Here is a 56,482-nt window from a genome sequence, read left to right on the forward strand (position 1 = left end):
ATGCGCTGGTCCGTCCCAAAAGACTGAACACAAGTCAGCAGGTATCGACGACATCTGACCATTGGCGTATGACACGGTCAGTTGTGTGACCGCTCCTGCTCCTTGCCGCGCCATCTTGCGAACTCTTCGGGTTGTAGGCGTTCGTCGAGCCTTCGGGGGCTGCGGATAGCATCCGGCGTATGGAGCCCCAGCTGCTGCACCGCGTCGCCGACGGGGTCGCGACCGTCGTCATCCACCATCCGGCCAAGCGGAACGCCATGACGGCCGGCATGTGGGAGGCGCTGCCGCCGCTGCTCGACGCCCTTGCCGCCGACCCCACGGTCCGGGTACTGGTGCTGACCGGGGAGGGCGGCACGTTCTGCGCGGGCGCCGACATCTCCACGCTGAGGGGGTCGCCGGAGCGGGCGCAGTCACTCGCGGTGCGGGCCGAGGAGGCGCTGGCCGCGTTCCCGAAGCCGACGCTGGCGGCGGTCCGCGGGCACTGCGTGGGCGGCGGCGCCCAGCTCGCGGCGGCCTGCGATCTGCGCTTCGCGGAGGAGGGCGCGCTGTTCGGGGTGACGCCCGCCAAGCTGGGGATCGTCTACCCGGCCTCCTCGACCCGGCGGCTGGTGTCGCTGGTGGGGCCGGGCACAGCCAAGTACCTGCTGTTCTCGGGCGAGTTGGTGGAGGCGGAACGGGCGCTGCGCACCGGCCTGGTCGAGGAGGTGCTGCCCGAGGGGGAACTCGACAAAAGAGTCGCGGAGTTCACGCGCGTGCTGGCCTCACGCTCGCAGCTGACGCAGGCGGCGGCCAAGGAGTTCGCGAACGGACGGACGGACCGGGACGCTCACTGGGCGGAGCAGGCGCGCGGCAGCGGCGACACCGCCGAGGGCGTCGCCGCGTTCCTGGAGCGCAGGCAGCCGCGCTTCGGCTGGACCACGTCAGGCTGACCTCCTCCCCGCGGTGAACGACGGAGGTTCCTTCCCTCCCGGGTCGGGCATTCTGCTTCGCAGCCATGCCGGGCGGCCCACCCTTCCCGACGTACCGACCAGTCGGTAACCTGCCGGTCATGACCTCTCCTCTGCCGGAGCGCGCCGCGCGGCGCTGCCACAATGTGATCAATCCGCTGCACTCGACGCACTACTTCTCGCCGGATCTGAACCGGGAACTGACCGCCGTGGGCGTGTCCGACAGCAGGGCCGCCTACTTCGCGGTGCGGGCCGCCGCCATGGGCCCCGTGGGCGCGGGTGTGGTGACGGCCACGTTCTTCAACTTCCACCCCGGGCTGGTGGCACGGCACGTGCCCGCCGTGTGGGAGACGGCGTCCCCCCAGGTGGTGCTCGCGGCACGCGCGCGTGCCGTCGACGCGACGCTGCGGCGGCTGCTGGGCGAGGAGACCGTCGCCGCCAAGGAGATGGCCGAGGCGGCGGAGCTCGCGCTGCGCGCGACGGAGGCGTGCACGCGGCACGCGCGCCCCCTGTACGCCGCGCACGCCGATCTGCCGGTGCCCGACGAGCCGCACCTGGCGTTCTGGCACGCGGCCACACTGCTGCGGGAGCACCGCGGCGACGGCCATCTCGCGGTGCTGCTGGCCGCGGACCTCGATCCGGTGGAGGCGCTGGTGACGCACACCGCGACCGGCAAGGGCATGTCCCCGAAGTGGGCGCTCGGCACGCGCGGCTGGAGCCGGGAGGACTGGGACGCGGCGTGCGGGCGGCTGCGCGAGCGTGGACTGCTCGGTGCGGACGGCGAGTTGACCGAGGCGGGCACCGCGCTGCGCGGGGAGATCGAGGCGGAGACCGACCGCCTGGACCGGGCCCCCTACGAACACCTCGGCGCCGCGGGCGTCGAACGGCTGACGGATCTCGCGGGCGCGCTGCTCACCAGGGCTCTTACGGCCGGGGCCTTCCCGGAGGACATGATCGGCAAGGGATGAGGTACCCGGCCGTCACCCGATGGTTCACACCGGGAGACGAAAGGGGAAGCTTGTGTTCCGTGCGATCGCAGACGTACTGCGCCAGATCGGCGGCGCCGTCGCGACCGTCGTGACGCTGCCGCTGCGGGCACTGGCCCGGCTGTTCGGCGGGGCTTCGGGCTCCGCCCGCCGGGCCTGAGCGGGCCCGAGGACTCCCAGCCCACGGGGCGGCGCGGACGGCGCCGCCCCGTCCTCGTGCCCTTGAGCCCCCGTTGTCGGTGCGACCTGCCACAATTGCCGCGCAACCTCAGTGGAGAAGGCGGTACGGGATCGTGACGACACCCGGGTCCCTCGGAGCAGGGTCCATCGAAGGCAGGATCGCCGAGGAGCTCGGCGTACGGGAGCGGCAGGTGAAGGCCGCGGTCGAGCTGCTGGACGGCGGCTCGACTGTGCCCTTCATCGCCCGCTACCGCAAGGAAGCGACCGAGATGCTCGACGACGCGCAGCTGCGCGCGATCGAGGAGCGGCTGCGCTATCTGCGTGAGCTCGAGGAGCGGCGCACGGCGATCCTCGAGTCGGTGCGCGAGCAGGGCAAGCTGACGGAGGAGCTCGAGGCGCGGATCCGGGGCGCGGAGACCAAGGCGCGCCTGGAGGACATCTACCTCCCCTACAAGCCGAAGCGACGCACCAAGGCGCAGATCGCGCGCGAGGCGGGACTCGAGCCGCTGGCCGAGGGGCTGCTCGGCGACCCGGCGGTGGAGCCTCTGGCCGCCGCGGCCGCGTTCGTCGACGCCGACAAGGGGGTGCCGGACCCGCAGGCCGCGCTGGAGGGCGCGCGGGCGATCCTCACCGAGCGGTTCTCGGAGGACGCGGACCTGATCGGCGAGCTGCGCGAGCGGATGTGGGTGCGCGGGCGCCTGGCGTCCAAGGTGCGGGAGGGCAAGGAGGAGGCGGGCGCCAAGTTCGCCGACTACTTCGACTTCACAGAGCCCTTCACCGAGCTGCCCTCGCACCGGGTCCTCGCCCTGCTGCGCGGCGAGAAGGAGGAGGTCCTCGACCTCGTCCTGGAGCCGGAGGAGCCGACGGACGGCCCGTCGTCGTACGAGGGGATGGTGGCGCACCGCTTCGGGATCGCCGACCGCGGCCGTCCCGCCGACAAGTGGCTGCTGGACACGGTCCGCTGGGCGTGGCGCACCCGCATCCTGGTGCACCTCGGCATCGACCTGCGGCTCAGGCTGCGTACGGCGGCCGAGGACGAGGCCGTGAAGGTCTTCGCGGCGAATCTGCGCGACCTGCTGCTCGCCGCCCCCGCCGGCACGCGCGCGACGCTGGGCCTGGACCCCGGTTTCCGTACGGGTGTGAAGGTGGCCGTGGTGGACGCGACCGGCAAGGTGGTCGCCACGGACGTCATCTACCCGCACGTCCCGGCCAACAAGTGGGACGAGGCGATCGCCAAGCTGGCCCGGCTGGCCAAGGAGCACGCGGTCGAGCTGGTCGCGATCGGCAACGGCACGGCGTCCCGCGAGACGGACAAGCTCGCCGGTGAACTCATCGCCAAGCACCCCGAGTTGAAGCTGACGAAGGTGATGGTGTCCGAGGCGGGCGCGTCGGTGTACTCCGCCTCCGCGTTCGCCTCGCAGGAGCTGCCGGACATGGACGTGTCGCTGCGTGGCGCGGTCTCCATCGCCCGCCGTCTGCAGGACCCGCTCGCCGAACTGGTGAAGATCGACCCGAAGTCGATCGGTGTCGGCCAGTACCAGCACGACCTGTCCGAGGTGAAGCTGTCCCGCTCGCTGGACGCGGTGGTGGAGGACTGTGTGAACGGCGTGGGCGTGGACGTCAACACGGCGTCGGCTCCGCTGCTCGCCCGGGTCTCCGGCATCTCCTCCGGGCTCGCGGAGAACATCGTGGCGCACCGCGACGCCAACGGCCCGTTCACGTCGCGCGCCCAGCTGAAGAACGTGGCGCGGCTCGGGCCCAAGGCGTACGAGCAGTGCGCGGGCTTCCTGCGGATCCGGGGCGGTGACGACCCGCTGGACGCCTCCAGCGTGCACCCGGAGGCGTACCCGGTGGTCCGGCGCATGGTGAAGACGACGGGGCAGGAGGTGGCGTCGCTGATCGGGAACACGGCGGTGCTGCGCTCGCTGAAGGCGTCCGACTTCGTGGACGAGACGTTCGGTCTGCCGACGGTGACCGACATCCTCAAGGAGCTGGAGAAGCCGGGGCGCGACCCGCGGCCCGCGTTCAAGACGGCCAGCTTCAAGGAGGGCGTGGAGAAGATCTCCGACCTGTCGTCCGGGATGGTCCTGGAGGGCGTGGTCACGAACGTCGCCGCGTTCGGCGCCTTCGTCGACGTCGGCGTCCACCAGGACGGTCTGGTGCACGTCTCCGCGATGTCGAAGACGTTCGTCAAGGACCCGCGGGACGTGGTGAAGCCGGGTGACATCGTCAAGGTGAAGGTCCTGGACGTCGACATTCCGCGCAAGCGGATCTCGCTGACGCTGCGGCTGGACGACGAGGCGGCCCCGCAGGGGCAGCCCTCCGGCGGCGCCCGGCAGCGCGGCGGGCGTCCCCCGCAGCAGCGTCAGGGCCGCCAGGGCACGGGCTCCCGTCAGGCGCCCCCGCCGGCCAACAGCGCGATGGCGGACGCACTGCGCCGTGCAGGTCTGCTCGACCAGAAGCCGGGCCGCCGCTGACGCCTCCGGCCGGGAACACCCGGGCCTTTCGCCCGCCCCCCGTGAGGGTGCCCCCGTGTCGCCCTGTCGGGCAGGGCGGGCTCACGCCGCAGCGCCCGGGCCCGCCGCACAGGAGCGCGCCCGGGCTGTGGGGCGGCCGATGCGGCGACGCCGGGCCCCGCCCCCTGCTCCGCGCACGACGGAGGGGCGGGGCCCGGTGTCCCGAGTCACCGCCCCTGGTCCGTCGTCCGGGTCGCTACAGGACGTCGGTGAGGCGGTCCACCTGGGCGGGGTCGAGGCCGTAGCAGTAGAGCATCACCTCGTCGGCGCCGAGGTCGGTGAAGGCGGTGATCGCCTCGCGGATCTCCGTCGGTGTGGTGAGCATCCCGGCGACCATCCGGTCGGCCATGCCGGTGAAGGTGTAGTACGCGTGCATGGCGGTCCGTGCGTCGTCGATCACGTCCTGCGGGCCGAGCGCCACATTGACCTGCGCGACGAGGCGGGGCTCGCCGTCGCGGCCGTACCGCTGCCAGAACCCGCGGACGGTGTCGAACAGGCCGCCCGCCCAGGAGGGTGGCGCGGCGGCCAGGAAGCCGTCGCCCCACCGCGCGACGCGTTCGAGCGCGGCCGGCTTGAACCCGCCGAAGAGGACCTCGGGGCCGCCGGGGCGAGCGGGCTCCGGCCCGATCGGGCCGACGCCCTCACCGTACGGCTCGCCGGACCACAGGCGCCGCATGGCCTCCATCTGCTCGTCGAGTCGCCGGCCCCGGGTGCGCGGGTCGGTGCCCGTGGCCCGGTGGTCGTCGTCACGGCCGCCGATGCCCAGGCCGAGGACCAGCCGCCCACCGGTCATCCGGTCCAGGGTGGCGGCCTGTTTGGCGAGCAGGGCGGTGTCGCGCAGCGGGGCGAGCAGCACCTCGGTCTGGACGCGGATGCGCGAGGTGGCTCCCGCGAGGACGGAGAGCGCGACCAGGGGTTCGGGGTTGTCGTAGACGAGCCGGTCGAGCAGGCCGAGGGTGCTGAAGGGCCCGGCGTCCGCGTGCCGCGCCCAGGTGAGCAGGGTGGCCGGGTCGCCGATGGGCAGACCGATACCGATGTTCATGCGGGAGACCTCCGACAGGAAGGGTCGACAAGGAAAGCTGCCGCCCCTCCGGCACCTCGGTGAGGTGGGACGCTCCCGCTCTGCGGCGTACTTCGGGGGAACGTCTCATCGGAGTGAACTCACTGTAGAGCGATGGGAGTTCGGGGAACAACCCGATTACCCGACGCGGTCACCGGTGTTCCGTCACCTTGCCGTCCGCCACCTCCAGGCGGCGTGTCACCCGCACCGCGTCCAGCATCCGGCGGTCGTGCGTGACGAGGAGCAGGGTGCCCTCGTAGGAGTCCAGGGCCGACTCCAGCTGTTCGATCGCCGGCAGGTCCAGGTGGTTCGTCGGCTCGTCCAGGACCAGCAGGTTGACGCCCCGGCCCTGGAGCAGCGCCAGCGCGGCACGGGTGCGTTCGCCCGGGGAGAGGGTCGCCGCCGGGCGCAGGATGTGGTCCGTCTTCAGGCCGAACTTGGCGAGCAGGGTGCGGACCTCGGCCGGCTCGGTGTCGGGGACCGCCGCGCGGAACGCGTCCAGCAGGGATTCCGGGCCGTGGAACAGCTTGCGGGCCTGGTCGACCTCGCCGACCAGGACGCCCGAGCCGAGGGAGGCATGGCCCGCGTCCAGCGGGACACGGCCGAGGAGGGCGCCGAGCAGCGTGGACTTGCCCGCGCCGTTCGCGCCCGTCACCGCCACCCGGTCCGCCCAGTCGATCTGGAGGGACACCGGGCCGAACGTGAAGTCGCCGCGCCGTACCTCCGCGTCCCGCAGCGTGGCGACGACCGCGCCCGAGCGGGGTGCCGACGCGATCTCCATGCGCAGCTCCCACTCCTTGCGGGGCTCCTCGACGACTTCCAGGCGCTCGATCATGCGCTGGGTCTGCCGGGCCTTCGCGGCCTGCTTCTCGCTGGCCTCGCTGCGGAACTTGCGGCCGATCTTGTCGTTGTCGCTCGCCTTGCGGCGTGCGTTCTTGACGCCCTTGTCCATCCAGGTGCGCTGCATCTGGGCGCGGTCCTGAAGGGCGGACTTCTTGTCGGCGTACTCCTCGTACTCCTCGCGGGCGTGCCGGCGGGCCCGCTCGCGTTCCTCGAGGTAGGCCTCGTATCCGCCGCCGTAGAGGTTGATCTGCCCCTGCGCGAGGTCGAGTTCGAGGACCTTGGTGACCGTGCGGGTGAGGAACTCCCGGTCGTGGCTGACGACCACCGTCCCGGCGCGGAGTCCGCTGACGAAGCGCTCCAGCCGCTCCAGGCCGTCCAGGTCGAGGTCGTTGGTGGGCTCGTCGAGCAGGAAGACGTCGTAGCGGGACAGCAGCAGGGAGGCGAGGCCGGCGCGGGCCGCCTGCCCGCCGGACAGGGACGTCATCGGCTGGTCCAGGCCGACGCCCAGGCCCAGGGAGTCGGCGACCTCCTCGGCGCGTTCGTCGTGGTCCGCGCCGCCGAGGGCGAGCCAGCGCTCCAGGCTCGCCGCGTACGCGTCGTCCGCGCCGGGCGCCCCGTCGACGAGTCCCTGCGTGGCCTCGTCCATCGCGCGCTGGGCGTCGGCGACGCCCGTGCGGCGGGCCAGGAACTCCCATACGGTCTCCCCCGGCCGGCGCTCCGGCTCCTGCGGGAGATGCCCTACCGTCGCGGTGGGCGGGGACAGCCGCAGCTCGCCCTGCTCGGGGGTGAGCAGCCCGGCGAGCATGCGCAGCAGGGTGGACTTGCCCGCGCCGTTGGCACCGACGAGCCCGATCACTTCACCGGGCGCGACGACGAGGTCGAGCCCGGTGAAGAGCGAGCGGTCGCCGTGCCCGGCGGCGAGGTTCTTGGCGACGAGGGTGGCAGTCATCAGACCGCCGATCCTAACCGCCGCCCGGTGCCGCCCGCGCCCCGGTTTTCACCGCGTCACGGCTTCCACCAGCACACTTCCCGAGGTCCGCGCCACGAGGAACGCCTCGCCCTTCACCGCCTTGGGGTCAAGGGCGACACGGTGACGGCCCGGCTCCAGGATGCCGTCGAAGACCTCACTGGTGTGGGTGCGGTAGAGGCGGTCGAGGCGGTGGGCGGTGAGACGGACGCGGCAGGTGGAGGTCACCTCGACGTACGCCGCGCCGTCGGTGGCGGCCAGTCCCGTCAGGCGGCGCTGCCGCACCGGGGCGCGGTCCAGCGCCTGTTCGATCTGGGCGACGAGCAGCGGGACGATCGGGGCGAGTCCGTCGACGTGGGCCACGTCGAGCCCGGCGTCCTTGAAGGAGCGGCGTACGGCGGCCCGTTCCTCCGCGGTGACCGCCCGGCCGAAGGCGACGGCACTGTACCGGCGCAGTTCCTCGGCGGGGACGCCGGTCGCGTCGCGGGTGATGTCGGCGCCGATGCCGATGGTGCGCAGGGCGGCGGCGAGCTTGGCGAGCACGGCGACACGGGCGCCGATCAGCAGCACGCGGCGTCGGGAGGCGGGGGCGCCGCCGTCCAGCAGCGCGCCCAGCGCGGCACGGTACTGGGCGCCGTGGAAGCGGAAGGGGCCGATGCCGTGGTAGCCGTTGAGTTCGAGATCGGCGGTGTCGTCGGTCTGCCAGGCGAAGTCCCGCCAGATGTAGTCGTCGCCGTCGCGTGCGATGACCGCGGTGACCGCTCCGCACGCCAGGTCCTCGCACTCGGGGCAGCCGTACAGGACGTACCGGCCGCCCGGCAGCGGCGCCCCGGTCTCCAGCAGCAGCCCGCGCACCTGCGCGGTGAAGATCGCGGGCGGTATGTCGGAGGCCAGCGGGGAGACGGCGTCCAGGTCGGAGAGCCGGTGCAGCAGCGGGCTTCCGTCGACGACGAAGTCCACGAAGTCCCGGTGCGCTTCGTAGTCGCCACCGGTGAGGACGGCACCGGCGCGCATGGCCGGTGCCAGGCCGAAGGTCGCGTATTCGGCAGACATGCCGTGAGTATCCCCACGCGGGGAGTGATGTGAGCACGGCAGAACGGATTCGGTCGAAGTACCGGGCCGGCGGGGGGCGGCCGGGCCGTGGACCCGGCCGCCCGAGGCTGTGTGGGATGCCCTGCCGCCGTCAGCGGCCGTCAGGGATGCGGTGGGCCCTGTGCGGGCTGCGCAGGCCGTACGGCGTGGTGGGCGCCGCAGTGGCCGACGCCGCCCCGGAGGTGGCGCCCGCGAACGCCGCGGCCCCTCCGACGAGCGGCACCCGGGCCGCCGTGCGGGACAGGTCCACGGTCAGGGTGGGCGTGGTGGACGCAGGGTCGATGAGGTCCTTGTCGGTGCCGGCGACGATCAGGGCCAGCCGGTGGCCCTTCGGGACGACGTGGTCGGTCGCGGCGAGGTCGAGCGTGATCGTGTAGGGCCTGCCCGGGGTCAGCGGGACGCCCTTCGCGTCCGAGGCGTAGTGGCCGAGGTCGGCCCAGCCGCGGCTGAACACCGTGGAGGTGACGTCCGTCTTCTTGGCCTGGGTGACCTTGAAGCAGGCGCTGTCGCCGGCCGTGCTCGCGCCCCAGCAGGTGCGGTCGGTGAGCGTGGTGATGCCCTCCGCGGAGTCGGCGTAGTCGCGGATCGTGTCGGGGCCGAGGTCGACGAGCACGGCGGACAGGTGGGCCGAGGAGGTGGTGGGCGTGACGGTGACGGTCACCGTGGAGGAGCCGGAGATCCGCAGGTCCCTCGACAGTGCGGGGGTGACGAATCCGGCCTTGTCCGGGGTGGGCCGGTCGATGTGCGCGGCCCAGTCGGTCTCACCGAGCTGCGGGTCGTCGGTGAAGGTCTCGGTGCCGGCGCCGGAGCGCAGACCGAGGGTGCCGACGCCGGCCCGGTCGCCGTGGCCGGGACGCAGCGTGGTCGTGGCCGTGCCGCGGGGTGGCCAGGTGGTGGAGGTGACCCACTGGTCGGGGTGGCGTTCGATGTCGGCCACGGGCTCGCGGTCGATGCCGTTGTCGTAGCCGAGGAGTTCGTGGTCGAACCAGCGGTGCAGGGTGTCCACCCATGGGGCGCGCCGGTAGTCGAAGGGGTCGACGTGCCCGGTCTGCGAGAGCCAGATCTTGCGCTTCACGCCGTGCTCGGCGAGCGCGTTCCACCACTGGCCGAGGTGCTTGGTGCGCACGTTGAGGTCCTGCATGCCGTGCACGAGGAAGACGCTCGCGCGGACCTTGCCCGCGTCCTTCACGTAGTCGCGTTCGGTCCACAGCGGTGTCCAGTCACCGGTGCGCGGCGCGCCGTCGACCAGTCTGTGCTGCACTGCGGCGCACTTGGCGCGGGCGTCGGGGCTCTCGACGTAGTCGGACAGCCAGTCCGGGCCGGAGTCGTACAGGGGTGCGCCCTTGGCGAAGTAGTAGTCGTACCAGGAGGAGATGGCGCTGATGGGCACGATGGTCTTCAGGCCCTTGACGCCGGTGGCGGCGACTCCGTTGGCGATGGTGCCGTCCCAGCTCTTGCCGATCATGCCGGTGGCGCCGTTGGTCCAGGTGGCCGTGGCGGGCGTGGTGCCGGTGCGGGTGGTGTATGCCTTGGCGCGGCCGTTCAGCCAGTCGATCACGGCCTTGGCGGACTGGATGTCGGAGCGGCCGCCCACGTCCACGCAGCCGTCGGAGCGATCGGTTCCGGCCAGGTCGACGCCGACGAAGGCGTAGCCGCGCGGTACGAAGTAGTTGTCGTAGAAGAGCGGCATCTGGACGACGTGGCCGCTCGCGTCGTAGGTCTTCTTCTGGCTCTCGTTGCCGCGCCCGCAGCAGGAGTAGTAGGGGCTGGCGTCCATGATGACGGGCACCTTGCGGCCCTGGGCCGCGGGTTCACGGGGCCGGACGACGTCGGCGGCGACACGGTCGGGCTTCCCGTCGCCGTCGCCGTCCAGGCCGGTGTCCACCCAGACCGACTCACGGATGGCGTTGTCGTACGAGTAGACGGGCCGGCTCTCCCGGGGCGCGCTGTGGGCGGCCGACGGGGTGAGGAAGACCGCCAGGAGCGCGGCGATGGCCGCCGCCGCGAGCGGTCTGAAGACTCTGAGGGGGGTGCTGATCCGCATGCGCGGGACGGTACCGGGATCAACTCTCGTGCAGAAGGGGGCATCTGAGGGACTGTCGTGTTCGGCGGGGCCGGTGGGGCCGGATGGACGGGTGGCTCATGTAGGCCGGATGGCGATCGTGTGACAGAGGGTGCCATGGACATGCCGGGGAACGCCGGAGCTGAATAGGCTGCGGACGCAACTGACCTCGTGCCCCTACGACTTGGAGTTCTCGTGCACCGCAGACTCATCGCCCCGGGCGCACTCGCGGCGGCTTCCCTGTTGCTGGCGATCCCGGCATCGGCGGCCGCCTCCCAGCCCGGTGCCCCGGGTATCGGCGATCCCTACTACCCGTACTACGGCAACGGCGGATACGACGTCTCCCACTACGACCTGCGACTCAGGTACCAGCCGAAGACGGACGAGCTGCAGGGCACGGCGACGATCCTGGCGCGGACGACACAGGACCTGTCGCGGTTCGACCTGGACTTCCTGCTGGATGTGAGTGAGGTGCGGGTGAACGGGGCGAAGGCGTCCTTCACCACCTCGGGCCAGCACGAGCTGGTGGTCACGCCCGCGAACCCGCTGCCGAAGGGCACGCCGATCAGCGTCGTGGTCCGCTACAGCGGCGTGCCGTCCACCAAGAGCGCGTACGGCTTCACCACCTGGCACCGCACCCCGGACGGCGCGGTCGCCGCGGACGAGCCCGAGTCGGCGTGGTGGTGGTTCCCGAGCAACGACCACCCGAGCGACAAGGCGACGTACGACGTGTCGGTGGCCGTGCCGGACGGCACGCAGGCGATATCCAACGGCACGCTGCAGTCGACGAGTTCCAAGCTGGGCTGGACCCGCTACAACTGGCGGGAGAACAAGCCTCAGGCGACGTATCTCGCCACCCTCGCCATCGGCAGGTTCGACATCACGACGAGCACCTCGGACGGCGGTGTCCCGGTCGTCAACGCCTACAGCAAGGACCTCGGCGACAACGACGGGGCCGCGCGGGCGAGCGTGGAGCGCACCGGGGAGATCGTCGACTGGCTCAGCGGCTACTTCGGGCCGTATCCGTTCAGCTCGGCGGGCGGCTATGTGCCGAACACGACCACCGGGTACGCGCTGGAGACGCAGACCCGGGTGTACTACAGCCCCAAGCAGTTCGCGAACGGCTCCAACACGTCCGTCGTGGTGCACGAGCTGGCGCACCAGTGGTACGGCGACGACGTGTCGCTGAAGGGCTGGAAGGACATCTGGATCAACGAGGGCTTCGCGCGGTACGCGCAGTGGCTCTGGTCGGAGCACGAGGGCGAGGGCACGACGCAGGAGCTGGCGGACTACGTGTACGCCTCGCACCCGGCCGACGACGCCTTCTGGACGGTGAAGCCGGGTGACCCGGGGCCGGAGAACCAGTTCGACATCGCGGTCTACGACCGGGGTGCGCTGGCCGTCCAGGCGCTGCGGAACGAGATCGGGGACGACGCGTTCTTCGCCGTCCTGAAGGGCTGGCCGAAGGAGCACGCGTACGGCAGCGCCTCGGTCGCCGACTTCCAGGCGTACGCGGAGAAGGTGTCCGGGAAGCCGCTGGGGGCGCTCTTCGACACCTGGCTGTTCCAGCCCTCGAAGCCGGCGGCACCGGCGGCGCGCGCCGCGTCCGTCGCACCGGCTCCGACGGCCGTGACGCAGCCGAAGTCCTGGAAGAAGATCGAGGCGACGAACGCCGTGCACTCCGGCTGATCGGCGGCCCCCACCGGGGCCCCGACCGGCTCGCCGGGGCCGAGGCCGGCTCCGCGACGTGGACGTACGCGGAGCTCGGCCTCGGGCACGGCGCGCGAGGCAGGCGCCGCTCCGGCCGCCAAGCGGTTACCTCGTGAGGTCGGTCAGTTCCTGGTTCGTGGCCTGTTCCATGCGGCGGCGCAGCGCGAACCAGCCGCCGACGAGCAGGGCCGCGATCACGGGGATGAGCAGCAGGGTCTTGCGGCCGACCTCGGGGTCGTTCCACATCAGGCCGAGGCAGACCAGCAGGAAGACGATCGTCGCGATCTCCGTGACCGGGCTGCCGGGCAGCCGGAAGGTCGGCCGGGTGAGGTGGCCCGCCCGGGCGCGGCGGACGAAGACCAGGTGGCAGATCATGATGATCACCCAGGTGCTGACGATCCCGAGGGAGGCCACGTTCAGCACGATCTCGAAGGCCTGGCTCGGCACGAAGTAGTTCAGGCCGACGCCGATCACGCAGACCGCGCAGGTCAGCAGGATGCCGCCGTAGGGAACCTGGCTGCGGTTCATCCGCGCCGTGAACTTCGGCGCCGAGCCCGCCATGGCCATGGAGCGCAGGATGCGGCCGGTGGAGTACAGGCCGGAGTTCAGCGAGGACATCGCGGCGGTGAGGACGACCAGGTTCATCACGTCACCCGCGCCCTGGACACCGATCTTCGACAGCACGGTGACGAAGGGGCTCTGGTCCCCGGAGTAGACCGAACCCGGCAGCAGCAGTGCAAGCAGGACCACCGAGCCGACGTAGAACAGACCCACACGCCACATGATCGAGTTCACGGCGCGCGGCACGACCTTCTCGGGCTCCGCGGTCTCGCCCGCGGCGACGCCCACCAGCTCCAGGGCCGCGTAGGCGAAGATCACGCCCTGCATCACCAGGACGACGGGCATGAGCCCGTGCGGGAAGATCCCGCCGTGGTCGGTGATCACGCCGAGACCGGGCGTGCGGCCGTCCACCTCGTGCCGCGTGGCCAGCAGGAAGATGCCGACGAACATGAAGGCCACCAGGGTGGCGACCTTGATGATCGCGAACCAGAACTCCATCTCGCCGAAGATCTTCACCGAGATCAGGTTCACCGCCAGCACGACCGCGAGGGCGATCAGGGCGAGCACCCACTGCGGGATGGAGGTGAAGAAGCTCCAGTAGTGGGTGTACAGGGCGATGGCGGTGATGTCGGCGATACCGGTCGTCGACCAGTTCAGGAAGTACATCCAGCCGGCGACGTACGCGCCCTTCTCGCCGAGGAACTCGCGCGCGTACGAGACGAACGACCCGGACGACGGCCGGTACAGGACCAGCTCGCCGAGGGCGCGCACGACGAAGAAGGCGAAGACGCCGCAGACCAGGTACGCCAGCGCGAGGGCGGGACCCGCGTTGTGCAGCCGTCCTCCGGCACCGAGGAAGAGTCCGGTGCCGATCGCCCCGCCGATCGCGATCATGTTGATGTGGCGGGCTTTGAGGTCCTTGCTGTAACCGGCGTCGCCCGCGTCCGCGGGCGCCCGGGTCGCATCGGTGTGGGATGCGACCGCGGCCGTGTTCACGGCGTCCTTGCTCACGAGTGGATCTACTCTCTGGTACGCCCGGCGCTGGGGTGGTGCGCGGGTTTCCGGATGGGGCTCGGTCCGGCCACCCCTGACGCGGCACAGACCAAGGGCTCACCTTCTCGCAGAGGCCGATTTCCATGCGATGGCGCACGTCACAGAGCTGGACTTCTCACATGTTCACCACATGGGCGTCCCAGAGTGGTCATAAAGGCACGGCGGGGGACCCGTGCGGGACTCCTGGCCCCGGGTCCCCCGGCCGTCTCAGCGGGCGTCGTTCGCCGTCTCAGTGAGCGTCGGTGAACCTCTCCCCCTTCTCCGCCTTCTCCACCAGCAGCGCGGGCGGCGTGAACCGCTCGCCGTACCGCTCGGCCAGCTCCCGGGCGCGGGCCACGAAACCGGGCAGGCCTCCCTCGTAGCCGTTGATGTACTGCAGGACGCCGCCGGTCCAGCCGGGGAAGCCGATTCCGAAGATCGAGCCGATGTTGGCGTCGGCGACGGAGGTCAGCACGCCCTCCTCGAGGAGCCGGACGGTGTCCAGCGCCTCCGAGAACAGCATGCGCTCCTGCATGTCCCGGAACGGGATCCGGTACCCGGGCTCGGTGAAGTGCTCCCGCAGGCCCGGCCACAGCCGGCCGCGCCTGCCGTCCTCGCCGTACTCGTAGAACCCGGCGCCGCCGCTGCGCCCGATGCGGCCGAACTCGTCGACCATGCGGTCGATGACGGCCTCCGCCGGGTGCGGTGTCCAGGTGCCGCCCGCCTCCTCGACGGCCCGCCTCGTCTCGTTGCGGATCTTGCGCGGCAGGGTGAGCGTCAGCTCGTCCATCAGGGACAGCACCTTCGCCGGGTAGCCCGCCTGGGCCGCCGCCTGCTCGACGGACGCCGGCTCGATGCCCTCGCCGACCATCGCGACGCCCTCGTTGATGAAGTGGCCGATGACACGGGAGGTGAAGAAACCGCGCGAGTCGTTGACCACGATCGGCGTCTTGTTGATCTGGCGCACCAGGTCGAAGGCGCGCGCCAGCGCCTCCTCACCGGTCCGCTTCCCCTTGATGATCTCGACGAGCGGCATCTTGTCGACCGGCGAGAAGAAGTGCAGCCCGACGAAGTCGGACTGCCGCTCCACACCCTCCGCGAGCGCGGTGATCGGCAGGGTGGAGGTGTTGGAGCACAGCAGAGCGTCGGGCGCGACGACGTTCTCGATCTCCTGGAACACCTTGTGCTTGAGCGCCGGGTCCTCGAACACGGCCTCGATGACCGCGTCGCAGCCCGCGACGTCGGCGGCCTCGGCGGTGGGGGTGATGCGGGCGAGCAGCGCGTCGGCCTTCTCCTGGGTCGTGCGCCCCTTGGAGACCGCCTTGGCGCACAGCTTCTCGGAGTAACCCCTGCCCTTGACGGCCGCCTCCAGGGAGACGTCCTTCAGGACGACCTCGATGCCCGCGCGGGCGCACGCGTACGCGATGCCCGCGCCCATCATGCCGGCGCCGAGGACGGCGACCTTGCGGACCCGGCGCGGTTCGATGCCCCCCGGCCGGTTGGCGCCCGAGTTGACGGCCTGGAGGTCGAAGAAGAACGCCTGGATCATGTTCTTCGCGGTCTGCCCGGTGACCAGCTCGGTGAAGTAGCGGGCCTCGATGGTCAGGGCGGTCTCGAAGTCGACCTGGGAGCCCTCGACGGCCGCCGCGAGGATGTTGCGCGGGGCCGGGTAGGGGGCGCCGTTCAGCTGCTTCTTCAGGTTGGCCGGGAAGGCGGGCAGGTTGGCGGCGAACTTCGGGTTGGACGGCGTACCGCCCGGGATCTTGTAGCCGGGCTTGTCCCACGGCTGGTGGGACTCGGGGTTCGCGTCGATGAAGGCGCGGGCCTTCGCCATCATCTCCTCGACGGTGGCGGCGACCTCGTGCACGAGACCGTTCTCCAGCGCTCGCCGGGGCGAGTACTGGGTGCCCTGGAGCAGCACCTTCAGCAGGGCGTCGGCGATGCCCATCAGGCGTACGGTGCGGGTGACGCCGCCGCCCGCCGGGAGCAGACCCAGAGTGACCTCGGGGAGGCCGATCTTGGAGCCGGGGGCGTCGAGGGCGATGCGGTGGTGGGAGGCGAGCGCGATCTCGTAGCCGCCGCCGAGGGCCGCGCCGTTGAGGGCGGCGACGACCGGCTTGCCGAGGGTCTCGATACGGCGCAGGGAGTTCTTGATCGCGACACCGGTCTCGAACGCCTGCTGGGCGTCCTCGGGGCCGGCCTTGATCATGTCCTTGAGGTCGCCGCCCGCGAAGAAGGTCTTCTTCGCGGAGGTGTAGATGATGCCGCGGATGGAGTCCTTCTCGGCCTCGGCCCGCTCGGCGATCGCCGCGATCGACTCCTTGAACGCCTGGTTCATGGTGTTCGCGGACTGGTTCGGGTCGTCGAGGACGAGGGTGACGACGCCGGTGTCGTCCTGCTCCCAGCGGATGGTGGTGGACTCTGTGCTCATCGGGGTGCTCCGTAAGGTCCGTTCGATCCGTTCGATCCGTTGGGGAAGGTCAGACGCGTTCGACGATCGTCGCGATGCCCATGCCGCCGCCCACGCACAGCGTGGCCAGCCCGTACCGCTTGTCCTGCCGCTCCAGTTCGTCCACCAGCGTGCCGAGGATCATCGCGCCGGTCGCGCCGAGCGGGTGACCGAGGGCGATGGCGCCGCCGTTGACGTTGACCTTGTCCAGGGACAGCCCCATGTCCTTGGCGAAGCGCAGCACGACCGCGGCGAACGCCTCGTTGATCTCGACGAGGTCGATGTCGTCGATCGTCAGCCCGGCCTTGACGAGGGCCTTGCGGGTGGCGGGCGCGGGTCCGGTCAGCATGATCGTCGGCTCGGAGCCGGAGACGGCCGCGGACACGATCCTGGCCCGGGGCCGCATCCCGTACCGCTCACCGGCCTCCTTGGAGCCGATGGCGACGAGGGCCGCGCCGTCGACGATGCCGGAGGAGTTGCCCGCGTGGTGGACGTGGTCGATCTGCTCGATCCAGTGGTACTTCTGCAGCGCCACCGCGTCGAAGCCGCCCAGTTCGCCGATGTCCGCGAACGACGGCTTCAGCTTGGCGAGCGAGTCGGCGGTGGTGCCCGGCCGCATGTGCTCGTCGTGGTCGAGGACGACGAGACCGCTGCGGTCCCTCACCGGGACCACGGAGCGGTCGAAGCGGCCGTCCTTCCAGGCCGCCGCCGCCCGCTCCTGGGACAGCGCCGCGTACTCGTCGACGTCCCTGCGGGAGAAGCCCTCGATGGTGGCGATGAGGTCGGCGCCGATGCCCTGCGGCACGAAGTTGACGGTCATGTTGGTCATCGGGTCGGCGAACCAGGCGCCGCCGTCCGACGCCATCGGAACCCGGGACATGGACTCGACGCCACCCGCGAGCACCAGGTCCTCCCAGCCCGAGCGGACCTTGGCGGCGGCCAGGTTGACCGCTTCGAGACCGGACGCGCAGAAGCGGTTCTCCTGGACGCCGGCCACCGTGTCGGGCAGTCCGGCGGCGATCGCGGCGATCCGGGCGATGTCGGAGCCCTGGTCGCCGACCGGGCTCACCACACCGAGCACGATGTCGTCGATCGCGGCGGGGTCGAGATCGGGAAAACGCCGCCGCGTCTCGTGGATGAGCCCGACCACCAGGTCGATGGGCTTGGTGCCGTGCAGGGCGCCGTTGGCCTTGCCGCGCCCGCGCGGGGTGCGGATCGCGTCGTAGACGTACGCTTCGGTGCTCAACTGTCAGCCTTTCGAGGAGGGTCGGCCGGGAAGGCGCGGCTCAGGAGGGTCGAAAGCTTCATCGGTCGCCGCCCCGAGGAGTCGGGGCACGTCCCAGTCGCGGGCGACGTCCTCGGTGTCGGCGCCGGGCTGCGCGGGCCCGCCGCGCACCGCCGTGTGGGTGACCGAGAAGCGGGGCGCGGGCGCCGGCTGGGTGATGCCGCCGTGGTCGGTGAAGGTGCCGCGGGCGGCGAGGTGGGGGTGCGCCGGCGCCTCCCGCAGCGACAGGACGGGCGCCACGCACGCGTCGGAGCCTTCGAAGACGGCGGTCCACTCGTCGCGCGTGCGGGTCTTGAAACGGGCCGCGACCAGCTCCCGGAGTTCACCCCAACGGGCGACGTCCTTGCGGGCCGGGGCCCGGTCCGCGATCCCCAGCAACTCCACGAACTCCCCGTAGAACTGCTGTTCAAGGGCGCCCACCGCCATGTACCGGCCGTCGGCCGTCTCGTAGGTGCCGTAGAACGGGCAGCCTCCGTCGAGCAGGTTGGCGCCGCGCCGGTCCTGCCAGCCCCCGGCGGCGAGCATGCCGTGGATCATCGAGGCCAGGTGGGCGGCACCGTCGACGATGGCCGCGTCCACCACTTGGCCCGTTCCGGTCGCGCGGGCGTGGTGGAGGGCGGCGAGAACGCCGACGACGAGGTAGAGCGCACCGCCCGCGTAGTCGCCGACGAGGTTCGCGGGGATCGCGGGCGGCGCGTCCGGGGCGCCGATCATGCCGAGCGTGCCGGTGAGCGCGATGTAGGCGATGTCGTGTCCGGCGCGCGGGGCGAGCGGGCCCTCCTGGCCCCAGCCGGTCATCCGGCCGTAGACGAGCCGGGGGTTGCGGGCGTGGCAGGTCTCGGGGCCGACGCCGAGGCGTTCCGCGACCCCCGGGCGGTAGCCCTCGATGAGGATGTCGGCGCGCTCGGCCAGGTCCAGGACTCGGGCCGGGCCCTCCTCGGTCTTCAGGTCGACGATCACCGAGCGTTTGTTGCGGTTGGTGACGTCGTACTCCGGGTCGACGGCGAGCCCGGAGCCGTTCGGCCGGTCCACGCGGACCACGTCGGCGCCGAGGTCGGCGAGGAGCATGCCGGCGAACGGGCCGGGCCCGATACCGGCCAACTCGACGACGCGCACGCCGGCGAGGGGACCCTGCCCCGGCGTCCTTGCCACTGCCATCCGGCCCCCAGCTCCGTGACACACCCGATGCGAGATGGGCGTTGTTGAGAACGTGTTCCAGTACGGGGCACTATCCGATCGAGCAAGCGCTTAGTCAAGCACGGGCCCCGACCGCACACTCTCCGTATGCACATTCTCGCCTCACGGTAGCCGCCGCCACCGACAGCGGCGCGGGAGGAAGCGATCGGCCGGCGTCAGAACCCCCACGCCAGGACCGTGACGACCATCCCGACGATCCAGGCGAGTCCCGCCAGAACGGCGAGCAGCAGAGCGGCCGTCACGGCACGCTCGACGGGCTGGGCGGGGTGGCTCACGGACTTGGGCGCACGGTGTGTCGTCATGCGCCCCACCCTGCCGATCACGGGGTTGCGGCCACATCCGTACACGTACTCAGGCGCCGTACTCAGGCCGCGGAGCCGACGGCCTCCTTGAGGGCGCGCCGGCACAGGGTGTCGGCGCGCCGGGTGGACTCGGGGATGCGGTACGCCGGGGCGAGCGCGAGGGTGTGCGCGCAGGCGGTGCCGAGGCCGACGCGGTGCCCCACGGAGACGAACACCGGCTTGACGCCCGGCTGGGTGCGCAGGGCTCTGCCGACCTCGTCGGCGCCCGCGAGAAGCGGGCTCCTGCTGCCGCGCTCGCTGCCCGGCTCCGCGTAGGTGAAGGTGAACGGGTTCTTGGCGACGCCGATCGTGGGCAGTCCGGTGAGGACGCCGAGGTGGCTCGCCAGACCGAACCGGCGCGGGTGGGCGAGGCCATAGCCGTCGCAGACGACCAGACCGGGATCGCGGTCCAGGGCCTCCAACGCGGCCAGGACGGTGGGGATCTCCCGGAAGGCGAGCAGACCGGGGACGTACGGGAAGGAGACCTCGCCGACGGCCGTGGCCTCGGCGAGAGGCGTGAGCGTGCCCGCGTCCAGGACCACGGCCGCCGCCGCGACCACGCCACGCTCGTCGTCGTAGGCGACGTCGACCCCCGTCACGGGGCCGGTCCCGGGCGGCGGCCCCGGTTCGTCGAGGATCACCCGGCCGCGCAGCTCGTCCTGCACGGCACGGGCCTCTTCTTCGGTCGCGGGCCAGCCCGCGGGGGTGCGTGACGAGCGTACGACCCCGCGGCCCGCCGTCACTTGCCCAGCGCGCGCTGCAGCTCGCTCTTGTTCATGTCCGAGCGGCCGCGGATGTTGCGCCGCTTGGCTTCCTCGTACAGCTGGTCGTACGTCTGCCCCTGGGAGCCCTTGCCCGAGCGCTGTCCGCCGCGCTTGGCGGACGACTTGTCCTGGGTGGACGTGCGGCTCGCGGTCTTGGACTCACCGGAACGGGCGCGCTCCTTGTTCACGGTCCGCGCCGCGATCTCCTTGGCGCGCCCCTCGCTCTCCCCGCGGTCGCGCGCGCTCTCCTTGATGTGCTCGTACTGACGTTCCCGTTTGGGGCTCGAGCCGCGTGGCATGACCGTCACTTCCTCTCCGGATGCGGTGCCCTACGAGTACCCCTTTCGCAGCGGTTCACCGTCAACGCCCGCCCGGGAACCGTACAGGCGTGCGCGGGTGTCCTCTCCGGTGTCCCGGAGGCCGCGGGACACCGAAGTGATCGCCCTCACCGTGCGCCGTCCGGTGGCATGGACTCGGTGACAGAGGTCACTCGCATTTCATGTGCACGGATTGGCCGAATCCATCGTCTCTTCAAGTGCCTGGCCTCATCCGCCCGAAGTCCGTCCAGCCGTCACAAGGGAGCAAGGCGTTGTCCACCGTCATCGAGCAGCCCGTGGAGGCCCGACTCGTCGCTGCCGCGCCGCGAATGCCGAGCATTCCCGCCGTGCTCCACTACGACCGGCGCGACCCGTTCGCCGTCCGCATGACCTTCCCCGCCCCGGCCACCCTGGAGGGTGTGGAGGTGTGCTGGACCTTCGCCCGCGAACTCCTCGCCGCCGGCCTGGAGGGCCCGGAGGGTCACGGGGACGTCCGGGTGCGGCCGTACGGCTATGAGCGCACCGTCCTGGAGTTCCACGCCCCGGAGGGCACCGCCGTGGTGCACGTCCACTCGGACGCGATCCAGAGCTTCCTTCGGCGGACCACCGAGTTGGTGCCGGTGGGTCTGGAGCATCTTCAGGTCGACCTGGACCACGACCTGGCGGAGCTGATGCGGGACGCGTGCTGAGCTCCTCGGTGCGCCCGCTCGCCGTCCTTCGGTCCGACGGCGCGTGCGGGCCGTCCGTGGCCGGTCACGCCCACTCGGCGGAGCCGGACACGGTCACCACCCCGCACCCCTTCAGGCCTTCTGACGGTCCCCGCCCAGCAGCCCGTTGAGCTCCCCGTAGTCGAGGCCGGCGGCCAGTGCGTCGTACGTTCCCGCGTCGAGCAGCTCCCGTGCGGCGCGGCGGACCAGGGCGTGGGCGGCCTGCGCGATGCCCGAGCCGACACTGACCCGGGCGACGCCGAGGGCGGCCAGTTCGGGCACCGCGGGCGCGCCCGGGCCGGCCATCACGTTCAGCGGGCCCTCGATGCCCTCGGCCAGCGCCTTCACGGTCACCGGGTCGACGGCCCCGGGGACGAAGACGCCGTCCGCCCCGGCGGCGAGGAACGCGGCGGCCCGCTCCAGGGTCTCCTCCAGGCCTCCGGCGCCGCGCAGATACGTGTCCACGCGCGCGTTGACGAACAGCGGCACCCCGGCCGCCTCGGCGGCCTCGCGCGCGGCGGCGATGCGCGCCGCCTGCTCGGCGACCGGGCGCAGCGGGGCGCCGCCGCCGTACAGGCCGTCCTCGATGTTGACGCCGACGGCGCCCGCCGCCAGCACCGCCCTGATCGTGTCGCCGACGCCCGCGGCGTCTTCGGCGTACCCGGTCTCGATGTCCGCGCTCACCGGCACGGCCACCGCGTCCGCGATCCGGGTCAGGGCCGCGAGGGCGTCGCCGCCACAGAGCCGGTCGCCGTCGGCGGCGCCCAGCTCCCAGGCGAGCCCGGCGCTCGTGGTGGCGACGGCCGCGGCCCCCGCGTCCTCGACGAGCCTCGCGCTGGCGACGTCCCAGACGTTGGGCAGCACGAGCGGATGGCCAGGCACATGCAGGGAACGGAAGGCGAGGGCCTGCTCACGCGGCGAGGTCTTGTTCGTCATGCGGACGAGTCAACCAGGGAGCGGAGGCCGGTGGCTGGCGGAAATCCGACATACGGGTGGGGGCGAGGACGGCGGTCAGAGGCGACGGACCGGGGGCTCACTCCGCGCATTCAAATGCGTTGACGCTCTCACGAGCCCCTCGTACCGTGTTCAACGCTTCTGTTGCCGCCGGGAGGAGAAGGACGTTGCTCGTCTGAGGTCTTGAGACACCGCGTCACACAGCACTGTCCGTGTCTGTGTGCGTCGCGTGCGACCTCGGCGTTCGAGCCGTCCTTCCGGTGCGGAGCTTCCTTTTTTCCTCCGTTCGCGGACCGTCGCCTCATGCGGTGTCTCACACGCGTTGCCCGACACCCGCCCCTCAGCAACCACGAGGCCGTATGTCATCTTCCATCACCTGCACCTCCCTGACCTTCTCCTGGCCCGACGGCACCCCCGTCTTCGACGACCTCCAGGTCGCCTTCGCCACCGGCAGGACCGGACTCGTCGGCACCAACGGTTCCGGGAAGTCCACCCTGTTGAAGCTGATCGCCGGTGAACTCACACCGGCTTCGGGCACCGTGCGCGTCGCGGGGGAGGTCGGCCATCTGCCGCAGAACGTGACGCTCGACACCGCCCTGCGGGTCGACGAGGCCCTCGGCATCGCCGCCCAGCGCGCCGCGCTGCACGCCATCGAGGCGGGCGACGTGGCGGAGGAGCACTTCACGACCGTCGGCGACGACTGGGACGTGGAGGAGCGCGCCGAGGCGATGCTCGGCGAACTCGGCCTCGGTCACATCGGCCTGAACCGCACCATCGGCGAGGTCTCCGGTGGCGAGTCCGTTCTGCTGCGGCTGGCCGCGCTGCTGCTGCGCCGTCCGGACGTGCTGCTGCTCGACGAACCCACCAACAACCTCGACCTGTACGCGCGCAGACGGCTGTACGCGGCGGTGGAGGCGTGGCCGGGGCTCATGGTCGTGGTCAGCCACGACCGGGAACTCCTCGACCGTGTCGACCAGATCGCCGACCTGCGCGCCGGGGAGGTCACCTGGTTCGGAGGCACGTTCTCCGCGTACGAGGAGGCACTGGCCGTCGAACAGGAGGCGGCCGAGCGCATGGTGCGCGTCGCCGAGGCCGATCTGCGCAAGCAGAAGCGTGAACTGGTCGACGCACAGGTGAAGTTGGCGCGCCGCAAGCGGTACGGGCAGAAGATGTGGGACAGCAAGCGCGAACCGAAGATCGTCATGGGGGCGCGCAAACGGGCCGCACAGGAGTCGGCGGGCAAGCACCGTCTCCTGCACGAGGAGCGGCTCGCCGAGGCCAGGGAAAGGCTGGACGAGGCCGTCGAGGCGGTGCGGGACGACGACGAGATCCGCGTCGACCTGCCGTACACGGCGGTACCGCCGGGGCGGTCCGTCCTGACGCTGCGGGACCTGGAGCTGACGTACGGCGCCCGTGTGCACGGCGGCCTGGAACTGCGCGGTCCCGAGCGGATCGCGCTGATCGGGCGCAACGGCGCGGGCAAGACCACGCTCCTGCGCACCATCGCCGGCGAGTTGGACCCGGTGGCGGGCGAGGCGACGGCGCATGTGCCGCTGCGCTTCCTGCCCCAGCGGCTCGACGTCCTCGACGACGGGCTGACGGTGGTCCAGAACGTGGCCCGGTTCGCACCCGCCGCCACCAACAACCGGGTCCGGGCACGCCTGGCCCGCTTCCTGTTCCGCGGCGCCCGGGCCGACCAGCCGGCCGGGACCCTGTCGGGCGGCGAGCGCTTCCGCGCCGCCCTGGCCGCGCTGATGCTCGCCGAGCCCGCGCCGCAGCTGCTGATGCTGGACGAGCCGACCAACAACCTCGACATGGCGAGTGTGCGGCAGCTCACCACGGCCCTGGAGTCGTACGAGGGCGCGCTGATCGTGGCGAGCCACGACCTGCCGTTCCTGGAGTCGATCGGCATCACACGCTGGCTGCTGCTCGACGGAGAGCTGAAGGAGACCACGCCGGAGGCCGTCGGGGAGCCCGACCGGCCCTGACCGGGTCGGCGCCTGGTCCGCGCGGTGGCGGAACCCGGGGCTTTGTCCCCGGGTTCCGGCCCCTGCATGATGGCGGGCGACATCATCAGCCGAGACGGAGTTCCGCACGTGCCCAGCAAGAAGGCCCTCATCCGCCGACCCAGCCCGCGCCTTGCCGAGGGGCTGGTGACCCACATCGAGCGGGAGAAGGTCGACGTCGATCGCGCGCTCGAGCAGTGGGAGGCGTACGCGCGGACGCTGCGCGAGCACGGCTGGGAGACGATCGAGGTCGAACCGGCCGACGACTGCCCGGACTCGGTGTTCGTCGAGGACACGGTGGTGATGTACAAGAACGTCGCTCTGATCACACGACCGGGCGCCGAGTCACGGCGCGAGGAGACGGCGGGCGTCGAGGAGGCCGTGGCCCGGCTGGGCTGTTCGGTGAACTGGATCTGGGAGCCGGGCACCCTCGACGGGGGCGACGTCCTGAAGATCGACGACACGATCTACGTCGGTCGGAGCGGACGCACCAGCGCGGCCGCCGTCCAGCAGATGCGCGCGGTGTTCGAACCACTGGGCGCCCGGGTGGTCCCGGTGCCCGTCACCAAGGTGCTGCACCTGAAGTCGGCGGTCACCGCGCTGCCCGACGGCACGGTCATCGGCCATGTACCGCTGGTGGACAAGCCGTCGCTGTTCCCGCGCTTCCTTCCGGTGCCGGAGGAGTCCGGAGCGCACGTCGTGCTGCTCGGCGGCGACAGGCTGCTCATGTCGGCCGGCGCGCCGAAGACGGCGGACCTGCTCGCCGACCTCGGTCATGAACCGGTCCTGGTGGACATCAGCGAGTTCGAGAAGCTCGAGGGGTGTGTGACGTGCCTGTCGGTGCGGCTGCGGGAGTTGTACGACTGACCGGCTGAAGCGGCCACCCGTTCCTTCCCGTCGTCCCCCTTCGTCCTCGTGGACCTCGCGTCGGCGGGGACTTTCCGTATACCGGACAGAGCCTCCCCCCTTGGGGTCTTCCGGGCGTATGGGCAGGGTATTTACAGCGCGCTTAACCTACGGATTCGTAACCTACGTATTCGTAGCCTACGATCCCGTAAGTTCCGGCACCGCTCGCCGGCTGCAACGCTGTTCTTCCCCGTCTCCCTGGAGGTCCTGTGACGATCACCTCTCCCCACCTTGGCAGCTCCTCCGTCTGGACCGATGCGCGGCTGCTGTACGCCCTGGAGGAAGTGGTCGAGAACGAGCTGAACCGGCATCTGAAGATCGCCAAGGACTGGATGCCGCACGAGTACGTCCCCTGGGGCGACGGCCGCAACTTCCCGGGCTTCTTCGAGGACGGCGTGGCCTGGGAGAAGGAGCAGTCGAAGGTCACCGACATCGGCCGGATCGCGCTGGTCGTCAACCTTCTGACGGAGGACAACCTCCCCAGCTACCACCACGAGATCGCCACGCTGTTCGGCCGCGACGGCGCGTGGGGCACCTGGGTGCACCGCTGGACGGCGGAAGAGGGCCGGCACGGCATCGTGATGCGGGACTACCTGCTCGCCTCCCGCGCGGTCGACCCTGACCAGCTGGAACGTTTCCGCATGGCGCACATGAGCGAGGGCTTCGAGTCGGACAACCGGCACTCGATGCTGCACTCCGTCGCCTACGTCGCCTTCCAGGAGCTGGCCACCCGCATTTCGCACCGCAACACCGGCCATCAGTCCGGCGACCCGGTCTGCGACCGGATGCTGGCCCGCATCGCCACCGACGAGAACCTGCACATGGTGTTCTACCGGAACCTGCTGAAGGCCGCGTTCGAGCTCGCGCCCGACCTGACCATGCAGGCGGTGCGGGACGTCGTGGTGGGCTTCCGCATGCCCGGCCACGGCATCCCCGGCTTCGAGCGTGCCGCCGCGCAGATGGCGATCGGCGAGGTCTACAACCTGCGCATCCACCACGACGACGTACTCCAGCCGGTGCTCCGCTTCCTGAAGGTCCTGCAGATCGACGGCCTGGGCCCCGAAGGCCTCCGGGCTCAGGAGGAACTCGGCCTGTTCATGGACGGCCTCGACAGCGAGGCCACGCGGTTCGACGAGAAGCTGGCCGCCCGCAAGGCCAGGATGGCCGCCAGGGCCGAGGCGTAACCGCGTCGGGTGCCCGCATCCGAGTCCGTATCCGGCTCCGGAGCCGTATCCGCCGCAAACGCCACGTCGCGCCACCCTGTTCGCCGCACTGAAGCATCCCTCAGGATGCATATGCCGGGCGGACGTCCGCAGGGGGCAACCCGCCCGGCCTGTCCCTGTCGTACGCCTGGTCGGGCCGCTCGGGCCGGGTGGCGCCCCTGGAGCGGGTCATGACGAATGCGATGTGGATGCGAGGCGTCCAGTGGCTGGCCGCCGCCGCACCGGACCCGCACGCCTGCGCACAGCAGTGGGAGCGGGGCGACGGCACGGTGCTGCTGGAGGCCGGACACCACTGGGACGTGGTGAGCGTTCCGCGCCGGCTGGGGCTGCTCGCCCTGGACATTCTGTGGGACGACCCGCTGCGGACACCCGGACCGACGCTGGTGGACTCGGCGGCGCTCAGGGTGGGCTTCCTCGTGCCGCCGGATCCGCCCGGTCACTGGACCGGCGCCGGGGTCCGCCATGCGAGCCGGGGTGCCTGGGTCGCCGTGCCCCCGCCGTACCGGCCCGCCGGTTCCCTGGAGTGGATCGTCCCGCCCGACGGAAGCGGGCTGCTGCATTCCCCTGTCGTCCTGCGTCGGGCGCTGCGCCGGGCGGGCGAGACGCTCGCCGTGCTGGCAACCGTCAGCGAGGACTGACCCCGGGCCAGCCCCGGTCGCGGGGGTCCAGGTCCTAGGCGGCTTCGTAGTGGTGGGCGTCCGCGCCTCGCCACTTCACCCACGCCGGATCGTCGAGCAGGTCCTCGGCGTCGGGCAGCCCGGCCCGGCCGAGGAACTCGATCACGTCCTCGTCGGAGAACGCCACCCCCAGGCTCTCTCCGCGCGCGGTCACCCGGCGGCCGCCGGTGCCCGACGGCGGATGAACGATGACAGGAGCCCGTCCGGACATGTCTCCAGCATCGTCCCGGGCGTCCGGCCGCGCATCCGGACGGGTGAGTCCTCTCAGCTGCCGTCCGGCGTCCGCCTCATCTGCAGCCGCTCCTTCTCGGACAGCCCGCCCCAGACGCCGAACCGTTCGTCGTGGGTGAGCGCGTATTCGAGACACGCGGCACGGCTCTGGCACAGCCCGCAGATACGCTTCGCCTCCCGCACCGAACTGCCCGGCTCGGGGAAGAAGAAATCGCCCCCCGTCTGCGCACAGAGCGCCTGGTCCTGCCAGGGGGTGTCGGACGCGATGATCGCTTCGATGTGCATGGCCGAGATCGTGCCGCGCGGCGAAAAACGTTCGATCAACGCGTGATCAACGGCGGACCGGCCCTCCCCCGGGCCCACCGCGACCGGGGGCGACGCCCCACGACCTCGCAGGGCTCGACTCGTGCGGCACGACGTCGTGGCGCACGACCTCGTGAGCTCACGGCCCGGTACGGCTCCCCTCCTCGTACGGCCCCCGATGATGTCCTCGCCGCACGGCGCCGCGCACGGCGGCGCGCCGAGAAAACCGTGACGAGAGCGCACCCTGCCGATACAAACCGTCACAGGAAGCCGCCGCGTCATTCCGGCGGCGATTGTCAGTGGGGGGTGGAAGACTCGGCAGAGCAGGCACCGGGAACCCTCGAAGGAGGGCAGAGATGCTCACCACCCGTTTCGTCAACGGCGCTCCGAACTGGCTCGACATCGGCACCCCGGACATCGACGGCGCCAACGCCTTCTACGGCGGTCTCTTCGGCTGGCAGTTCGAGTCGGCGGGCCCCGACGCCGGCGGCTACGGCTTCTTCCAACTGTCCGGCAGGACCGCGGCCGGCGGTATGCAGACCACCCCGGAGCAGGGGCCGCCGTCCTGGACCGTCTACTTCCAGAGTGCCGACGCGGAGGCCACCACCAAGGCGACCGAGCAGTCCGGGGGCAGCGTGCTCATGCGGCCCATGGACGTGATGGGTGAGGGCCACATGGCCGTCCTCGCCGATACGGCCGGCGTGCCGTTCGGCATCTGGCAACCGGGCCGCACCAAGGGCATCGAGGTGGCCGGCGACCCGGGCTCGCTGTGCTGGGTCGAGCTGTACACGCCGGACATCGCCCGCGCCGCCGCGTTCTACCGCCAGGTGCTCGGCTGGGAGACCGAGGGCGTCCCCTTCCCCGGCGGCACGTACACGTGCATCAACCCGGAGGGCGGCGGCCGGGACGACATGTTCGGCGGCCTGGTCCCGCTGGCCGACGACCCCACGGAAGCGGAGGCCGGTGCGCACTTCCTGCCGTACTTCGAGGTCACGGACACGGACGCCACGGTGAGCCAGGCGCAGGAGCTGGGCGGCAGCGTCCTGAGGCCCGCGACGGACATCGAAGGGGTGGGCCGTATCGCCCGGCTCGCCGACCCGTACGGAGCCCGCTTCGCGGTGATCAAGAGCGCACCGCCGCAGCCGCAGCAGAGCTGACGCCGGTCGGTTCCGGGCGCGGTGCCGCAGTCCTGTTCGCACGCACCGCGGCCCCCTTCCTTCCGCCCCAAAGGCGGTCCCCACACTGTCACTTCTTGAACGCGAAAAATTCTTGAGAGCGCTCTCAGTCATAACCCTTGACGCTTCAACTCCTCCTGGGAACAGTGGGAACACTCCTCCTCCCCCCACATCCCAGGAGCCCCCTCGTGATATCGCGCCGAGCGTTTCTGTCCGCGGCCACCGCGGCCGCCACCTCCCCCGCCTGGTCGGCCGCCCTCGCCCCCACCACCGCCCAGGCAGCCCCGGCCACCTGCCAACTCGCCCTCCGCAACGCCTCGTTGCCGGGGACGGTCCGGGCATACGTCACGGGACACGAGCAGTCGACCGGAAACTGGATGCTCCTGCGCGCCGACGGCAGCGTCTACCGGCCGGGCTCCCCCTCCGCGCCGCACACGCCGCTCCCCGTCGACTGTGCGATCCCCCTGGGCCCCGCGGGCTCGCCCCCCACCGTGCTGACGCTTCCCCAGATGTACGGTGCCAGGATCTACTTCGTGCGGAACGCTACCCTCGACTTCTTCCTCAACCCGGGCCCGGCCCTGGTGGAGCCCGCCTTCGCCACCCCCGCCGACCCCAACTACGGCAAGACCTGGTCGTTCTGCGAGTTCACCTTCAACTCGGCGCAGCTGTACGCGAACATAAGCTATGTCGACCTGGTGACCGCCCTCCCGATCGGACTCACCCTGGAAGGGGACGCCACCCACACCGTCGCACCGCTCCCCGACGGCGCCGTGGACAGGATCGCCTCGGCCCTTTCGGCCCAGGCCGCGAAGGACGGGCAGCCCTGGGACAAGCTGGTGATCCACGGCTCGGACGGCAAGGTGCTACGGGCCGTCTCCCCACAGAACCTGATGGCGCCGTACTTCGGCCAACCCGACCGGATGCCCTTCCGCGACCTGTGGACCGCCTACATCGACCAGGTCTGGGCGAAGTACCGCGCCACGGACCTGAGGATCGACCTCCAGGGCGGCCGGGGCGTGTTCACCGGCCGGGTCACCGGTGACACGCTCACCTTCACGGGCGGGCACACCTTCTCCAAGCCCACTTCCAGGGACGTCTTCACCTGCGACCACGGGCCGTTCGCCAACAACCCGGGGGATCCGGACGACAGGAAGGCCCTCCTCGCGCGTCTCGCCGCCGGCTTCAACCGCTCGCTGATGCTCACCCACCCGTACCAGCCGAACGGCCTGACCAGCGCCGACTACTACCAGGGCGCGGTGACCAACCACTGGGCGCGCGTCGTGCACGCGAACTCGCCGATCGGGTACGCGTTCCCGTACGACGACGTGCGTCCGGACGGTCAGCCGGACGTGTCGGGGGCGGCGTACGACGGCAACCCACGCCGGTTCACGGTGACGGTCGGTTCATGACCGTGCCGTCACGCCGACGCGCGGCGGATCAGCGTCGTCGGCAGTACCACGCTCGACGGCGCGCCGCCCACACCCGGCTCGCCACCGCGCCCGTCGAGGCCGCGGAGCAGGAGCCGGGCCATCAAACGGCCCATCTCCTCGATGTCCTGGCGGACCGTCGTCAGCGGCGGGTCGGTCTGTTCGGCGACCGGCAGCATGTCGTCGAAGCCGATGACGGCGACGTCGTCGGGCACCCGGCGGCCCTCGGCGCGCAGCACCCGCAGGGCGCCCGAGGCGCTCAGGTCGTTGGCGGCGAACACGGCGTCCAGGTCCGGGCAGCGGCCCAGCAGTTCCCGCATCGCCCGTTCGCCGCCCGCCGGAGTGAAGTCCCCCTCCACGACGAGCCCCGGGTCGGCGTCGACCATCACGTCGCGGAACCCGTCGAGCCGGTCCACTGCGGACGTCTGGTCGAGGGCGCCGGTGATGTGCGCGATGCGGCGGCGGCCGAGCCCCACGAGATGGCGCACGGCCTCGCGGGCACCGCCGCGGTTGTCGCTGTCGACGTAGACGGCGCTGCGGGTGCCGTCGCCCCAGCCCGGCCGCCCGCCGAAAACGGTGGGCACCCCGGCCCGTTGCACCAGCTCGGGCAGCGGGTCGTCGAGGTGCAGTGAGAAGACGAGCGCGCCGTCGACGTGCCCGCCTGCGAGATAGCGGCCGACCCGGGCGTGGTCGGCGCGGCCCTCCGTCAGCAGCAGGACGAGCTGGGAGTCGTGGGCCGTCAGTTCCTTGCTGATGCCGCGCAGTTGCAGGGCGAAGAAGGGGTCGGCGAAGACCCGGGTCTCCGGCTCGGCGATCACGACGGCGACCGCGTCGTGCCGCTTGGTGACCAGGCTGCGCGCGGCCTGGTTCGGCACGTACCCGAGTTCCTCCACGGCGCGGCGCACCCGCTCGACGAGAGGTTCGCGCACTCCGTCGCCGCCGTTGACGACGCGGGACACCGTCGCCCGGGAGACCCCGGCCCGGGCAGCCACGGCCTCCAGCGTGGGGCGCGGCGCGGTCTCGGTCACGTGGGGCTCCTCCTCGGCGGTTGCCGATCAGGATAGCCCCGGCCGCCCTGCTGCTGAGAGCGCTCCCAGGTCTAGTGCTTGTGCGACGAATCGTCGTATTCGGGGATCCTTCCGTCGTCTCCCCGCACGAGGAACAGCCCGGCCATCCCCTTGTCGGAGTGTCTTTGGACGTGGCAGTGGTACATCCACGCGCCCGCGCCGCCCGACTCTCCCGCGATGACCTGGAAGCCGAAGGAGACACCGGGACCGACGACCCTGGTGTCGATGAGCGGGCTCGAGTCCTCGGGACCGGCGAGCAGTCCGGTGCGGTTGTCCGCCCACCGGTGACCGTGCAGGTGGAACGTGTGGAAGTCGTCCCCGTGCGTGATCATCACGAACTCGACGCGCTCCCCCACGACGGCCTCGAAGGTGGGTCCGGAGTGCCCCTTGCCGTTGTTGATCGACGTCTCGTTGAACACGAGGGTGTGCGTGGTGTCGGGGAGGATGTCGCCCTGACGGCGCACGATCAGGGCCCCGAACAGGCCCGCGCGTACGCCACCGGTGCCGTGCGAGGTGCCGATGGCATGGTCGTGGTAGTGCCAGTAGCCCGCGCTGCCCTCCCGATAGGTGCCGTCCTTGCGGCGGCCGGGGGCGTGTGTCTTCCACACGTAGGTGTGTTTGCGGCCCGGTTTCACGAGACTTCCGGTGAGCTTCGTTCCGTCGTTGCCGATCGTGTAGTCCACCCCGTGCACATGCAGGCCCGTCGAGACGTCCAGCCGGTTCTCGAACTCGATGTACAGCGTGTCACCCTCGACCGCCTCGATCACCGGACCGGGGATCGTCGCCTTCTTGCCTACGAGGCCGTAGCCCATCCGTCCCTTACCGAGCTCCGCGGCGAACAGTTTGATGTGCCTCTCCTTGCCACCGGCGGGCGCCGTCCGCGGCCCACCGTCCGCGAAGGCCTCCGGAGCGAGTGACAACGATGTCGCGACGGCCGCGCCGCCGATCAGCATGCGCCGGTTGAAGCTGCGTCTGTCCATGCGGAACTCCCCATCCTCGTACGCAATTCATGGAGAAGAGCCGCTGGGCGTACTTACAACGGATCGGTAGCGGCACAGCGCGAGCTTATCCGCACAAAAGACAGATTCTTCGTATTGACGACATACCGACATATAAGTGTCGTGGGGCTGAGTGTCGTGGGGCGGGTGACGTCCGCGCGGGTCAGGGGACGTCAGAACAGGTCGGGTCACCGGGGACGTCAGAACACGTCAGGAGGCGGCCGGACCCTCGGGGGTCTCCGGCTTCCGCTCCCGCCGTGCCCTGCTCGGCTGCACGCGCTTCGGTTCGCCCGGCATCTTCGGGTACTCCGGCGGATAGGGCAGATCGCCGAGCCCGTGGTCGTGTTCGTCGCGGCGGGCGAGTTCGAGGAGCGCCTCGAGAGAGAAGGCGTGGTCGTCCATGTCCGCGTGGACGTCACCCAGCTCGGCGAACCGGCGGGGCATGGTCGCGAGGTCGAAGTCGCGGGGCTCCGCGTCGTCGACCTCCTCCCAGCGCAGTGGCGCCGACACCGGGGCGTGGGGCCTCGGGCGTACCGAGTAGGCGGAGGCGACGGTGCGGTCGCGGGCGGTCTGGTTGTAGTCCAGGAAGATCTTCTCGCCCCGCTCCTCCTTCCACCAGGCGATGGTCACGTGCTCGGGCATCCGCCGCTCCATCTCGCGCCCGACGGCGATCGCGGCGCGGCGCACCTGGGTGAAGGTCCAGCGGGGCTCGATGGGTACGAAGACGTGCAGGCCGCGGCCGCCGGAGGTCTTGGGCCAGCCGCGCAGCCCGCCGTACTCGTCGAGGACGGCGCGCAGTTCATGGGCGGCACGCACCGCGTCGGCGTAGTCGGTGCCGGGCTGCGGGTCGAGGTCGATGCGCAGTTCGTCGGGGCGGTCGACGTCTGCGCGGCGTACCGGCCACGGATGGAAGGTGAGCGTGCCGTACTGCGCGGCCCAGACGACGGCGCCGGCCTCGGTCGGGCACATTTCGTCGGCGCTGCGGCCGCTGGGGAAGGTGATGTGCGCGGTGGGGATCCAGTCGGGCATGCTCTTGGGCGCCCGCTTCTGGAAGAACCACTCGCCGGTCACCCCGTCCGGGTAGCGCTCCAGGGTGGTGGGCCGGTCGCGGAGGGCGCGCAGGATGCCGGGCCCGACGGCCATGTAGTACTGCGCGAGGTCGAGCTTGGTGAAGCCGCGCTCCGGGAAGAAGACCTTGTCCGGGTTGGACAGCCGTACCGTCCGGCCCGCCACCTCCAGCTCCACCGCATCGCCCATGCGAGCCACGGTAGGCGCCCGCCCCCCTCCTCGCACACCGGGCGAACCGCCTCGCCGGGCAGCAGAATCGAAGGCATGGACCTGCCGGTGATGCCCCCCGTGAAGCCGATGCTCGCCAAACCCGTGGCGGCGATCCCGCCGGACATGCAGTACGAGGCGAAGTGGGACGGCTTCAGGGCCATCGTGTTCCGCGACGGCGTGGAGGTCGAGCTGGGCAGCCGTACGGGCAAGCCGCTGACCAGGTATTTTCCCGAGCTGGTGGAGGCTCTGCGGGAGCGGCTGCCCGAGCGGTGCGTGGTGGACGGGGAGATCGTGATCGCGCGGGAGGGCCGCCTGGACTTCGACGCGCTGACGGAACGGATCCATCCGGCGGACTCGCGGGTGCGGATGCTGGCGCAGAAGACCCCGGCGTCGTTGGTGGTGTTCGATCTGCTGGCGCTGGACGACGACTCGCTGCTCGACGTTCCGCTGGGTCAGCGGCGCGCCCTGCTGGAGCGGGCGCTGTCGGGAGTGCGGCCGCCCGTCCACCTGGCGCCGGCGACGACGGACCGCGCGGTGGCCGAGCAGTGGTTCGAGCAGTACGAGGGCGCGGGCCTGGACGGGGTGATCGCCAAGCCGCTCTCCCTGCCCTACCGTCCGGACGAACGCGTGATGTTCAAGGTCAAGCACGAGCGCACGGCGGATGTCGTGGTGGCGGGCTACCGCTTCCACAAGAGCGGCCCGGTCGTGGGGTCGCTGCTGCTCGGGCTGTACGACGACCGGGGCGCGCTCCAGCACGTGGGGGTGTCGGCCGCGTTCCCGATGAAGCAGCGGGAGCGGCTGGTGGAGGAGCTGGAGCCGCTGCGGATGGACGATGTCGCCGGGCATCCCTGGGCGGCCTGGTCGGACGAGGAGGCGCACGAGACGGCCCGGTTGCCTGGGGCGCCGAGCCGCTGGTCGGGGAAGAAGGACCTGTCGTGGGTGCCGCTGCGGCCGGAGCGGGTGGCGGAGGTGGCGTACGACCACATGGAGAACGGCGAGCGCTTCCGGCACACGGCGCGCTTCCGCCGCTGGCGCCCGGACCGCGCCCCCGAGAGCTGTACGTACGCGCAGTTGCAGGAACCGGTGCGCTACGACCTCGCGGAGATCCTCGGCATCCCGGACTGACCCGCGGCGGACACCGACCCTCCGGCGGACGGCACTCGGCGGACTTGCCTGGTCGCGGGTGCGGGTGACAATGCCGGCCGGGGGGCGGGTGCGGGTGACGACCGCCGACCGGGGACGAATGCGAACCACGACCACCGACGGGGGCGGATGACGCCCACCCGGGGCGTGAGGGGCTGTCCGGGGTCTACGCCCTGCGAGCCAGTCGGCGTTCGATCGCCGCTCCCGCGTCCCGGCGGTCGGGGGCGAGCGCCTGGCGGGCGTCCTCGGGCGAGCCGAACCCCAGAGCGGCCGCGATCGCCTCCCAGGCGACGCCGCCCGCGAGCAGCGCCTCCACCGCGGCACCGACGGCGACGCCCGCCTCATGGCGGGCCCGGTCCAGTTCGGTGAGGGTGCGCAGCAGGTCGGGAGCCGTCGCGGCGTCCGCGAGGCCGCTCTGGGCCGCGTGCCGTGCCTGGTCGGCGGTGACCCACCAGTCCGCGGAGGTGTGCGGGGAACGGGTGGCGAGGGTCCGGTCCACGGTGGTGCCGCCTTCCTTCGCGGATACGCGTCTGGGGTGCCGCGGGGCAGCCCAGTCTAGGTCCGTCGATCCGGAATGCGGCGGTCGCCGTCCGCTGAACGGACCAGCGGGCCGCCCCGGGTCCGCCCTCCGAGCGGCGGACCGGCCCACGTTTCTCCGCCGACCTCCGGCTCCTCGGAATGCGGGGTCAGGCCTTGGCCGCGAGGGGTTCCGCCGGGTTGCGCAGGTCCTCGGCGGCGTCCGCGACACGCCGGATGAGGTCGAGGAAGAGGGTCTGTTCCTCGGGGGTGAGCGGGGCCAGGAAGACCTGGTTCATCCGGGCCGTGCGCACGGTCAGCTTGCGGTGCGTCCGCACACCGTCCTCCGTCAGGCGCAGCAGGAAGCGGCGGCCGTCCTGCGGGTCGCGGACCTTGTCGAGGAGGCCGCGCCGGCCCAGCCGGCTGATCACCTCGGCGATCGTGGACCGGTCGAGGCCCACCCGCTCCCCCACGGTGCGCTGGTCGAGGCCCGGCTCGGCGACGAGCGCGTTCAGGACCGCGAACTGCGGCGAGGTGATCTCCTCCGAGACCATCGTGTTCCACAGCAGGTAGTGCGCCTGCTGCAGCCGCCGGGCCAGGTGCCCGGGGTGGGCGGAGAGATCCACCGCGGCCATGAGTGCTCCTCAGGGTCCGTCCGTCATGCTTCGGTCATTCCATCGGTGCACTGAACAATACCGTCTGCATCCCACCTCGGCCCACGGTACTCATCTGCTGATTCCGCTGGACTCTTGACGACTCAAGCGTCGGGTGGCAGCGTGAGCGAGACCTCGTAGAAATAGTCAGTGTGCTGAGCAATTCGGCGGTCCTCGTGGTTTCGAAGACGGATGGGGCTTGACGGATGGACAAGGTGGTCGCCACGGCCCTGGATGCGGTGGCCGACGTGCCGGACGGCGCGTCGCTGGCGGTGGGCGGGTTCGGGCTGAGCGGTGTGCCGAACGCGTTGATCCAGGCGCTGCACGAGCGCGGGGTCAGCGGCCTGAGCGTCGTCTCCAACAACTGCGGGGCGATGGAGTCCGGTCTCGCGGTGCTGCTGGCCGCCGGGCGGATCGCCCGGGTGACCGGCTCCTACATCGGGGGGAACAAGGAGTTCGCCCGCCAGTACCTGGCCGGTGAGATCGAGGTCGAGATGATCCCGCAGGGCACGCTGGCCGAGCGGCTGCGGGCGGGCGGGGCCGGGATTCCCGCGTTCTACACCCCGGCGGGTGTGGGGACGCAGGTCGCCGAGGGCGGGCTGCCGTGGCGCTACGACGGGCAGGGCGGGGTCGCTCTGGCCTCCTCGCCCAAGGAGGTGCGGGAGTTCGACGGCACCGAGTACGTGCTGGAGCGCGGCATCCGCACCGACTTCGCGCTGGTGCGGGCGGCGAAGGGCGACCGGCACGGGAACCTCGTCTTCAACAAGTCCTCCCGCAACTTCAACCCCCTGGCGGCCATGGCCGGCAGCGTGACGATCGCCGAGGTGGAGGAGCTGGTGGAGCCGGGAGAGATCGAACCGGACGCCGTGCATCTGCCGGGGATCTTCGTGCAGCGGGTCGTCGCGCTCACGCCCGAGCAGGCCGCGGACAAGAAGATCGAGCGGCGCACGGTCTCCGCGCCCGAGGCACGAGGGACGGTGAGTGCGTGATGGCGTGGACGCGTGAGGAGATGGCGGCCCGCGCGGCGCGCGAGCTGAGGGACGGTCAGTACGTCAACCTCGGCATCGGACTGCCGACCCTGATCCCCAACCACCTGCCCGAGGGCGTGGAGGTGATCCTGGAGTCGGAGAACGGCATCCTGGGCACCGGCCCCTACCCCACCGAGGAGGAGGTCGACCCGGACCTGATCAACGCGGGCAAGGAGACGGTCACGGTCCTGCCCGGCGCCGCCTTCTTCGACTCGGCTCTGTCGTTCTCCATGATCCGCGGCGGGCACATCGACGTCGCCGTGCTGGGCGCCATGCAGGTCTCGGCGAAGGGCGACCTGGCGAACTGGGCGATCCCCGGAAAGCTGATCACGGGTATCGGCGGGGCGATGGACCTGGTGCACGGCGCCCGCACCGTCATCGTCGTGATGACCCACACCGCCAAGGACGGCAGCCCGAAGATCCTGAAGGAGTGCGCGCTGCCGCTGACCGGCAAGGCCTGCGTCGACCGGATCATCACCGACCTCGGCGTCCTCGACGTCACCGACGAGGGGCTGGTCCTCGTCGAGACCGCGCCCGACGTGAGTGTCGAGGAGATCACCGCCAAGACCGACGCCCCGCTGACCGTCGCGGAGGAACGCCAGTGAAGACCGTCTACATCGTCGACGCGGTCCGCACCCCGATCGGCCGCTACAACGGCGGCCTCGCGGGCGTCCGCCCGGACGACCTGGCCGCCCACGCCATCCGCGAACTGCTGGCCCGTACGCCCGACCTGGATCCGTCCCGGATCGAGGACGTCTACTTCGGCAACGCCAACGGCGCGGGCGAGGAGAACCGCAACGTCGCCCGCATGGCCGCCCTGCTGGCCGGTCTGCCCACCTCCGTGCCCGGCGTCACCGTCAACCGGCTGTGCGCCTCCGGCCTGGAGGCCGTGATCCAGGCCGCCCGCGCCATCGCCGTCGGGGACGCCTCCATCGCGCTGGCGGGTGGCGTGGAGTCCATGACCCGCGCCCCCTATGTGCTGCCCAAGAGCGACAAGCCGTTCCCGGCCGCCCACACGGAGCTGTACTCCACCACGCTGGGCTGGCGCATGGTGAATCCGAAGATGGACCCGCAGTGGACCATCCCCCTCGGTGAGAGCGCCGAGCTGATCGCGGACAAACACAAGATCAGCCGCGAGCAGCAGGACGAGTTCGCCCTGCACAGCCACCAGAAGGCGGCCGGCGCACAGCGGCAAGGCCACTTCGACGCCGAGCTCGCCCCCGTCACCCTCCCGCAGCGCAAGGGCGACCCGGTCGTCTTCGCCACCGACGAGTGCGTACGCCCTGACGCCTCCCTCACCGCGATGGCCCGGCTCAAGCCGTCCTTCCGTGCGGAGAACGGGACGGTGACCGCGGGCAACGCCTCCCCGCTCAACGACGGCGCCGCCGCCCTGCTCCTGACCGACGACGATGGTCTGCGGGCCGTCGGCCGCGAGCCCCTGGCCCGGGTCTCGGCGACCGGCGTGTCGGCCATCGACCCGCAGTACTTCGGCCTCGCCCCCGTCGAGGCGGTGGGCCGCGCCCTGGCCAAGGCGGGCAGGAGCTTCGACGACCTGTCGGTCCTCGAACTCAACGAGGCCTTCGCCGCCCAGGTCCTCGGATGCCTCGCCGAATGGCCCGAGTTCGACCCGGCGATCCTCAACCCGCAGGGCGGCGCCATCGCCCTCGGCCACCCGCTCGGCGCCTCCGGGGCCCGTCTCGCCGGCACCGTCGCCCACCAGCTCGCCCGCCGCGGCTCCGGCACCGGCGTCGCCACCCTGTGCATCGGCGTCGGCCAGGGTCTCGCCCTCGTCCTCGAACGCTAAGGAAGCGTTAGGAACCCCCATGGCTCTCACACAGCAGGACATCGACCTCGAGATCGCGGCCGAGCACGCCGCCTACGAGAAGCGCGTCGCCGACGGCGGGGCCGTCGAGCACCACCCGCGCCGCGACTACGCGCCCTACCGCTCCTCGGTGCTGCGCCACCCGAAGCAGCCGCCGGTCACCATCGACGTGAGCAAGGACCCGGAGCTGGTGGAGCTGTCCTCCCCGGCCTTCGGCGAGCGGGACATCACCGAGATCGACAACGACCTCACCCGGCACCACCGGGGCGAGCCCATCGGGGAGCGGATCACCGTCTCGGGCCGTCTCCTCGACCGCGGCGGACGTCCGATCCGCGGCCAGCTCATCGAGATATGGCAGGCGAACGCGGCCGGCCGGTACGCGCACCAGCGCGAGCAGCACGACGCGCCGCTCGACCCGAACTTCACGGGCGTCGGCCGCACCCTCACGGACGACGACGGCTTCTACCGCTTCACCACCATCCAGCCGGGCCCGTACCCGTGGCGCAATCACGTCAACGCCTGGCGGCCGGCCCACATCCACTTCTCGCTCTTCGGCACGGCGTTCACGCAGCGGCTCGTGACGCAGATGTACTTCCCGAACGACCCGCTGTTTGCCTACGACCCGATCCTGCAGTCCGTGACGGACGACGCCGCCCGGCAGCGGCTGGTCGCGACGTACGACCACAGCCTGTCGGTGCCGGAGTTCTCGCTCGGCTACCACTGGGACATCGTGCTCGACGGCCCGCACGCCACCTGGATCGAGGAAGGACGCTGACCTGCCATGACGAGGATCGACACGAGCAGGCCGGAGAGCGTGCTGCCCACCCCGTCGCACACGGTCGGCCCCTTCTACGGGTACGCGCTGCCGTTCCCGGGCGGCGGTGACATCGCGCCGGTCGGCCACCCGGACACGATCACCCTCCAGGGGTACGTCCTCGACGGCGAGGGCAACCCGCTGCCGGACGCCTTCGTGGAGCTGTGGGGCCCGGACCCGCAGGGCGCGGTCCCCACCACCGACGGCTCGATCCGGCGCGACCCGGCGACCGGCGGCTACCTGGGCCGCAACGGGGTCGAGTTCACCGGCTGGGGCCGCGTCCAGACCGATGCCAACGGCCACTGGTACGCCCGTACGCTGCGGCCGGGCGCCCGCGGGCGCAGCGCCCCGTACATCAGCGCCTGCGTGTTCGCGCGCGGTCTGCTGATGCACCTGTTCACGCGGATGTACCTCCCGGGGGACGAGGCGGCGCTCGCCGCGGACCCGCTGCTCGCCCAGCTGGAGCCGGAGCGCCGCGACACGCTGATCGCGGTGGACGGGGGCGACGGCACGTACCGTTTCGACATCCGCCTTCAGGGCGAAGGCGAGACGGTCTTCCTGGAGTTCCGGTGACCTCTGCAGAGTCCGGCACCGGCCTGCTCGCCCCCGGGTGGGCCGGCTCCCCCGCCGCGTCCACGACGAGCGACACCGCGTATCTGCGGGCGCTGCTCGACGCGGAGGCGGCACTGACCCGTGCGCAGGCCGGGCTGGGGCTGGTCCCCGAGGAGGCGGCTACGGCGGTGGCCGCGGCGGCCCGCTCCGGTCGCTTCGACGTCCGGGACATCGCGCTGCGGGCCCGGGACGGCGGCAATCCCGTGATCCCGCTCGTCGCCGACCTGACGAAGGCGGCCGGAGAGGAGTACGGGCCGTACGTCCACCGGGGCGCCACCAGCCAGGACATCCTGGACACCGCGACGATGCTGGTCGCCGCGCGCACGCTGGACCTGGTCCTGGCCGATCTGGAGCGCACGCAGGAGGCGCTGGCCCGGCTCGCCGCCCGCCACCGGGACACGGTCCTGCCCGGGCGGACGCTCACCCAGCACGCGGTGCCGACGACGTTCGGGCTGAAGGCGGCCGGCTGGCGGTCACTGGTGCTGGACGCCCGGGACCGGCTACGGGCCGTGCGCGACGGGCTGCCCGCTCAACTGGGCGGTGCGGCGGGCACGCTGGCCGCGTTCACCGCGTACGGTGCCGAGGATCCGACGGCGCTCGTGGCCGCGTACGCACGGGAACTCGGCCTCCGCGCACCCGAGTTGCCGTGGCACACCCTGCGCACCCCCATCGCCGACCTCTCGGGCGCGCTCGCCTTCACGGCCGGGGCACTGGGCAAGACGGCCACGGACGTCCTCACCCTCTCCCGTACCGAGATCGCCGAGGTCGCCGAGGGCGCGGGCGGCGGCTCCTCCGCGATGCCGCACAAGGCGAACCCGGTACGGGCGACACTGATCGCGGCGGCCGCCCGGCGGGCACCGCAGCTCGCGGCCACCCTCCACGGGTCACTGGCCGCCGAGGACGAACGCCCGGCCGGAGCCTGGCACGCCGAGTGGGAGCCGCTGCGCGACCTGCTGCGGCTGGTGGGCGGCGCCGCGCACGACGCCGCGCACCTGGCCGAAGGCCTCCGGGTGGACACGGATGCCATGCGGGAACACCTCGGCCTCACCCACGGGTTGATCGTCTCCGAGCTGCTGGCGGCCCGGCTGGCTCCCGTGCTGGGCCGCGCCCGCGCCAAGGAGCTGCTCACGGAGGCCGCCCGGCGCGCCCGCACCGGGGGCCGCGCGCTCGCCGAACTCCTCGCCGAATTCACCGAGTTGCAGGACGTCGACCTCGACGCCCTCACCGACCCGGCCCAGTACACCGGCTCCGCGGGAGCCCTCACCGACCGTGCCCTGGAGCGCTCGTGACCGACAAGCTGCTGCACCACCGCATCGAGGGTCCCGCCACCGCTCCCCCGCTGATCCTCGGCCCCTCGCTCGGCACCTCGTACGCCCTGTGGGACGCGGTGGCACCCGAGTTGTCCGTCACGCACCGGGTGATCCGCTGGGACCTGCCCGGCCACGGAGGTTCGGCCCCGGACCTCGTCAGGCCGGGCGCGACGGTCGGCGACCTGGCCGAACTGGTCCTGGAGCTCGCGGACTCGCTGGGCGTCGGCCGGTTCGCGTACGCCGGCGTGTCGCTCGGCGGCGCGGTGGGGCTGCACCTCGCCGTGCACCACCCCGAGCGGATCTCGTCACTGGCCGTCATCTGCTCCTCCGCCCACTTCAACGGCTCCAAGCCGTGGGAGGAACGCGCCGCCCTGGTAGGCCGCGAGGGGCTGGCGCCGGTCGCCGCGACGGCGGACTCCCGGTGGTTCACGGCCGGGTTCACGGTGCCCCGGCTGGTGCAGGACCACCGGGAGGCGGATCCGGACGCGTACGCCGCCTGCTGCGACGCGCTCGCCGCGTTCGACATCCGTGACCGGCTGGCGTCGATCACCGCACGGACGCTGCTGATCGCGGGCCGCCAGGACCCGGCGACGCCGCCCGCGCATCTGCGGGAGATCGCCGACGCGGTGCCCGGCTCCGCGCTGGTCGAGATCCCGGGCGCCTCGCACCTGGCGCCCGCACAGTGCCCGAAGGCCGTCCTGGCGGCACTGCGCACGCACCTGACCGGAGCCCCGGAGCGCGGCATGGAGGTGCGCCGCCAGGTCCTGGGCGACGCCCACGTGGACCGGGCGCAGGCGCGCCAGACCCCCTTCACCGCGCGCTTCCAGGACTTCATCTCCCGGTACGCCTGGGGTGAGATATGGACCGACCCGACGCTCTCCCGTCGCGAACGCAGCATGATCACGCTGACGGCACTGGTCGCCCACGGCCATCACGAGGAGCTGGCCATGCACGTTCGGGCGGCCCGGCGCAACGGTCTGACACCGGAGGAGATCGGCGCGGTGCTGCTGCAGACGGCCGTCTACTGCGGGGTGCCGGCGGCGAACTCGGCGTTCGCGGTGGCGCAGCGGGTGCTCGCGGAGGAGGAGGCCGCCGGAGGGTGACCCTGCTGGTCGTAGCTTCAGCAGCACCCCTCACAGCCCGCCCGCGCGTGCCTAGGGTGGAAGCATGTCGACTGTTCTCATCACCGGTGCCACCTCCGGACTCGGCCGGTACGTCGCCTTCGAACTGGTCCGTTCCGGACACGTGGTCCTCGCCCACGGGCGCGACGCGGGCCGCACCGACCGGCTCGTCGCGGAGTTGCGCACCGAGGGTGAGGCGCACGGCTTCGTCGGCGACCTCGCCTCGCTCGCCGAGGTGCGCCGGCTCGGCGACGAGGTCGCCACGGCGCACCCCGGGCTGGACGTCCTGATCAACAACGCGGGGGTGGGCGGCGGCGCGCCCGGCTCCGGGCGCGAGGTCAGCGCCGACGGCCACGAACTGCGCCTCGCGGTCAACTATCTGGCGCCGGTCGCCCTCACCCGCGCCCTGCTGCCGGTGCTGCGGCAGAACACCCCCGCCCGGATCGTCAACGTGGGCTCGGCGGGCCAGGAGCCCGTGGACTTCGACGACCCGGAGCTGACCCGCGGCTACAGTGGCGTCTCGGCGTACTGCCGCAGCAAGTTCGCACTGGCCGCGCACACGTTCACGCTGGCGGAGGAGCTCCAGGGCACGGGAGTGTCGGTGAACGTCCTGCACCCCGCGACCTACATGGACACGGCGATGGTCCGCGAGGCGGGGGTCACTCCCTGGAACACGGTGGCGGACGGGGCGGCGGGGGTGCTGGCGCTGGCGACGCAGGAGGTGGGCAGCGGCGGCTACTTCGACGGAACCAGCCCTTCACGGGCGCATGACAGGACGTACGACCGGGAGGTGCGCAAGCGCCTGGAAGCGGTCACGGATCAGCTACTGGCCCTGTAGGGCCTGTTGCGAAGGCCCCGCCTGTCCCCGGGGGACGACGGGATTTTCGCAACAGGCCCTAGACACGCCCCGCAAGGGGCGCGCGGTCACGGTGCTCCGGCGGCTTCCAACGCGTCCCGGGCCCGGACGGTCAACCCGTCCGCCCCGCAGGACTCCGCCAGGGAAAGCCCCCGTTCGAGTTCGGGCACCGACCTCGTGGCGATCCCGTACTCGACCAGCGCGGCGGCGTGTTCGTACTGGCAGGGCGAGGCCTCGAGGTACGTCACGGCCTGCCCGGCCAGGCGCACCGCACGCTGCCCGGTCTCCAGCGCGGCAGCCACCCGAAGGGCCTCGCCGATGGCCGTGTCGGTGCCCAGGAGCTCGGCCTGCCGGCGGGCAAGGGCGGCCAGATCCGCCGCACGCCGCGGATCGTCGGTGGCCAGTGCCCGCGCGAGGTCCCCCGCCCAGGGGGCCAGCACCGTGTTGTGGCCGCGCCCCGCGCACGCCTTCTCCGCGGCCTCCAGCTCGCCCACAGCCTCCTCGGTCCGCCCGACGGCGAGGAGCAGCCGGCCGCGCACGGAACGGGTGTCGGGCAGCACGATCGTGGACGGGTACGGAGGTGCGAAGCCGTACCGCTCGGCGAGGGACCAGGCCTCCTCGACGTGCCCGCGGGCGAGCAGCGTGTCGACCAGGCCGCAGGTCGCCGACCAGTACAGGGGCAGCCCGCGCCCGACGCGCTCGGCGAGGCGCAGCGACTCGCGCAGGGAGGCCTCCGCGTCCCGGAGCCGTCCGCGCCTGCGATGCGCGAGTCCGACGTAGGCGTGGGCCAGGGCGAGATGACCGCCGCTCCAGCCGGCGGACTCGTATGCGCGCAGGCCCTCGGTGAACAGGCTCTCGGCCCGGTCGAGCCGGTCGCTGTAGGCGTACGCGCTGCCCAGCATCAGCAGCAGTTCGATGCCCCACTCGGTGTCGGTCCAGCCGAGTCCCGGGGCGAGCCGGCCGTTGACGAGGGCGCGGTCGCACACTTCCACGACCTCCTCGGCGTTCTCGCCGTGGGTCATCGCGTCGAAGCCGCGCAGGATGAGCAGGGCGCGCTCGGAGTTGTCCCTGCCGGTGCAGGTGCGGGCGAGTTCGGCCAGCTCGCGGGAGCGTGCCGGGGAGTCCTCCTCGGCCGCGTGGATGCTCTCCCACATGTAGTGGACGGCCTGCAGGCGCATCCTGGAGGGGCCCGGTTCGAGACGGTCGGCCTCCTCGTCGACGGTGCGGATGGCGTCTTCGAGCTGGTCGTTGTGCAGCAGGGCCTGGGACAGGCGGTGGACGGCGTCCACCCGGTCGTCGCCTTCCAGGCCCGGCATGGCCAGGGCGGCCTGGAGGTAGTCGATGGTGGTGGCCGGTGAGGTCAGCAGCGTGGCACAGCCCAGTTCGTAGAGCACGTACGGGTGGACCTCGGGCGTCGGCGGTTCGGCCAGGGCGCGCTCCAGACAGCGGCGGGCCGCTTCGGGGGCGCCGACGGCGAGGTGTTCGCGCGCCGCCTCCCGCATCTGCTCGACCAGTTCCTCGTCGTCGTCCGGGTGGACTTCGAGGAGGTGGCGGGAGGCGGCCGCCGCGCCGAGCCCGGAGTCGGTGACGACCCGCGCGGCGATGCCGTGCATGGCGGTGCGCAGGCCGTCGGGGATCGAGCGGTAGACGGCGCTGGCGATCAGCGGGTGGACGAACTCCAGCTCCGCGCCGTCCGTCCGGCGGCCCGCCGCGTCCGGTGCGGTCAGGATGCGGGCCGCGCTGAGCAGTTCGGCGCAGCGGGCGGCCTCCTCGGGGCGCATGGTGGCGAGCTCGGCCACCAGGTCCAGGGTGATGCCGGTGCCGAGGATCGCCGCGGCCCAGGCGAACCGGGTGGCGTCGATGCCGAGGCCCTCCAGGCGGGCGACGAGGCCGTTGCCGCGGGCCGAGCGGTTGAGGTCGCGCAGCTCGGCGCACGATGCCTCGACCGGCTCGAGCTGGCTGTCCTGCACCTTGGCGAGCAGTTCGACGGTCTCGTACGGGTTGCCGCCGGTCACGGCCCACACCTCGCGGCAGAACGGGGCGTCGGCGTGCGCGCCGACGGTGGCCCGGGTGAGTCCGGCGGTCGCCTCGGGGGTGAGCGCGCTGAGGGTGCTGACCGGGCGGCGGGCGGTCGCGGTGATCGCGTCGAGGTGGCGGGCGCCCTCGCCGGACGCCTCGCCGGGGCGGAGGGCCACCACAAGGAGCACGCGCAGGTCGGCGAGGCGTTCGCAGCAGGCGGCCAGCCAGTGCAGGGTCTCCTGGTCGGCCCAGTGGGCGTCGTCGACGATCAGGACCAGCGGCCACTCCCGCCGGGCGAGCCGGGAGACGACCTCGACCAGGCCGTCGCACACGCCCTGCGGGTCGGCCTGCCGCTCTCCGGGGTCGGCTATGCCGAGGGCGGGGCCCGCGACCTCGTACCAGTCGCCCAGGTACTCCCGCGCCTCCTGAGGCATCAGGGACAGGAGCACGGGCTGGAGCAGTTGCCGTACGACGTTGAAGGGCACGGACGTGACGGTCTCTCCGCCGCGCGCCCACCAGACCGCGCAGCCGCGCTCCTCCGCGATGCGGCGTGTCTCGGCGAGGAGCGCGGTCTTGCCGATGCCGGCCTCCCCGCTGAACACGAGCAGACTCCCCGACTCCGAGGGCGACGCGTCGTCGCTGAGCGCGTCGACCGCCTCGGTGATGACGGCGAGTTCCGCGTCGCGTTCCCACAGGGAAGCCGAGGCGGCCGCGCCGGGCCGTGCCTCCGTCATCCCGGTACCTCCCCAGGTCGCCCAAACGACGTACGGACATCGAGCCTAGCCCTCCCCGCGCCCCGGTGGAGGGAGGTCGGAGCACCTGTTGCCGTGACGGGTGACACGCGGGACCCCGGGGCGACGCGATCGGGCGCCGACCAGGCCGGGCGCGGGTAATAGGACGTCAAAGTCCGTGCGGAGCAAGCGCGTTCTCCACCTTCGCGGCGACGGCCGGGTTCCACGTGACGTGGCGCCGTGCGGCAGCTTCGAGCCCGGCACGCGGACACGCGGCGCCGCGGGCCGGCCGGGCGCCGCCGCGCCCGGCCGGTCGGGCGGTCGGGCAGTCGGGCAGTCGGGCAGTCGGGCAGTCGGCTCACCGTGGGTGGGGTGCCCAGGTCGGGCGCTCTCATCTGCCTTTCACTCCCGCCTCATACCGTGGGGGCATGACGCAGGTGACTCCTCCCGGGTGGTACCCCGACCCGGGGCAGACAAGTGACGGGCCCGCCACCGAGCGCTGGTGGGACGGCAAGGCGTGGACGGACCGGGTCCGCCCCGTGGACGCGGGCGCCTCGTGGGGTCCACCGGAGCAGCCGCCGGTCGCCGGCGCGTATCCGGGCGAGCCGTTCGCCGCCGCCCCCTACCCCGGTGCCGGGCCCGCCCCGGCGCGGCACGGGGTGCGGACCGGGATAGCCGTGGCGGCGGCGATCGTGGTGCTGGCGGGCATAGGCGGCGGTGTCTACGCGCTCACGGCCCAGGACGGCGGGAGCGGCCGCTCCGCGGGTGCCCAGGGCCCGGGCGGCCCGGGTGGCTTCGGTGGCCAGGAAGGCCAGGGCGGCCAGGGGGGCCAGGGCGGTCCGTTCGGCGGGCAGGGCGGGCCCTTCGGCGGTGGTTCCGGAGGTTCGGACGGTCAGACGCCCGCGCCCGGTCGGTCCAGGCAGCCGGGGACCGAGGACGGGTACGCCAGCGACCCGTTCAACGGCATCAGCATCCCGGTGCCCGCCGGGTGGACCGGCCAGACCGTCGAGGGCGGGGCGGCCGTCCAGTCGAGCGACACCTACAAGTGCCCCGGTGACACCTCGAAGACCTGCAACACCGGCGGGGCCTACTCGGCCTCTGCCGAGCAGCAGGGGCTGACGGCCACGACCGCTCGGGCGGCGGCCGAGCAGGACATCGCCAAGAACGCCGAGGAGTCCTACGGCGGCACGTCCTACGGCGGGATCACCTCGCACCAGGTGCTGGCCTCGGAGGCGGTGACCGTGGCCGGGCAGAAGGGCTACATGGTCCGCTGGAAGGCGGTCACGGCCAAGGGCACGGACGGCTATGTCGAGTCGCTGGTCTTCCCGTCGCCCGCCGACTCCCGGCAGCTCGTCGTCGTACGCTTCGGCCTCGACGCCGGGTCCGGCGCGCCCAAGCCGTCCGTCCTGGACCAGATCACCAAGGGCATCAAGGAGTCGTCGGCGGGCGGCGCCGGACAGAAGGTCTAGGGGTTTCCTGCGGGGACGAAACCCCGGCCGCCCCGGCCGATGCGATGCGGCCGGGCGGGGCTCCCCTCCGCTCTGGAGGAGCCCCGCCCGGCCGGGGATGCGCGCCGCCCCCGTCCCCACGGTGCGGCGCGGTCGGGCCGACGTCCGGTCATCCCACGGACGGCGACCCGGTCCTCAGGTGAGTCCCAGCGACGGGAGCACCACGGCCTCGACGAAACGCGTGAGGTACTCCTCGTCCGCGTACTCCCCCTCCAGCAGGGGGCGGACCCGCATCACGCCCAGCACTTGCGCGGGGACGTACTCCAGCGCCGGATGACCGGCGGGCACCTCCCCGCGCTCCACACCACGGCGGACGATCTCCTGCAATGCCCTGACCTCGGGCTCGACCAGTGCTTCGCGCAGCGCCTGCGCGAGCTCCGGGTCCTGCATCGCGGCGTGGCCGAGGGCCTGGTGGAGCTTGGTGTCCCGGCGCGACCACTCGGCCGCGGCCCGTGCCACCGCGCGCAGGTCCCCGGCGAGCGAACCGGTGTCGACGCCCGCGAACCGCGGGCAGCGACTGGCCCTCAGGGCGGCGGCCACGAACTGCGGCTTCGTCTTCCACTGCCGGTACAGCGTCGACTTGCTGCACCGGGTGACGGCGGCGACCCCCTCCATGGTGACCGCGTCGTAGCCGCATTCGCGGATCTGCTCCAGCACGGCGTCGAAGAACTCCTGCTCGCGCTCGGGCGTGAGCTTGGAGCGGCGCGAGGCGGCCGCCGACTGCGGTACCTCCGCTGCCTGCGACGTCATGGCTTCTGCTCCTCGGTCGTGGTGCCGGCCGCGTGGGCCGCTTCACACCAGTGTATCGATACGCCAGTGTACCGGTACGCGAGCGTATCGGTACACTGGCGTATCGATGAGCCTTGGACAGGACCCACCCCTGTGTCGAGTGGGTCCCCTCCTGGGCTCACCACACACCACCCCACACGTACTGTCAGCAAAGGGGGGCGGGGATGGATTCCCGCACCGAGCCCGAAGGAGAAGGGGCAGCCGCGATACACCGGCCGCCCCTCGTCCGCGAGCTCCTTCTCGTCGCCGGGCTCTTCCTGGTCTACAAGTTCGGCCGGCAGCTCGCGAACGGCCACACCGCGGAGGCGTTCCACAACGCGCACCGCGTCTGGGACTGGGAGCGCGCGCTGCGGCTGCCGGGCGAAGGTGCCGTGCAGTCCGCACTGCTGCACGGCGACACCCTCGTCCGCGCCGCGAACCTCTACTACGTGGCCGTGCACTTCACGGCCACCGCGGCGTTCCTGGTGTGGCTGTACCTGCGGCGGCCGGACCACTACCTGTGGGCCCGCCAGGCCCTCGCCCTGGTCACCGGCGCGGCGCTGGCGCTGCACCTCACGTTTCCGCTCGCCCCGCCGCGGATGCTCCACCTGGCGCACCTGGTGGACACCGGTCAGCTGTACGGGCCGACGGTGTACGGGGCGAAGCCCGCGACCGACTCGATGGCGAACCAGTTCGCCGCCATGCCCTCGCTGCACTTCGGCTGGGCGCTGATGGTCGCGATCGGCCTGATCGCGGCGACCCGGTCCCGATGGCGGTGGCTGTGGCTGCTGCATCCGCTGGTCACGCTGCTCGTGATCGTCGGCACGGCGAACCACTACTGGCTCGACGCGGTCGTGGCGGCGGCTCTGCTGGGCATCGCTGTGGCCGTGGTCCCCAGCCCGTCGGCGAAGCCGCGGGAAATCGCGCCGGCGGCGCGGCGCGCGGTGCCGGCGGCGAGGTCCGCGGAGCCCAGGACCGCCGACGGCCACGGTCTGGTGGGGGCCGGGCGATGAGCGCCGCCGTCCTCGCGATCGTCCTGTCCCTGTTCTCCGCGGTCGCGTACGCGGCGGCCGCCGTGGCACAGGAGCGGCTCGCCGCCCGGGAGAGCGGGACCGGTGTGGTCCGGCTGCTGGTGCGCGGCGCCTGGTGGTGGTCGGTCGCGCTGAACGCCTCCGCCGCACTGCTGCACGTGGCCGCCCTCAAGTACGGACCGCTGACGCTGGTGCAGCCGCTCGGCGCGCTCACCCTGGTGGCCGCGGTGCCGCTGGGGGCGCGGGCGGCTGGGCGCCGCGTCCGGGGGGTGGAGTGGCGGGGCACGGCCCTGACGCTGCTCGGTCTGGCCGCGCTGCTGGTGACGGCGTCCGGGCCGGAGCCGGACGAGGTGATGAGCCTGCCCGAGGCGCTGGCCGTGGCCGGGGCGACCACCGCCGTGATCGGCGTGCTCTCCCGGCCTGGCGCCCGCCCGGGACTGCGGCACGCGACCGCTTCCGGCTTCGCGTCCGGTGTCGCCTCGGCGCTCACCCAGACCGTGACGGTGGCGGCGACGGACCGCTCCGCTGCGCCGCTGAGCGCGCACGTCGTCGTGGTGGCGCTGCTGGTGGCGCTGTTCGCGACGGCCGGCCTGCTGCTGTCGCAGACCGCGTACCGGGACGGCCTCGGCGCGCCGCTCGCCCTCGTCACCCTCGCCAACCCGCTCGCGGCGGCGGTGATCGGCCTCAGCCTGCTGGGCGAGCGCCTCCAGGGCGGCGCGGCAGGTCTGCTCCTCGCGGCGGCGGGCGCGGGCCTGGCGTCCTGGGGCGTGGTGACGCTGTCGCGGTCCGGCCCGGCCACCCCGGCCCCGGTCGACGACGACCACCCGGTCGCCGCGGTGCTGGCCCTGGAGCCCGGGCCGGCCCCCTGCGAGCCGTCGTTGCCCGCTCAGCGGCCGGCCGCGCCGGAGCACCTGACCGCCCTGTGAACACACCGGTGGCCGGCACGTGTACGCACGTGCCGGCCACCGTCGTTCTCCGTCTTCGCTCCCGCGGCTCAGCCGAGACCGCGGGAGTCCTGCTTCAGCGCCGTGTCCACGGTCAATGCGGTCGCCACCACCAGGCTCAGCAGCGGCTCGGGCAGTTGGTAGTGGATCTGCAGGACGTAGTTGTCCGCCGTCGTGAACATGGTCTTCGCCAGGCCCTCCCAGGTCTTGGTGATCCGGGCGACCTCGTTCTCGGCGTGGTCGATGATCGCGAAGTTCCAGGCGCGCCAATTCTCCGCCTTGATCGCGCCGACCTGCCGGCCGTCCACGTTCATCGCGAAGTGGATCTTCCCGATCATGTTCTGCTGGACGATCTCGCCCACGACCTGACCGTCCGGGCGCTCGACGACCACCCGCGACTTGAAGACCTTCGCGGGCCGGGTCAGCACCAGCTGCGGCTGCCCGTAGGCGTCGCGGATCTCCAGCTTGTGGGTCATGAACTGGTCGAGACTGGAGACGAAGCGCACCGCCTTCTTCAGCGCGCTCTGCCCGACCTCCGTGACCGATCCGATCTGGTTGCCGTTCTGGTCGAAGACGCTGTACTCGTTCGTCAGCTCGATCAGCTTGGCCTTCTGGTTCACGACCAGCACCGGTTCGGTGAACAGCGTGCCGCCGCCGGGGCCGCTCGGGGCGGCCCCGGCCTGCTGCTGCACCTGGTGCTGGACGCGCTGATCGTGGGCCGCGGCCTGGTGACCGTACGGCTGCTGGCCATGGGGCTGCTGGCCATACCCCTGCTGACCATGGGGCTGCTGACCGTACGCCTGCTGACCGTGTCCCTGCGGACCGTGCGCCTGCTGCGCCGCGGGCGCCTGTTGCGGCGCCTGCGACGCGGACTGGGCCTGCTGGTCGGCGTGGGTGTGCTGCGTCCACTGCGAGCCGTCCCAGTAGCGCAGCGTGTGCGGTGCGCCGTGGGGATCGGGGTACCAGCCTGCAGGCGTGTTCGAATACGTGGTCACCGGGGCACACTACCGCGAGCCGGCCGGAAACCCACCGGCACCGGAGTCTCCCGTCACTCCGTCACGATCGCGGGGTCGCTCACACCCGGCCGCCCGTTCTCCACGTGCCCGGCGCAGCGCCGCACGAAGGACGGGTCGGCGTCGGAGGTGACGGTGAGGTCGTACCAGCGGCTGCTCGAACCCAGGTCGACGGTGCGCTTCACGGTGGCACCGGGGCGCACCGTGACCGTCTGCGGGCGGCCGCCGTAGCCGCTGGTGACCTTCAGCGTCACCGTGCCGGGACCCTTGTTGGTGAAGGTCAGCGCGAGGTCGTCACCGGTGTGCCGGGCGGTGACCTCGGGACCGGCGGCCGTGCCGCGGCCCTTGAAGACGCGCAGGAAGCCATTCGGGCCGTGCACGGTCAGGTCGTAGGAGCCGCCGGAGTACGCCGAGTTCCAGGTGTCCGAGACCGACGTGCCGGCCTCGGTGGTGTAGCTCCAGGGGCCGTCGGTGCGGTTGCCGGAGGTGACCAGGAAGGCGGCACCGGCGTGCGCGCCGGAGGCGAAGGCCAGGGTGAACGTCCCGGCCGCGGTGTCCGTCGAACCGTCCACGGACGGCGCGTACTTCAGCGGGCGGGTGGGCCGCAGACCGCGCTCCTGCTTGGGCAGGACTCCGTTGGCGGGCGGGGTCGGCACGTAGTCGGGGTGGCGATCCCGGTCCGGCGGCTGGTAGCCGTCGGTGGACGGCAGCACGACCGGCTTGGTGTCCTTGCGGGAGAAGTCGAAGGCGGAGGTCAGGTCGCCGGATATGGCGCGCCGCCAGGGGGAGATGTTCGGCTCGTGCACACCGAAGCGGCGCTCCATGAACCGGATGACGGAGGTATGGTCGAGCGTCTCGGAGCAGACGTAGCCGCCCTTGCTCCACGGGGAGACGACCAGCATCGGCACGCGCTGCCCGAGTCCGTAGGCGCCGGGGACGTGACTGCCGTCGCCCTTGAAGAGGTCCGGGCCCACGTCGACGGTGGACTTGCCCTGCGCGGCGGAGGCGGGCGGGAACGGCGGTATCAGGTGGTCGAAGAAGCCGTCGTTCTCGTCGTAGGTGATGAACAGGGCCGTCTTCGCCCACACCGCCGGGTCGGAGGTGAGCGCGTCGAGGACCTGGGAGACGTACCAGGCGCCGTAGTTGGCGGGCCAGTTGGGGTGCTCGGTGAAGGCCTCGGGGGCGACGATCCAGGAGATCTGCGGCAGCTTGCCGGACTTGACGTCGGCCTTGAGCTGGTCGAAGAAGCCCTCGCCCTTGCGGGCGTCGGTGCCGGTGCGGGCCTTGTCGTAGAGCGGGTCGCCGGGCCCCGCGGTCTGGTACTGGGTGAAGTAGAGCAGCGAGTTGTCGCCGTAGTTGCCGCGGTAGGCGTCCTGGATCCAGCCCCAGGAGCCGTTCGCGTCGAGGCCGTCGCCGACGTCCTGGTAGATCTTCCAGGAGACCCCCGCCTTCTCCAGGCGCTCGGGGTAGGTGGTCCAGCTGTAGCCGACCTCGTCGTTGCCGAGGACCGGGCCGCCGCCCTTGCCGTCGTTGCCGGTGTAGCCCGTCCACATGTAATAGCGGTTCGGATCGGTGGAGCCGATGAACGAGCAGTGGTACGCGTCGCAGATGGTGAACGCGTCGGCGAGCGCGTAGTGGAAGGGGATGTCCTCACGCGTCAGGTACGCCATGGTCGTGGAGCCCTTGGACGGCACCCACTTGTCGTACTTGCCCCCGTCGAAGGCGGCGTGCCCGTCGTTCCAGCCGTGCGGCAGGTCCTGGATGAAGGCGAGGCCCAGGTCGTCGGCGTCGGGGTGGAACGGCAGGATGTCCTTGGTGCCGTCCGACTGGTGCCAGACCGTCTTGCCGTTCTGCAGGGTCACCGGGCGCGGGTCACCGAAGCCGCGGACGCCTCTGAGGGTGCCGAAGTAGTGGTCGAAGGAACGGTTCTCCTGCATCAGGACGACGATGTGCTCGACGTCCTCGATGGTGCCGGAACGGTGGTTGGCGGGAAGGGCCGCGGCGCGCTCGATGCTGCTGGAGAGCGCGGTGAACGCGGCGGTGCCGCCCGTAAGTTGGAGGAATCGGCGCCGATTCACTTCAGGCATGACGGGGTGACCTCTTGTCCTGACGGGGCGCGATACGCCGGGTGGTGAGGGAACCTGCGCGAAGGGAGTGTTCCAGGAGCACCAAACGTCAGGAAAGGGTGCGGTGGCGCCCATGTGAAAGTCGGCGGTACGGGAGATGTGGGGCCGGCCAAGGGCCGTTGCGGTGTCGGCCAACACCCGGTGTGGGAGCCGCCAAGAGCTGCCCAAGGGGGTCGCTCACGCGGCGGGCCCGCGGGCGAATCCGCTCGATCAGGTGTGGCGTCGGCCGTCCGCCGGCGGGCCGATGGGCAGTGCCAGGTGCGCCAGGTCGTCCGGCCGAGGGGTGGTCACCGGCCAGAGCGGCGCGGGGGTTCCGTCGACGACGGCCGCCGGGGCGTCGGTCAGCTTCATCCGCTCGCGCAGGCGGCCGTAGAAGTCCATCGGGCCCAGCCGGATGGCCCTCAGGCGCCGTGGGGCGGGATACACACCGATCCAGTCCCCGGGGTACAGGACGCCGCGCAACTGGCCGTCGATGCTGACGGCGGCCTGGCCCGACCGTTCGAGCACCTTCAGCGCGACGGGTTCGTCGGGCGCCGCCACCACCGAGCGGTTGAACGCCATGTGCGGGGCGACCGGCGTGAAGACCAGGGCCTCCGCGCGGGGCGAGACGACCGGGCCACCGGCGGCGAAGCTGTAGGCGGTCGAACCCGTCGGTGTGGCCACCAGCAGCGCGTCGGCGGAGTAGGAGGCCAGGAGCCGGCCGGCGAGGTAGACGCCCACCGACACCTGCCGGTCCCGTGCCAGCTTCTCCAGTACGACGTCGTTGAGCGCCATGACGTTCAGCGGGATGCCCCAGTCGTCGCAGACCTCGCAGTGGGCGCGCACCTGCGGAGGCGGCAGGAGCGGTCCGCGCCCGTACCGTGTGAGCGCCTCCATCTCCGGCGGCACCTCCAGACGGCGCGAGGCGCGCAGGGTGAGCAGCATGCGGTGGTCGACCGAGAACCGGTTCTGCCGGACGGCGTCGAGCGCCTGGCGTACCAGCGTGACGGGCACCTCCGTCAGGAAGCCCACCCGGCCGACATCGACCCCCAGGACCAGGGCGTCGTTCTCGGCGGCGAGCCGGGCACCGCGCAGGAAGGTCCCGTCTCCGCCCAGCGTCACGATGAGATCCGGGTCGCCCGCGGAGTCCACCTCGTCCCGGGCATGGCGCCGCCCACCGTCCTGCCACACGTCGATGTCCGCGTACTGCACTGCGTGCTCGGCGCACCACGCTCGCACGGTCCGCGCCGCGTCCACGGCTTCGGCACGGCCGCCGTGGACGACCAGACCGATACGTCCCACCGTCACGTCTCCGCCTCCCCGTCACCTCGCGGATGATCGCCTGCCGCGCAGACCGGGCCGGTTCCCGCTCACCACGCCCACCTCCAGTCTGGACGCGTTCCGCCCATGCTTCAGCACGGGACGGGTGCGAGCGGACCATCCCGCCGAGCGAGCCGCCTTCCCGCGGGCTACCGCGGGCGGCTCCGTCTGCGGAGGGGGCCTGGGGGCTTCGCCCGCGGCGCGTGCACCGGAAGCGAGACGGCGTTCCTAGGCGATCTCGTCGACGTGGTCCTCCACCCAGAGCCGCAGCTCGGCCAGCGGCCGGGCCACACTGCGTCCCAGGTCCGTGAGTGCGTACTCCACGTGCAGCGGCACCGCGGGGTAGATGGTCCGGTCCACGAACCCCTTCTCCTCCAGGCGGCGGAGAGTGGAGGTGAGCACCTTGGGGCTGACGCCCTCCAGGCGCCGCTGCAGCGCTCCGAAGCGCTGGGGCCCCTCCTCCATCGCCCCGATCGCCAGTGCCGACCACTTGTTGGCCAGCAGATCCAGCACCTCACGACACGGGCACTGGGCCGCATAGACGTCGTGGTGGTCGTGTCGTTCGGATGTGCATGTCGTCACCAACGGTCGCGTCCTCCCTCGTGCCTGGACCTCTACCAGCTTACTTCCCATCGGGAAGTAGGTGCCGTTGCAAGTTACTACCTCCCCGGAGTTACGTTATCGCCGCAGCCAGCACCCGCGGCACCACAAGGAGCAAGAGATGAGTGAGATCCCGACCACCATGCCGGCGGTCGCCTACCGCAAGAGCCTTCCCGTGGACGACGCCGAGAGCCTGGTCGACGTCACGCTGCCGGTGCCGCGGCCCGGCCCCCGTGACCTGCTGGTACGAGTCGAGGCCATCGCGGTCAACCCGGTGGACTACAAGGTGCGGCAGAACAACGACCCGGGCGGCGAGCCCAAGGTCCTCGGGTGGGACGCCGCGGGCACGGTCGTCGCCGTCGGCGACGAGGTGGAGGCGTTCAAGGTCGGCGACGAGGTCTTCTACGCCGGAGCCATTGACCGGCCCGGCACCAACGCCCTCTTCCACGCCGTGGACGAGCGCATCGTCGGCCACAAGCCCGCCACCCTCTCCTTCGCCGAGGCTGCGGCCCTGCCGCTGACGTCGCTCACCGCGTGGGAGGGCCTCTTCGAGCACCTCGGCCTGCGCGACGGCGCCCTGGAGAAGACCGGCACCCTGCTGGTCACCGCGGCCGCGGGCGGTGTCGGTGCGATGGTGGCCCAGCTGGCGCGCGCGCTGACCAGCCTGACGGTGATCGGTACCGCCTCGCGCCCGGAGACCACCGAGTTCGCCCGCCGCATGGGGGTGTCGTACGTCGTCGACCACCGCAAGCCCCTGGCCCCGCAAGTGGCCGAGGCGGCACCGGACGGAGTGGACTTCGTCTTCAGCACCGCCAGCACGGACCAGAACCTGGCCGCCTACGCGGACATCCTCAAGCCGCTCGGACGGCTCGTCGCCATCGACGACTTCGGCCCGGTCGAGATCGGCCTGCTCAAGTCCAAGAGCATTTCGTTCCACTGGGAGTTCATGTTCACCCGCTCGCTTCACCAGACACCCGACCAGGCAGTGCAGCGGCACATCCTCACCCAGATCGCCCGCCTGGTCGACGCCGGGATCCTCACCACCACCGCCACCACCGACCTCGGCACGATCAACGCGGAGCACCTGCGCGAGGCGCACCGCGTCCTGGAGTCGGGCAAGGCCATCGGAAAGATCACGTTGACCGGCTTCTGAACACTCCCCACGGCGGGTCCGTCGGGCGCCGTTCCGCGGCGCGACTGCGAGGACCCACGGCGAGCCGCGTTCGCCCTGCCGAGGCGTCGCCCGGGTGACGCCTCGGCAGGTACGCGTGTGCTTGACGCGGCCTCGGTGAGGCGCGCGACGAGCT

Annotated in this window: 50 protein-coding genes; 25 read left to right on the forward strand and 25 right to left on the reverse strand. The window is 71.8% G+C overall.

All coding sequences use genetic code 11. The features are described 5' to 3' along the window. Nucleotides 1-179 precede the first annotated feature (179 nt). The 4 genes from ACIRC0_RS03190 (at nt 180) to ACIRC0_RS03205 (ending at nt 4,590) form a co-directional block, all read left to right on the forward strand. Nucleotides 180-929, forward strand: a complete 750-nt coding sequence (locus tag ACIRC0_RS03190) for an enoyl-CoA hydratase/isomerase family protein (RefSeq protein ID WP_403610485.1) — start codon at nt 180-182, stop codon at nt 927-929. A 119-nt stretch (nt 930-1,048) separates the two neighbouring features. Continuing rightward, nucleotides 1,049-1,915 (forward strand): hypothetical protein, encoded by an 867-nt coding sequence (locus ACIRC0_RS03195; RefSeq protein ID WP_403610487.1) that lies wholly within the window; start codon nt 1,049-1,051, stop codon nt 1,913-1,915. Nucleotides 1,916-1,967: 52 nt separating this feature from the next. Continuing rightward, nucleotides 1,968-2,093 carry an LPFR motif small protein gene (locus tag ACIRC0_RS03200; RefSeq protein ID WP_403610490.1) on the forward strand — a complete coding sequence of 42 codons (126 nt, stop codon included), beginning with the start codon at nt 1,968-1,970 and terminating at the stop codon, nt 2,091-2,093. 133 nt (nt 2,094-2,226) lie between these two features. Continuing rightward, nucleotides 2,227-4,590, forward strand: a complete 2,364-nt coding sequence (locus tag ACIRC0_RS03205) for a Tex family protein (RefSeq protein ID WP_403610492.1) — start codon at nt 2,227-2,229, stop codon at nt 4,588-4,590. A gap of 235 nt (nt 4,591-4,825) precedes the next feature. Here the strand turns inward: ACIRC0_RS03205 and ACIRC0_RS03210 are convergent, their stop codons facing one another. The 4 genes from ACIRC0_RS03210 to ACIRC0_RS03225 form a co-directional block, all read right to left on the reverse strand. Continuing rightward, entirely contained in the window at nt 4,826-5,671 is an 846-nt protein-coding gene (locus ACIRC0_RS03210; RefSeq protein ID WP_403610495.1) for an LLM class flavin-dependent oxidoreductase, read from the reverse strand. Between the two features lie 169 nt (nt 5,672-5,840). Further along, a complete protein-coding gene (locus tag ACIRC0_RS03215) occupies nt 5,841-7,481 on the reverse strand; it encodes an ABC-F family ATP-binding cassette domain-containing protein (RefSeq protein WP_403610497.1) in 1,641 nt (546 codons plus the stop codon). Nucleotides 7,482-7,529: 48 nt separating this feature from the next. Continuing rightward, entirely contained in the window at nt 7,530-8,552 is a 1,023-nt protein-coding gene (locus tag ACIRC0_RS03220) for an oxidoreductase (protein WP_403610499.1), read from the reverse strand. Between the two features lie 130 nt (nt 8,553-8,682). Then, entirely contained in the window at nt 8,683-10,635 is a 1,953-nt protein-coding gene (locus tag ACIRC0_RS03225) for a Xaa-Pro dipeptidyl-peptidase (RefSeq protein ID WP_403610501.1), read from the reverse strand. Between the two features lie 213 nt (nt 10,636-10,848). Here ACIRC0_RS03225 and ACIRC0_RS03230 point away from each other — a divergent pair, with 213 nt between their 5' ends. Continuing rightward, nucleotides 10,849-12,342, forward strand: a complete 1,494-nt coding sequence (locus ACIRC0_RS03230) for a M1 family metallopeptidase (RefSeq protein WP_403610503.1) — start codon at nt 10,849-10,851, stop codon at nt 12,340-12,342. Between the two features lie 126 nt (nt 12,343-12,468). Here ACIRC0_RS03230 and ACIRC0_RS03235 read toward each other — a convergent pair whose 3' ends face one another. The 7 genes from ACIRC0_RS03235 to ACIRC0_RS03265 all read right to left on the reverse strand — a co-directional run bounded on the left by ACIRC0_RS03235 (nt 12,469) and on the right by ACIRC0_RS03265 (nt 20,291). Further along, a complete protein-coding gene (locus ACIRC0_RS03235; protein WP_403610506.1) occupies nt 12,469-13,935 on the reverse strand; it encodes an amino acid permease in 1,467 nt (488 codons plus the stop codon). Between the two features lie 271 nt (nt 13,936-14,206). Beyond that, a complete protein-coding gene (locus tag ACIRC0_RS03240) occupies nt 14,207-16,387 on the reverse strand; it encodes a 3-hydroxyacyl-CoA dehydrogenase NAD-binding domain-containing protein (protein ID WP_403610508.1) in 2,181 nt (726 codons plus the stop codon). Between the two features lie 49 nt (nt 16,388-16,436). Next, nucleotides 16,437-17,651 carry an acetyl-CoA C-acetyltransferase gene (locus ACIRC0_RS03245; protein WP_403610510.1) on the reverse strand — a complete coding sequence of 405 codons (1,215 nt, stop codon included), beginning with the start codon at nt 17,649-17,651 and terminating at the stop codon, nt 16,437-16,439. Between the two features lie 3 nt (nt 17,652-17,654). Next, complete coding sequence (locus ACIRC0_RS03250; protein ID WP_403610512.1) at nt 17,655-18,848, reverse strand: CaiB/BaiF CoA transferase family protein; 1,194 nt, start codon at nt 18,846-18,848, stop codon at nt 17,655-17,657. Between the two features lie 194 nt (nt 18,849-19,042). Next, nucleotides 19,043-19,189, reverse strand: coding sequence for a morphogenic membrane protein MmpA (gene mmpA / locus ACIRC0_RS03255; RefSeq protein ID WP_403610514.1), 147 nt, complete (start codon nt 19,187-19,189; stop codon nt 19,043-19,045). 62 nt (nt 19,190-19,251) lie between these two features. After that, nucleotides 19,252-19,971, reverse strand: coding sequence for an endonuclease V (locus ACIRC0_RS03260; protein ID WP_403610516.1), 720 nt, complete (start codon nt 19,969-19,971; stop codon nt 19,252-19,254). Continuing rightward, the gene (locus tag ACIRC0_RS03265) at nt 19,968-20,291 is read right to left on the reverse strand and encodes a plasmid stabilization protein (RefSeq protein ID WP_200420360.1); all 324 of its coding nucleotides are present in this window, start codon (nt 20,289-20,291) and stop codon (nt 19,968-19,970) included. The genes ACIRC0_RS03260 and ACIRC0_RS03265 overlap by 4 nt, the downstream gene beginning before the upstream one ends. 290 nt (nt 20,292-20,581) lie before the next feature. On the opposite strand from ACIRC0_RS03265, the gene ACIRC0_RS03270 reads away from it, so the two are divergent. Continuing rightward, nucleotides 20,582-20,998 carry an SsgA family sporulation/cell division regulator gene (locus ACIRC0_RS03270; protein ID WP_403610519.1) on the forward strand — a complete coding sequence of 139 codons (417 nt, stop codon included), beginning with the start codon at nt 20,582-20,584 and terminating at the stop codon, nt 20,996-20,998. 111 nt (nt 20,999-21,109) lie between these two features. Here the strand turns inward: ACIRC0_RS03270 and ACIRC0_RS03275 are convergent, their stop codons facing one another. Further along, on the reverse strand, nt 21,110-21,952 hold the full coding sequence (locus tag ACIRC0_RS03275) for an isocitrate lyase/phosphoenolpyruvate mutase family protein (RefSeq protein WP_403610521.1): 843 nt from the start codon (nt 21,950-21,952) through the stop codon (nt 21,110-21,112). Nucleotides 21,953-22,329: 377 nt separating this feature from the next. On the opposite strand from ACIRC0_RS03275, the gene ACIRC0_RS03280 reads away from it, so the two are divergent. From ACIRC0_RS03280 to ACIRC0_RS03295, 4 genes are all read left to right on the forward strand, one after another. After that, nucleotides 22,330-23,958, forward strand: coding sequence for an ABC-F family ATP-binding cassette domain-containing protein (locus tag ACIRC0_RS03280; protein ID WP_403610524.1), 1,629 nt, complete (start codon nt 22,330-22,332; stop codon nt 23,956-23,958). 108 nt (nt 23,959-24,066) lie between these two features. Further along, nucleotides 24,067-24,843, forward strand: coding sequence for a dimethylargininase (gene ddaH / locus ACIRC0_RS03285; RefSeq protein WP_403610526.1), 777 nt, complete (start codon nt 24,067-24,069; stop codon nt 24,841-24,843). 248 nt (nt 24,844-25,091) lie between these two features. Next, nucleotides 25,092-26,066, forward strand: a complete 975-nt coding sequence (locus ACIRC0_RS03290) for an acyl-ACP desaturase (protein WP_403610529.1) — start codon at nt 25,092-25,094, stop codon at nt 26,064-26,066. Nucleotides 26,067-26,275: 209 nt separating this feature from the next. After that, entirely contained in the window at nt 26,276-26,743 is a 468-nt protein-coding gene (locus ACIRC0_RS03295) for a hypothetical protein (RefSeq protein ID WP_403610532.1), read from the forward strand. Nucleotides 26,744-26,777: 34 nt separating this feature from the next. Here the strand turns inward: ACIRC0_RS03295 and ACIRC0_RS03300 are convergent, their stop codons facing one another. Together ACIRC0_RS03300 and ACIRC0_RS03305 are read right to left on the reverse strand one after the other, a co-directional pair. Continuing rightward, nucleotides 26,778-26,993, reverse strand: a complete 216-nt coding sequence (locus ACIRC0_RS03300) for a hypothetical protein (RefSeq protein ID WP_181139054.1) — start codon at nt 26,991-26,993, stop codon at nt 26,778-26,780. 53 nt (nt 26,994-27,046) lie between these two features. Then, the gene (locus ACIRC0_RS03305; protein ID WP_403610534.1) at nt 27,047-27,337 is read right to left on the reverse strand and encodes a WhiB family transcriptional regulator; all 291 of its coding nucleotides are present in this window, start codon (nt 27,335-27,337) and stop codon (nt 27,047-27,049) included. 335 nt (nt 27,338-27,672) lie between these two features. Between ACIRC0_RS03305 and ACIRC0_RS03310 the strand changes: the two genes are divergently transcribed. Together ACIRC0_RS03310 and ACIRC0_RS03315 are read left to right on the forward strand one after the other, a co-directional pair. Continuing rightward, nucleotides 27,673-28,473: a VOC family protein gene (locus tag ACIRC0_RS03310; RefSeq protein WP_403610536.1), complete on the forward strand. Its 801-nt coding sequence runs from the start codon at nt 27,673-27,675 to the stop codon at nt 28,471-28,473. A 206-nt stretch (nt 28,474-28,679) separates the two neighbouring features. Then, complete coding sequence (locus ACIRC0_RS03315) at nt 28,680-29,900, forward strand: glycoside hydrolase family 64 protein (RefSeq protein WP_403610539.1); 1,221 nt, start codon at nt 28,680-28,682, stop codon at nt 29,898-29,900. 8 nt (nt 29,901-29,908) lie between these two features. On the opposite strand, the gene ACIRC0_RS03320 is transcribed toward ACIRC0_RS03315, so the two are convergent. From ACIRC0_RS03320 to ligD, 3 genes are all read right to left on the reverse strand, one after another. Then, the gene (locus ACIRC0_RS03320; protein ID WP_403610542.1) at nt 29,909-30,946 is read right to left on the reverse strand and encodes a LacI family DNA-binding transcriptional regulator; all 1,038 of its coding nucleotides are present in this window, start codon (nt 30,944-30,946) and stop codon (nt 29,909-29,911) included. A gap of 71 nt (nt 30,947-31,017) precedes the next feature. After that, nucleotides 31,018-31,965 (reverse strand): multicopper oxidase domain-containing protein, encoded by a 948-nt coding sequence (locus ACIRC0_RS03325; RefSeq protein ID WP_403610545.1) that lies wholly within the window; start codon nt 31,963-31,965, stop codon nt 31,018-31,020. Nucleotides 31,966-32,193: 228 nt separating this feature from the next. Further along, nucleotides 32,194-33,240 carry a non-homologous end-joining DNA ligase gene (gene ligD / locus ACIRC0_RS03330; protein ID WP_403610547.1) on the reverse strand — a complete coding sequence of 349 codons (1,047 nt, stop codon included), beginning with the start codon at nt 33,238-33,240 and terminating at the stop codon, nt 32,194-32,196. 75 nt (nt 33,241-33,315) lie between these two features. On the opposite strand from ligD, the gene ACIRC0_RS03335 reads away from it, so the two are divergent. Continuing rightward, complete coding sequence (locus ACIRC0_RS03335) at nt 33,316-34,386, forward strand: ATP-dependent DNA ligase (protein WP_403610549.1); 1,071 nt, start codon at nt 33,316-33,318, stop codon at nt 34,384-34,386. A 184-nt stretch (nt 34,387-34,570) separates the two neighbouring features. Here the strand turns inward: ACIRC0_RS03335 and ACIRC0_RS03340 are convergent, their stop codons facing one another. Both ACIRC0_RS03340 and ACIRC0_RS03345 read right to left on the reverse strand, forming a co-directional pair. Further along, a complete protein-coding gene (locus tag ACIRC0_RS03340; protein ID WP_403610552.1) occupies nt 34,571-34,903 on the reverse strand; it encodes a hypothetical protein in 333 nt (110 codons plus the stop codon). 187 nt (nt 34,904-35,090) lie between these two features. Further along, complete coding sequence (locus ACIRC0_RS03345) at nt 35,091-35,555, reverse strand: MarR family winged helix-turn-helix transcriptional regulator (protein ID WP_200420374.1); 465 nt, start codon at nt 35,553-35,555, stop codon at nt 35,091-35,093. 224 nt (nt 35,556-35,779) lie between these two features. Here ACIRC0_RS03345 and ACIRC0_RS03350 point away from each other — a divergent pair, with 224 nt between their 5' ends. The 8 genes from ACIRC0_RS03350 (at nt 35,780) to ACIRC0_RS03385 (ending at nt 43,118) form a co-directional block, all read left to right on the forward strand. Beyond that, nucleotides 35,780-36,562 carry a CoA transferase subunit A gene (locus ACIRC0_RS03350; RefSeq protein WP_403610554.1) on the forward strand — a complete coding sequence of 261 codons (783 nt, stop codon included), beginning with the start codon at nt 35,780-35,782 and terminating at the stop codon, nt 36,560-36,562. Further along, nucleotides 36,562-37,206, forward strand: coding sequence for a CoA transferase subunit B (locus ACIRC0_RS03355; protein WP_403610556.1), 645 nt, complete (start codon nt 36,562-36,564; stop codon nt 37,204-37,206). Before ACIRC0_RS03350 ends, ACIRC0_RS03355 begins: the two co-directional genes overlap by 1 nt. Next, nucleotides 37,203-38,405, forward strand: a complete 1,203-nt coding sequence (locus ACIRC0_RS03360; protein WP_403610558.1) for a thiolase family protein — start codon at nt 37,203-37,205, stop codon at nt 38,403-38,405. Before ACIRC0_RS03355 ends, ACIRC0_RS03360 begins: the two co-directional genes overlap by 4 nt. 19 nt (nt 38,406-38,424) lie before the next feature. Further along, nucleotides 38,425-39,198, forward strand: a complete 774-nt coding sequence (gene pcaH, locus ACIRC0_RS03365) for a protocatechuate 3,4-dioxygenase subunit beta (RefSeq protein WP_403610560.1) — start codon at nt 38,425-38,427, stop codon at nt 39,196-39,198. A gap of 6 nt (nt 39,199-39,204) precedes the next feature. Beyond that, on the forward strand, nt 39,205-39,810 hold the full coding sequence (pcaG, locus tag ACIRC0_RS03370) for a protocatechuate 3,4-dioxygenase subunit alpha (RefSeq protein WP_403610563.1): 606 nt from the start codon (nt 39,205-39,207) through the stop codon (nt 39,808-39,810). Beyond that, complete coding sequence (gene pcaB, locus ACIRC0_RS03375; RefSeq protein ID WP_403610565.1) at nt 39,807-41,138, forward strand: 3-carboxy-cis,cis-muconate cycloisomerase; 1,332 nt, start codon at nt 39,807-39,809, stop codon at nt 41,136-41,138. Before pcaG ends, pcaB begins: the two co-directional genes overlap by 4 nt. Beyond that, the gene (pcaD, locus tag ACIRC0_RS03380) at nt 41,135-42,262 is read left to right on the forward strand and encodes a 3-oxoadipate enol-lactonase (RefSeq protein ID WP_403610568.1); all 1,128 of its coding nucleotides are present in this window, start codon (nt 41,135-41,137) and stop codon (nt 42,260-42,262) included. The genes pcaB and pcaD overlap by 4 nt, the downstream gene beginning before the upstream one ends. A 64-nt stretch (nt 42,263-42,326) precedes the next feature. Then, on the forward strand, nt 42,327-43,118 hold the full coding sequence (locus ACIRC0_RS03385) for an SDR family NAD(P)-dependent oxidoreductase (protein ID WP_403610570.1): 792 nt from the start codon (nt 42,327-42,329) through the stop codon (nt 43,116-43,118). Nucleotides 43,119-43,204: 86 nt separating this feature from the next. Here ACIRC0_RS03385 and ACIRC0_RS03390 read toward each other — a convergent pair whose 3' ends face one another. Next, nucleotides 43,205-45,889 carry an ATP-binding protein gene (locus ACIRC0_RS03390; protein WP_403610573.1) on the reverse strand — a complete coding sequence of 895 codons (2,685 nt, stop codon included), beginning with the start codon at nt 45,887-45,889 and terminating at the stop codon, nt 43,205-43,207. Between the two features lie 425 nt (nt 45,890-46,314). Between ACIRC0_RS03390 and ACIRC0_RS03395 the strand changes: the two genes are divergently transcribed. Next, on the forward strand, nt 46,315-47,355 hold the full coding sequence (locus ACIRC0_RS03395) for a DUF2510 domain-containing protein (RefSeq protein WP_403610575.1): 1,041 nt from the start codon (nt 46,315-46,317) through the stop codon (nt 47,353-47,355). Between the two features lie 174 nt (nt 47,356-47,529). Here the strand turns inward: ACIRC0_RS03395 and ACIRC0_RS03400 are convergent, their stop codons facing one another. Beyond that, the gene (locus ACIRC0_RS03400; protein ID WP_403610578.1) at nt 47,530-48,144 is read right to left on the reverse strand and encodes a TetR/AcrR family transcriptional regulator C-terminal ligand-binding domain-containing protein; all 615 of its coding nucleotides are present in this window, start codon (nt 48,142-48,144) and stop codon (nt 47,530-47,532) included. 203 nt (nt 48,145-48,347) lie between these two features. Here ACIRC0_RS03400 and ACIRC0_RS03405 point away from each other — a divergent pair, with 203 nt between their 5' ends. Both ACIRC0_RS03405 and ACIRC0_RS03410 read left to right on the forward strand, forming a co-directional pair. Then, nucleotides 48,348-49,175 (forward strand): phosphatase PAP2 family protein, encoded by an 828-nt coding sequence (locus ACIRC0_RS03405; protein WP_403610581.1) that lies wholly within the window; start codon nt 48,348-48,350, stop codon nt 49,173-49,175. Further along, complete coding sequence (locus ACIRC0_RS03410) at nt 49,172-50,119, forward strand: hypothetical protein (protein WP_403610584.1); 948 nt, start codon at nt 49,172-49,174, stop codon at nt 50,117-50,119. The genes ACIRC0_RS03405 and ACIRC0_RS03410 overlap by 4 nt, the downstream gene beginning before the upstream one ends. 68 nt (nt 50,120-50,187) lie before the next feature. On the opposite strand, the gene ACIRC0_RS03415 is transcribed toward ACIRC0_RS03410, so the two are convergent. From ACIRC0_RS03415 to ACIRC0_RS03430, 4 genes are all read right to left on the reverse strand, one after another. Further along, entirely contained in the window at nt 50,188-51,132 is a 945-nt protein-coding gene (locus tag ACIRC0_RS03415; protein ID WP_403610587.1) for a phospholipid scramblase-related protein, read from the reverse strand. A 53-nt stretch (nt 51,133-51,185) separates the two neighbouring features. Then, on the reverse strand, nt 51,186-53,237 hold the full coding sequence (locus ACIRC0_RS03420; protein ID WP_403610589.1) for a phosphocholine-specific phospholipase C: 2,052 nt from the start codon (nt 53,235-53,237) through the stop codon (nt 51,186-51,188). Between the two features lie 249 nt (nt 53,238-53,486). Then, nucleotides 53,487-54,563 (reverse strand): NAD(+)/NADH kinase, encoded by a 1,077-nt coding sequence (locus ACIRC0_RS03425; RefSeq protein ID WP_403610592.1) that lies wholly within the window; start codon nt 54,561-54,563, stop codon nt 53,487-53,489. 240 nt (nt 54,564-54,803) lie between these two features. Continuing rightward, nucleotides 54,804-55,157, reverse strand: coding sequence for a winged helix-turn-helix transcriptional regulator (locus tag ACIRC0_RS03430; RefSeq protein WP_403610595.1), 354 nt, complete (start codon nt 55,155-55,157; stop codon nt 54,804-54,806). A gap of 139 nt (nt 55,158-55,296) precedes the next feature. Between ACIRC0_RS03430 and ACIRC0_RS03435 the strand changes: the two genes are divergently transcribed. Further along, nucleotides 55,297-56,328 (forward strand): zinc-binding alcohol dehydrogenase family protein, encoded by a 1,032-nt coding sequence (locus ACIRC0_RS03435; protein ID WP_403610597.1) that lies wholly within the window; start codon nt 55,297-55,299, stop codon nt 56,326-56,328. Nucleotides 56,329-56,482 lie beyond the last annotated feature (154 nt).

Source organism: Streptomyces sp. NPDC093984 (assembly GCF_044764595.1).
Lineage (GTDB): Bacteria > Actinomycetota > Actinomycetes > Streptomycetales > Streptomycetaceae > Streptomyces > Streptomyces cynarae.

Bases quoted from the DNA above. Each gene is read 5' to 3' on its own strand.
- ACIRC0_RS03190 (WP_403610485.1), top strand. From the start codon at position 180: ATGGAGCCCCAGCTGCTGCACCGCGTCGCCGACGGGGTCGCGACCGTC.
- ACIRC0_RS03195 (WP_403610487.1), top strand. From the start codon at position 1,049: ATGACCTCTCCTCTGCCGGAGCGCGCCGCGCGGCGCTGCCACAATGTG.
- ACIRC0_RS03210 (WP_403610495.1), bottom strand. From the start codon at position 5,671: ATGAACATCGGTATCGGTCTGCCCATCGGCGACCCGGCCACCCTGCTC.
- ACIRC0_RS03215 (WP_403610497.1), bottom strand. From the start codon at position 7,481: ATGACTGCCACCCTCGTCGCCAAGAACCTCGCCGCCGGGCACGGCGAC.
- ACIRC0_RS03220 (WP_403610499.1), bottom strand. From the start codon at position 8,552: ATGTCTGCCGAATACGCGACCTTCGGCCTGGCACCGGCCATGCGCGCC.
- ACIRC0_RS03225 (WP_403610501.1), bottom strand. From the start codon at position 10,635: ATGCGGATCAGCACCCCCCTCAGAGTCTTCAGACCGCTCGCGGCGGCG.
- ACIRC0_RS03240 (WP_403610508.1), bottom strand. From the start codon at position 16,387: ATGAGCACAGAGTCCACCACCATCCGCTGGGAGCAGGACGACACCGGC.
- ACIRC0_RS03250 (WP_403610512.1), bottom strand. From the start codon at position 18,848: ATGGCAGTGGCAAGGACGCCGGGGCAGGGTCCCCTCGCCGGCGTGCGC.
- mmpA (WP_403610514.1), bottom strand. From the start codon at position 19,189: ATGACGACACACCGTGCGCCCAAGTCCGTGAGCCACCCCGCCCAGCCC.
- ACIRC0_RS03265 (WP_200420360.1), bottom strand. From the start codon at position 20,291: ATGCCACGCGGCTCGAGCCCCAAACGGGAACGTCAGTACGAGCACATC.
- ACIRC0_RS03275 (WP_403610521.1), bottom strand. From the start codon at position 21,952: ATGACGAACAAGACCTCGCCGCGTGAGCAGGCCCTCGCCTTCCGTTCC.
- ACIRC0_RS03280 (WP_403610524.1), top strand. From the start codon at position 22,330: ATGTCATCTTCCATCACCTGCACCTCCCTGACCTTCTCCTGGCCCGAC.
- ACIRC0_RS03295 (WP_403610532.1), top strand. From the start codon at position 26,276: ATGACGAATGCGATGTGGATGCGAGGCGTCCAGTGGCTGGCCGCCGCC.
- ACIRC0_RS03300 (WP_181139054.1), bottom strand. From the start codon at position 26,993: ATGTCCGGACGGGCTCCTGTCATCGTTCATCCGCCGTCGGGCACCGGC.
- ACIRC0_RS03310 (WP_403610536.1), top strand. From the start codon at position 27,673: ATGCTCACCACCCGTTTCGTCAACGGCGCTCCGAACTGGCTCGACATC.
- ACIRC0_RS03325 (WP_403610545.1), bottom strand. From the start codon at position 31,965: ATGGACAGACGCAGCTTCAACCGGCGCATGCTGATCGGCGGCGCGGCC.
- ligD (WP_403610547.1), bottom strand. From the start codon at position 33,240: ATGGGCGATGCGGTGGAGCTGGAGGTGGCGGGCCGGACGGTACGGCTG.
- ACIRC0_RS03335 (WP_403610549.1), top strand. From the start codon at position 33,316: ATGGACCTGCCGGTGATGCCCCCCGTGAAGCCGATGCTCGCCAAACCC.
- ACIRC0_RS03345 (WP_200420374.1), bottom strand. From the start codon at position 35,555: ATGGCCGCGGTGGATCTCTCCGCCCACCCCGGGCACCTGGCCCGGCGG.
- ACIRC0_RS03350 (WP_403610554.1), top strand. From the start codon at position 35,780: ATGGACAAGGTGGTCGCCACGGCCCTGGATGCGGTGGCCGACGTGCCG.
- ACIRC0_RS03355 (WP_403610556.1), top strand. From the start codon at position 36,562: ATGGCGTGGACGCGTGAGGAGATGGCGGCCCGCGCGGCGCGCGAGCTG.
- pcaH (WP_403610560.1), top strand. From the start codon at position 38,425: ATGGCTCTCACACAGCAGGACATCGACCTCGAGATCGCGGCCGAGCAC.
- pcaG (WP_403610563.1), top strand. From the start codon at position 39,205: ATGACGAGGATCGACACGAGCAGGCCGGAGAGCGTGCTGCCCACCCCG.
- ACIRC0_RS03385 (WP_403610570.1), top strand. From the start codon at position 42,327: ATGTCGACTGTTCTCATCACCGGTGCCACCTCCGGACTCGGCCGGTAC.
- ACIRC0_RS03390 (WP_403610573.1), bottom strand. From the start codon at position 45,889: ATGACGGAGGCACGGCCCGGCGCGGCCGCCTCGGCTTCCCTGTGGGAA.
- ACIRC0_RS03395 (WP_403610575.1), top strand. From the start codon at position 46,315: ATGACGCAGGTGACTCCTCCCGGGTGGTACCCCGACCCGGGGCAGACA.
- ACIRC0_RS03400 (WP_403610578.1), bottom strand. From the start codon at position 48,144: ATGACGTCGCAGGCAGCGGAGGTACCGCAGTCGGCGGCCGCCTCGCGC.
- ACIRC0_RS03405 (WP_403610581.1), top strand. From the start codon at position 48,348: ATGGATTCCCGCACCGAGCCCGAAGGAGAAGGGGCAGCCGCGATACAC.
- ACIRC0_RS03410 (WP_403610584.1), top strand. From the start codon at position 49,172: ATGAGCGCCGCCGTCCTCGCGATCGTCCTGTCCCTGTTCTCCGCGGTC.
- ACIRC0_RS03420 (WP_403610589.1), bottom strand. From the start codon at position 53,237: ATGCCTGAAGTGAATCGGCGCCGATTCCTCCAACTTACGGGCGGCACC.
- ACIRC0_RS03435 (WP_403610597.1), top strand. From the start codon at position 55,297: ATGAGTGAGATCCCGACCACCATGCCGGCGGTCGCCTACCGCAAGAGC.